Annotated in this window: 28 protein-coding genes and 1 pseudogene; 14 read left to right on the top strand and 15 right to left on the bottom strand. The window is 71.9% G+C overall.

The genetic code is table 11. The annotated features are described in order from the left end of the window. Positions 1 to 55 precede the first annotated feature (55 nt). Positions 56 to 322 carry a glutaredoxin domain-containing protein gene (locus JAO81_RS21890; protein ID WP_199549606.1) on the bottom strand — a complete coding sequence of 89 codons (267 nt, stop codon included), beginning with the start codon at positions 320 to 322 and terminating at the stop codon, positions 56 to 58. 72 nt (positions 323 to 394) lie between these two features. On the opposite strand from JAO81_RS21890, the gene JAO81_RS21885 reads away from it, so the two are divergent. Next, positions 395 to 1,315, top strand: a complete 921-nt coding sequence (locus JAO81_RS21885; protein ID WP_199549605.1) for an adenosine kinase — start codon at positions 395 to 397, stop codon at positions 1,313 to 1,315. A gap of 43 nt (positions 1,316 to 1,358) precedes the next feature. On the opposite strand, the gene JAO81_RS21880 is transcribed toward JAO81_RS21885, so the two are convergent. The 7 genes from JAO81_RS21880 to JAO81_RS21850 form a co-directional block, all read right to left on the bottom strand. After that, a complete protein-coding gene (locus tag JAO81_RS21880; RefSeq protein WP_199549604.1) occupies positions 1,359 to 1,802 on the bottom strand; it encodes an OsmC family protein in 444 nt (147 codons plus the stop codon). A gap of 62 nt (positions 1,803 to 1,864) precedes the next feature. Continuing rightward, positions 1,865 to 2,818 (bottom strand): NAD(+) diphosphatase, encoded by a 954-nt coding sequence (gene nudC / locus JAO81_RS21875; RefSeq protein ID WP_199549603.1) that lies wholly within the window; start codon positions 2,816 to 2,818, stop codon positions 1,865 to 1,867. A 102-nt stretch (positions 2,819 to 2,920) separates the two neighbouring features. Next, on the bottom strand, positions 2,921 to 4,318 hold the full coding sequence (locus JAO81_RS21870) for a dipeptidase (protein WP_199549602.1): 1,398 nt from the start codon (positions 4,316 to 4,318) through the stop codon (positions 2,921 to 2,923). Between the two features lie 156 nt (positions 4,319 to 4,474). After that, entirely contained in the window at positions 4,475 to 8,062 is a 3,588-nt protein-coding gene (locus JAO81_RS21865; protein WP_199549601.1) for an ATP-dependent DNA helicase, read from the bottom strand. A gap of 89 nt (positions 8,063 to 8,151) precedes the next feature. Beyond that, complete coding sequence (locus tag JAO81_RS21860; RefSeq protein ID WP_199549600.1) at positions 8,152 to 8,859, bottom strand: hypothetical protein; 708 nt, start codon at positions 8,857 to 8,859, stop codon at positions 8,152 to 8,154. Positions 8,860 to 8,937: 78 nt separating this feature from the next. Continuing rightward, positions 8,938 to 12,441, bottom strand: coding sequence for an ATP-dependent DNA helicase (locus JAO81_RS21855; RefSeq protein WP_199549599.1), 3,504 nt, complete (start codon positions 12,439 to 12,441; stop codon positions 8,938 to 8,940). A gap of 245 nt (positions 12,442 to 12,686) precedes the next feature. Beyond that, entirely contained in the window at positions 12,687 to 13,100 is a 414-nt protein-coding gene (locus tag JAO81_RS21850; RefSeq protein ID WP_199549626.1) for an MGMT family protein, read from the bottom strand. 215 nt (positions 13,101 to 13,315) lie between these two features. On the opposite strand from JAO81_RS21850, the gene JAO81_RS21845 reads away from it, so the two are divergent. Continuing rightward, positions 13,316 to 16,033 (top strand): lysylphosphatidylglycerol synthase transmembrane domain-containing protein, encoded by a 2,718-nt coding sequence (locus JAO81_RS21845; protein WP_199549598.1) that lies wholly within the window; start codon positions 13,316 to 13,318, stop codon positions 16,031 to 16,033. Here the strand turns inward: JAO81_RS21845 and JAO81_RS21840 are convergent. Beyond that, complete coding sequence (locus JAO81_RS21840) at positions 16,030 to 16,761, bottom strand: YwiC-like family protein (protein WP_307813546.1); 732 nt, start codon at positions 16,759 to 16,761, stop codon at positions 16,030 to 16,032. The two genes, JAO81_RS21845 and JAO81_RS21840, sit on opposite strands and share 4 nt — an antisense overlap. 169 nt (positions 16,762 to 16,930) lie before the next feature. Here JAO81_RS21840 and JAO81_RS21835 point away from each other — a divergent pair, with 169 nt between their 5' ends. From JAO81_RS21835 to JAO81_RS21790, 10 genes are all read left to right on the top strand, one after another. Beyond that, a complete protein-coding gene (locus JAO81_RS21835; RefSeq protein ID WP_199549597.1) occupies positions 16,931 to 20,590 on the top strand; it encodes a nitrate reductase subunit alpha in 3,660 nt (1,219 codons plus the stop codon). Between the two features lies 1 nt (position 20,591). Next, the gene (gene narH, locus JAO81_RS21830) at positions 20,592 to 22,124 is read left to right on the top strand and encodes a nitrate reductase subunit beta (RefSeq protein WP_199549596.1); all 1,533 of its coding nucleotides are present in this window, start codon (positions 20,592 to 20,594) and stop codon (positions 22,122 to 22,124) included. Continuing rightward, positions 22,121 to 22,807, top strand: coding sequence for a nitrate reductase molybdenum cofactor assembly chaperone (gene narJ / locus JAO81_RS21825; protein WP_199549595.1), 687 nt, complete (start codon positions 22,121 to 22,123; stop codon positions 22,805 to 22,807). Before narH ends, narJ begins: the two co-directional genes overlap by 4 nt. Then, positions 22,807 to 23,535: a respiratory nitrate reductase subunit gamma gene (gene narI / locus JAO81_RS21820; RefSeq protein ID WP_199549594.1), complete on the top strand. Its 729-nt coding sequence runs from the start codon at positions 22,807 to 22,809 to the stop codon at positions 23,533 to 23,535. The genes narJ and narI overlap by 1 nt, the downstream gene beginning before the upstream one ends. After that, a complete protein-coding gene (locus JAO81_RS21815) occupies positions 23,532 to 24,740 on the top strand; it encodes a TIGR04053 family radical SAM/SPASM domain-containing protein (protein ID WP_199549593.1) in 1,209 nt (402 codons plus the stop codon). Before narI ends, JAO81_RS21815 begins: the two co-directional genes overlap by 4 nt. Positions 24,741 to 24,832: 92 nt before the next feature. Beyond that, entirely contained in the window at positions 24,833 to 26,209 is a 1,377-nt protein-coding gene (gene hemG / locus JAO81_RS21810) for a protoporphyrinogen oxidase (RefSeq protein WP_233415723.1), read from the top strand. Positions 26,210 to 26,399: 190 nt separating this feature from the next. Then, the gene (locus JAO81_RS21805) at positions 26,400 to 27,950 is read left to right on the top strand and encodes an alpha/beta hydrolase (RefSeq protein ID WP_199549592.1); all 1,551 of its coding nucleotides are present in this window, start codon (positions 26,400 to 26,402) and stop codon (positions 27,948 to 27,950) included. 118 nt (positions 27,951 to 28,068) lie between these two features. Beyond that, complete coding sequence (locus tag JAO81_RS21800) at positions 28,069 to 29,679, top strand: alpha/beta hydrolase (RefSeq protein ID WP_199549591.1); 1,611 nt, start codon at positions 28,069 to 28,071, stop codon at positions 29,677 to 29,679. Beyond that, entirely contained in the window at positions 29,679 to 31,241 is a 1,563-nt protein-coding gene (locus JAO81_RS21795) for an alpha/beta hydrolase (RefSeq protein ID WP_199549590.1), read from the top strand. The genes JAO81_RS21800 and JAO81_RS21795 overlap by 1 nt, the downstream gene beginning before the upstream one ends. Positions 31,242 to 31,301: 60 nt before the next feature. Next, positions 31,302 to 33,509 (top strand): Lsr2 family protein, encoded by a 2,208-nt coding sequence (locus JAO81_RS21790; protein ID WP_199549589.1) that lies wholly within the window; start codon positions 31,302 to 31,304, stop codon positions 33,507 to 33,509. 124 nt (positions 33,510 to 33,633) lie between these two features. On the opposite strand, the gene JAO81_RS21785 is transcribed toward JAO81_RS21790, so the two are convergent. Beyond that, entirely contained in the window at positions 33,634 to 34,650 is a 1,017-nt protein-coding gene (locus JAO81_RS21785; RefSeq protein ID WP_199549588.1) for a questin oxidase family protein, read from the bottom strand. Between the two features lie 176 nt (positions 34,651 to 34,826). Here JAO81_RS21785 and JAO81_RS21780 point away from each other — a divergent pair. Further along, positions 34,827 to 35,589: pseudogene (locus JAO81_RS21780) on the top strand (formylglycine-generating enzyme family protein). Positions 35,590 to 35,711: 122 nt separating this feature from the next. Then, positions 35,712 to 36,923 (top strand): serine hydrolase, encoded by a 1,212-nt coding sequence (locus JAO81_RS21775; protein ID WP_233415722.1) that lies wholly within the window; start codon positions 35,712 to 35,714, stop codon positions 36,921 to 36,923. A gap of 77 nt (positions 36,924 to 37,000) precedes the next feature. Here the strand turns inward: JAO81_RS21775 and moeZ are convergent, their stop codons facing one another. From moeZ to JAO81_RS21750, 5 genes are all read right to left on the bottom strand, one after another. Next, positions 37,001 to 38,179: an adenylyltransferase/sulfurtransferase MoeZ gene (gene moeZ, locus JAO81_RS21770; protein ID WP_199549586.1), complete on the bottom strand. Its 1,179-nt coding sequence runs from the start codon at positions 38,177 to 38,179 to the stop codon at positions 37,001 to 37,003. Between the two features lie 61 nt (positions 38,180 to 38,240). Next, the gene (locus JAO81_RS21765) at positions 38,241 to 38,993 is read right to left on the bottom strand and encodes a spherulation-specific family 4 protein (protein WP_199549585.1); all 753 of its coding nucleotides are present in this window, start codon (positions 38,991 to 38,993) and stop codon (positions 38,241 to 38,243) included. Further along, positions 38,981 to 39,928, bottom strand: a complete 948-nt coding sequence (locus JAO81_RS21760; protein WP_199549584.1) for an NAD(P)-dependent oxidoreductase — start codon at positions 39,926 to 39,928, stop codon at positions 38,981 to 38,983. Before JAO81_RS21760 ends, JAO81_RS21765 begins: the two co-directional genes overlap by 13 nt. Before the next feature lie 664 nt (positions 39,929 to 40,592). Continuing rightward, entirely contained in the window at positions 40,593 to 41,909 is a 1,317-nt protein-coding gene (locus JAO81_RS21755) for a hypothetical protein (RefSeq protein WP_307813545.1), read from the bottom strand. Further along, on the bottom strand, positions 41,906 to 43,687 hold the full coding sequence (locus tag JAO81_RS21750) for a DUF3492 domain-containing protein (RefSeq protein ID WP_199549583.1): 1,782 nt from the start codon (positions 43,685 to 43,687) through the stop codon (positions 41,906 to 41,908). The genes JAO81_RS21755 and JAO81_RS21750 overlap by 4 nt, the downstream gene beginning before the upstream one ends. Positions 43,688 to 43,823: the final 136 nt, after the last annotated feature.

Genomic DNA, 43,823 nt, shown 5'->3' with positions numbered 1-43,823 from the left:
CCCCCCCCCGCCGCCCCCCCCGCGCCCCCCGGGGCCGGGCCCCGTTTCCGTGGGGTCAGGCGAGGAGATGGGGCGCCCGGGTGCGGACCTCCGACATCACCTTTGCCGGCGACGGGTTCACCATGGCGTGGCCGGCGACGACGACCGTGGGGACGGTCTCGTTGCCGTCGGCGACCGAGCGGACGAAGGCGGCCGCGTCGGGGTGCTCCCAGATGTTGATCTCGGTGCGCGGCAGTTTCTTCAGGCGCAGGGAGACGCGCAGGCGCATGCAGTAGGGGCAGCCCGGGCGCCAATAGACCGTCACGCCCTCGTCGTTGCTCATCGTGTTCCCCCCTCGCCGTCCGCCTGAGGGAGAGTCTAGAACGTCGAGCAGGCCCCCGACCGAGAGGAACGTATGCGCACCGAGACCGATGTCCTCGTCCTGGGCGGTTCCGGCGTGGACACCATCGTCCATGTGCCGGAGCTGCCGCTGCCGTTCGCCGACAGCTACATGATCCGGCCGGGCATCGTGACGCGCGCCGGGCAGAGCGGGGACTTCGTCGCCGTCTCGGTCGGCGCCCTGGGGCTGCGCACCCATCACCTCGACATGGTGGGCGAGGACCACGAGGGCGAGCTGGTGCGCGCGCTGCACCGCGAACGGGGCATCCCCTTCACCACCGTTCCCCTCCCCGGCGGCACCAAGCGCGCGGTCAATCTGGTCGGCCCCGACGGGCGGCGGCTCTCGCTGTACGACGACTCGCGTTCGCAGGAGTCCGACCGGCTGCCCGAGGCGACCGTACGGAACCTGGCCGCCGTGAGCCGGCACGCGCATGTCGTGATCACGTACCCGTGCGCCTTCGCGCTGCCGCTGCTGCGGGAGGCGGGCCTGACTGTCTCCACCGATCTGCACAACTGGGACGGCGAGAACCCGTACCACGAGCAGTTCGCGCTCGAAGCGGACCTCGTCTTCCTGTCCACGGCCGCGCTCGCCGATCCGGAGCGCACGATGCGGGACATCGTGGCGCGCGGCCGGGCCGAGGTGGTCGTCGCGACCGCCGGGGCCGAGGGTGCGTACCTGCTGGCGGACGACGAGCTCACCCATGTGCCCGCGGTCACCCCGCCCGCACCCGTCGTGGACTCCAACGGCGCGGGCGACGCCTTCGCCGCCGGCTTCCTGTTCGGCCGGCTCGGCGGCGAGGACGTACGGCGGTGCGCCTTGTACGGGGCGGTGGCCGGGTCCTACGCCTGTACGGTCCCGTCCACCCGGGCCGACGCGATCAGCCGGGCCGAACTGCTCGCCCGGGCGGCCGAGTCGACCGCACCCAGCTGTCAATAGCGTCCGTCAGTTCTGGAACGTCCGTCAGTTCGGAACTACTCGGCTAGCCCTCGAAGCCCACCGTGCCGTCCGGCAGGATCGCCTCGACCCGGGCGCCGTGTTCGACCGTGCGGCTGACCGTGCAGTGCTGTTCGTGCGTGAGGCGCACACCGCGGGCGAAGACCTCGGCCGCCTTGCCGTTGTTGGCTTCGGCGGGGATGTCGAGTTCGTACGTGACGCGGATCCTGCCGATCCGGCCGTCGTCCTCAGGGGTCGAGACCGACTCGATGGTGATCGCCAGATCGTCGTGCTCGACCGCGCGGGCCGTGCGGTCGAGGACCATGCCGCTGCACCCGCCCATCGCCGCGAGCAGCAGCTCGACGGGGGTGAAGGAGGGCTGGGCGGAGTCGTCGTCGGCCGCGGCCATCCGGACTTCGGCGCCGCGGTCGTTGCGGGCGGTCCAGTCGCGGTAGCCGTTGCGGGTGGTTTCGATGCGATAGTCGGCCATCGGTTACTCCATGCCTTTCGCCCCGATTTATCCCTGTAAGGCAGATTACGACGCCACGGCCTTTACGACTCCCTCACCGGAAGCGGCTTGGGGAGCGGCTTGCCGTACCAGAGCTCGATGAGACGGGCGGCGATCGAGATGCCGTACGGCGGGATGACCTCGCCGGACTCGAAGGCGGCGCGCAGTTCGTCGCGCGAGAACCAGCGGGCCTCCTCGATCTCGTCGCCGTCCACGTTGATCTCGGCCGAGGTGGCGCGGGCCATGAAGCCGAGCATCAGGCTGGACGGGAAGGGCCAGGGCTGCGACGCCACGTACTCGACCTCGCCGACCGTGACACCGGCCTCCTCGAAGACCTCGCGGCGCACCGACTGCTCGATGGACTCGCCCGGTTCGACGAAGCCCGCGAGCGTGGAGAAGCGGCCTTCCGGCCAGTGCACCTGGCGGCCGAGCAGGAGGCGGTCCTCCTCGTCGGTGACGGCCATGATCACCGCAGGGTCCGTACGCGGGTAGTGCTCGGCGCCGCAGGCCGGGCAGCGGCGGATGTGGCCGGCGGCGGCGATCTGGGTGCGTTCGGCGCAGCGGGAGCAGAAGCGGTGCATCCGCTGCCAGTTCTCCAGGGCGACCGCGTGCACCATCAGACCCGCGTCGCGCGGTGAGAGCAGCAGTCCGGCCTCGCGCAGTCCTGCCGGGCGCGCGGACTGGTCCATGCGGCCGGGCAGGGTGTCCTTCTGCAGCGCGAAGTAGCGGACGCCGTCCTCGTCGGTGCCCAGGAAGTAGCGGTGCACCTCGGTGTCCGGGGCCTCGAAGGTCGGGGTCATGACGATCTCGGTGCCGCCGTCGGCGGTGTCGTCGATCAGCACCTGGCCACCGGAGACGACGAACACCCGCGTCGTGGGGTGGCTCCAGGCCGCGGCGAGCCAGGCCTCGTCGAGACGGTGGTGGGCCTCGCGGTCGATCCCGCTCGGCGCGGTCAGCGGGATGGGCCGGTCAGCGGTGCGGTCGGTCCAGGTGGTCACAGGAACTTCCAACTCCCCCGATGGAAAGGGCACTTAGGGCTTCAGCTATACGGCGATACGTCGATACGGCAGCGGGCGCGGCAGGTGATCCCGTCCGGTGCGTCAGGTGCGCAGCGACTCGGCCAGGTCGGTCCAGAGATACGCGGCGGTCTCGACGCCCTTGGTGAGGAGATCGAGTTCGACCTTCTCATTCGGCGCGTGCCAGCCGCCCGACGGTACGGAGATGCCCAGGAAGAGCACCGGCGACTCCAGGACGTCCTGGAGGTCGGCGGCCGGTCCCGAGCCGCCCTCGCGCGTGAAGCGGATCGGCTGCTCGAAGGCGCGGCCCATCGCACGCGCGACGGCTTCCAGGGCCGGGTGGTCGAGCGGGGTGAGGCAGGGGCGGGTGGCGCCGCTGAAGGTCAGGGTGTGCCGGACGCCGACGGGCAGCTGGGCCTCGACCCACTGCGTGATGGCCGCCTCGACACGGGCCGGGTCCTGTCCCGCGACGATACGGAACGAGAGCTTCACGAAGGCCGAGGCGGGCACGACCGTCTTGCCGCCGGCGCCCTGGTAGCCGCCGCCGATGCCGTTGACCTCGGCGGTCGGGCGCGCCCAGATGCGCTCCAGGGTCGAGTAGCCCTGTTCGCCGTGTGCGGCGTAGGACTTGGCCGTACGCAGCCACTCCTGCTCGTCGAAGGGCAGCTCGGCGAACAGCTTCCGCTCGCGGTCCGTGAGCTCGACGATCCCGTCGTAGAACCCGGGGATCGCCACGCGCCCCTGAGCGTCGTGCAGGGCGGCGACGATCCGGCCGACGACGGTGGCCGGGTTGGGCACCGCGCCGCCGAACGACCCCGAGTGGATGTCCTGGTCGGGGCCGCACACCGACAGCTCGCACTCGACGAGTCCGCGCATCCCGGTGCACACGGTCGGGGTGGTCTCGGACCACATCCCGGTGTCGGAGACGATCACCGCGTCGGCGGCGAGGCGGCCGCGGTGCTGCTCGATCAGGGTGCGGAAGTTCGGGGAGCCCGACTCCTCCTCGCCCTCGATGAGGAGCTTGAGGTGGACGGCCGGGGCGGTGCGCCCTGTGGCCGCCAGGTGCGCCCGTACGCCGAGCGTGTGGAAGAAGACCTGGCCCTTGTCGTCGGCGGCGCCGCGTGCGTAGAGCTGCTTGCCCTTGATCACCGGCTCGAAGGGCTCGGTGTCCCAGCCGTCCGCGAGGGCGGCGGGCTGGACGTCGTGGTGGCCGTAGACCAGGACGGTGGGGGCGGCCGGGTCGTCGCTCGGCCACTCGGCGAAGACGGCGGGGGCGCCCGCGGTCTCCCAGACCTCGGTGACCGGGAAGCCGGTCTCCTTGAGTTTGGCGGTGAGCCAGTCGGCGCTGCGCCGTACATCGTCGGCGTGCTCGGGCTGGGCCGAGACGGAGGGGATGCGCAGCCATTCCTTGAGGTCGTCGAGGAAGGCGGCGCTGTGCTGCTCGATGTACTGGCGGACGGCGTTGTCCGGGGTCTGGCTCATGTGTCGAGCGTAACCGGAGGTGGGGGGCGTTCTCGGGTGCGGGTTCGTGGGGGTGCGGGTGGGCGCCTGCGGCGGGCTGGTTCCCCTACCCGCCCCTTCCCGAAACTGGGGGCTACGCCCCCAGACCCCGCATCCGAACTTCGTTCGGATATGTCCTCAATCGCCGGACGGGCTGATGTTGGACCGAGGGTTCAGCAACTCCTCCAGTTGCTCACGCGTGGGCAGCCGCTCCGGGATCGTGACCTTGCCCGTACGTACGAAAACGAAGGCCGCCGTGACCGTTTCCAGCGGGACCTCGTGCTGCTCGGACCAGGCGAGGCGGTAGATCGCCAGCTGGAGGGGGTCGGCGGTGCCGCCGTGGCCCGTCTTCCAGTCGACGATCTCGTACGTGATGCCGTCGGCGGTCTGAGTGCGGTAGACCGCGTCGATCCGGCCGCGGATCACCCGGCCCGCGATCGCCAGCTGGAAGGGCGCCTCGATCGCGTACGGAGTGCGGTGGGCGTACGGCGTGCGCTCGAAGGCGTCCTTGAGGGCCGCGAGGTCGTGCTCGTCGGCGATCTCGGCGTCGCCGCCGGGCAGTTCGTCCGGGTCCAGGAGAGGGAGTTCGAGCGCCTCGAAGCGCGCCCGGCCCCGGGGGGGGCCCGGGGGCCCGCGCGGGCCCCCCGGCGCCGGCGGCCGTGGCATCGGGCGGGCCAGCTCGCGGGCGAGACCGTCGGGGTCGGTGGACAGACGCAGCACCTGCGAGGCGCTGAGCGAGGCGGGCAGCGGTACGTCGTGCGAGGCGCGGCGCGAACGCCGCAGCTCGGTGGCGAGCGCCTCGAGGTCGCGGTCCCAGGAGGCGACGGTGCGCAGGTCCTCGGGGGTACGGGGGGTGCGGGCGCGCGGGACGGGGGTGGGGTGCGGGTCGCGCTCCTGGGGGCGGGGGGCAGCCGAGCCACTCGGCGCCGGGGCCAGTGCCGAGTCGCGCGGTGCCGGGGCCGGTGCCGAGTCGCGCGGTGCCGGGGCGTGCGAGCGCCGGGTATCCGGACCGTCCGAGCCCCGGCCATCCGAGCCCGGGTCCTCCGGTCGCTGGTGCGGCAGGTTCTCCCAGTCGTGCGGGAGCTCCTCCTCCTGTGGATACGGCCCTTCGGGCTCCTCGAAGTCCTCGGGTTCCGGCGGCCATTCCGGGTCGTACGCGTCCTCGTGGGCCTCGTCGCTCGGCACGTCGCCGTACGCGGACGGGTGGGTCTCGTCGTGGCCGTGCGCCCGCGCGGTACGCAGGGCGTCGAGGTGGGCGAGGACGGTCGCCGCCGCGGCACGCCGGCGCCCCAGCGAGGCGTCGTCGAGCGGCAGCGGCCAGGCGTGTTCGGCGGAGGCCTCCGCAAGCGCCGGGTTCTCGGCCTCGTCCTCCGGCTCCTCGGCCCACAGCTCGATCTCGCCGTGACCGGCGGCGCAGTGCTCGTACAGCGCGGTCAGGAAGTCCGACGGGCCGCGCTTCTTCTTCTGCGTGGGTCCCCACCAGTGCCCGGAGCCCAGCAACAACGAACGAGGCCGGGTGAACGTGACGTATCCCAGGCGCAGTTCCTCGGTGCGCTGGTGGTCCTTCATGTCCTCCTGGAAGGCTTTGAGTCCCCGGCTGTCCCAGCCCCCGACCTCGGGCAGCGTGGCCGCGTCGCCGCGCAGGGCGTGCGGCAGGACCTTGGCCTGCGCGGTCCACTTCTCACGGCCCTGGCCGCTGGGGAAGGTGCCCGTGACCAGACCGGGGACGACCACGACGTCCCACTCCAGGCCCTTGGACTTGTGGGCCGTGAGCACCTTGACCGTGTTCTCGCCGCCGGGCAGCGCATTGTCCAGGCCCTTCTCGTACTGCGCGGCGGTGCGCAGGAAGGCGAGGAAGGCGAGCAGCGAGGCGGAGGGGTCGTTGGACGCGAACGAGGCCGCTATGTCGAGGAAGTTGGAGAGCGTCTCGCGGCGGCGGGCGGCGAGCGCGTGCGGGGACGCGGAGAGTTCGACGTCGAGGCCGGTGACGGCGAGGACGCGGTGCAGGACGTCCATCAGGGGGTCGGCGAGCGAGCGGCGCAGTTCGCGCAGCTCGGTGGCGAGCCGGGCGAAGCGCACCCGGGCGTCCGGCGAGAACGGCAGGTCGGTCCCGGCCGGCTCCGCTTCGAGGAACGTGTCGAGCGCGTCCGCGAGCGAGATCACCTCGGCCGGGTCCGTGCCCTCCACCGCCTGGGCGAGGCGGGCGTCCGCGTCCCCCTCCGGGTCCTGCTCGCGGTACACGAGCATCCGCGCCCGCCGCCCGAGCAGCGCGAGGTCGCGCGGCCCGATCCGCCACCGCGGCCCGGTGAGCAGCCGTACGAGCGAGGCGTTGGCGCCCGGATCCTGCAGCACCTCGCACACCGCCACCAGATCGGCGACCTCGGGCAGGTGCAGGAGTCCGGACAGACCGACCACCTCGACCGGGATGTCCCGGGCGACCAGGGCACCCTGGATCTCGGCGAAGTCCCCCGCCGTACGGCACAGGACCGCGATGTCCGCGGGTTCCTTGCCCGTACGGACGAGATGGGCGATCGAGTCCGCGAGCCACTCCAGCTCTTCGGCGTGGGTCTCGGTGAGCGCGATCCGTACGACTCCGTCGCGCTCGGCGCGAGGGGCGGGGCGCAGAGCCTCGACACGGGCGTGCAGGGCGCGCAGGGGCTCGGCCAGGGTGTGGGCGAGGTCGAGGAGGCGGCCGCCGCTGCGGCGGTTCTCGCTCAGCGCGAAGCGGTTCGCGGGGCGGCCGTCGGCGTACGCGAAGTGCTCGGGGAAGTCGTCGAGGTTGGCGACCGAGGCGCCGCGCCAGCCGTAGATCGCCTGGCAGGGGTCGCCCACCGCGGTCACGGGGTGGCCGGTGCCGGCGCCGAACAGGCCGGAGAGCAGGATCCGTTGGGCCACGCTCGTGTCCTGGTACTCGTCGAGCAGCACGACCCGGAACTCGTCCCGCAGGATCGCCCCGACCTCGGGCCGGGTGTCGGCGAGGGTCGCGGAGAGCGCGATCTGGTCGCCGAAGTCGAGCACGTCCTTGGCGCGCTTGGCCTCGCGGTAGCGGCCGACCAGCTCGGCCAGTTCGAGGCGGGCGGCAGCGGCTTCGGGGACCTTGCGCAGCTCGGCGTTGCTGAGCTTGGCGCTCTCCAGTGAGCGCAGGAGCTCCTGGTCGTACGCGCGCAGGGTGTGCGGCTGCACGAGGTGCTCGGCGAGCTCCGAGTCGAGCGCGAGCAGATCGCTGACGAGGTCCGCGAAGGAGCGGGTCAGCGAGGGGTACGGGCCCGGCGCCTCGCGCAGGGTGCGGGCGGCGAGCTGGAAGCGGGTCGCGTCGGCGAGCAGCCGCACGGTCGGCTCTATGCCGATGCGCAGGCCGTGGTCGGTGAGGAGGCGTCCCGCGAAGGCGTGGTACGTGGAGATCACGGGCTCGCCCGGAGGGTTCTCCGGATCGAGGGTCTCCGGGTCGGTGATGCCCGCCTTGATCAGGGCGGTCCGTACGCGTTCGGCGAGCTCGCCGGCCGCCTTGTTCGTGAACGTGAGACCGAGCACCTGCTCCGGGGCCACCTGTCCCGTGCCCACCAGCCACACCACGCGGGCCGCCATCACCGTGGTCTTGCCGGACCCGGCTCCGGCCACGATCACCTGCGGCGCGGGCGGTGCGGTGATGCAGGCCGTCTGCTCCGGTGTGAACGGGATGCCGAGCAGCTCCTTGAGCTGATCGGGGTGAGTGAGTCTTGCGGGCACGCTCCGAGGCTACTGGGGCGCTCTGACAAGCGGGGTGCGGACCGGGACGCAGGCGGCTCCCGGGAGCAGGGGCCCCCGGGAGCGGGCACTCACTGCTGCCCGGACTGCCCTGCCTGTCCGGCCGGGCGCTTGCCCTCCACCACCTGGGACGCCGGCGGCGCGGCGACCTCGATGCGCTCGTCGAAGGACGAGAACGTGGCCGTGTTCTTCGCGGCGCCCTGCGCCTCGATCCGCAGGACGTACGGCTTGCCCTCCGCCGCCACGTGCACCGTGACCTGGTTGCCCTGCTCCGACTTCGTCAGCGTCGCCGTCCGGCGGCCGTCGACCGAGGAGTCCGCACCGCGCGACGACCCCTTGAGCGCCTCCGGTGTGAACAGCGACTCGATCCGGCAGGTCGTGTCCTTCGCCTTGTCGGGGGACTTCACCCAGCGGCCCTGGGCCGCCTTCGCCGCCGCCTCGCCGCCGAGCACCATCTTCATGAACTCGGGCCCGCCCTTCGAGTACGAGGCCCCGTCGACGGTGACCGACTCGACCTGCCCCACCATCGGGAGGTCCATCTTCGTACGGCACTTCCCGCTCCCGGCGACCTCCATCGTCACCTTGGTGCGCTGGCCCCGCTCCTCGCCGTCGGTGGCGAGGCGGAACGACTTCGCGGACTTCATGGCCGCGGTCGCCTCGTCCGCGATGGTGCCGGCGCTCTTGCCGTCGAAGCTCTGCTCACCGCCGCCGCTCGAACAGCCGGTCAGGGCGACCCCGACGATGCCGACCACGGCGAGCGACTTCCCGTACAAGCGCATTGCGTCATTCCTCCCGTTATGTGATCCAAGACACCCGGACCCTAACGGGCGCGGAGCGGACACAACGGGCGCACACGCTCACTCGACGATGTGCCGCCCCTCCGGACGTGCGCTGCACGACGCCTGGAACGAGCAGTGGGTGCAGTGCTGTCCGGACGACGGCCTGAAGCGTTCGTCGAGGACCTTGCCGGCCGCGTTCGCGAGCAGGTCGCCGACCCATTCGCCTTCGTTGAGGGGGCCCTGTGCCTGGACTCTCGGGAGCGCCTCGCCGCCGTCCTTCTTCGGCGCGGGCTGGCGCAGATGGACGAGCTCCGCACCGCCCGGCAGCGGCCGCTCCCCGTCGAAGACCTCGTCGAGGGCGCCCTCGCGGACCGCCAGCTGGTAGACGGCGAGCTGCGGGTGGCGTTCCACCTCGGCCGCGGTCGGCGCGTTCTTGCCGGTCTTGAAGTCGACGACGTACGCGCGGCCTTGCGCGTCGGTCTCCACGCGGTCCATGGAGCCGCGGATGCGGACCTCCACGTCGCCGGTCTCCAGGGTCACGTCGAAACCGTGCTCGCTCGCGACCGGTGCCCGGGTCGCGTTGGAGTCGACGTGCCAGCGCAGGAAGCGCTCCAGGGCGACGCGCGCGTTCTGCTTCTCCTGCGCGGACTTCCACGGTGCGTCGAAGGACAGCCCGTCCCATACGGAGTCGAGCCTGGCCATGAGCACGTCGAGGTCGGCGGGTGTACGGCCGGAGGCGACCTCGTCGGCGAGGACGTGCACCACGTTGCCGAAGCCCTGCGCGGCGGTCGCGGGGGCGTCCGCCTTCACCTCGCGGCCCAGGAACCACTGCAGCGAGCAGGTGTTGGCCAGCTGGTCGAGCGCGCTGCCGGAGAGCGCGACCGGGTGGTCGCGGTCGCGCAGCGGGACCTTGCTGTGGGTCGGCTCGTACATGCCCCACCAGCGGTACGGGTGCGCCGACGGTACGAGGGGACGGCCGTCCTCGTCGCTCAGCGCGGCGAGCTTGGCCAGGCGTACGGCGGCGGCCTCGCGCAGTTCCTCGGAGGCGCGCGGGTCCACGGTCGTGGCACGCAGCTCGGCGACCAGGGAGGCGACGGACAGGGGGCGGCGCGGGCGGGAGGTGATGTCCTTGGCCTCGACGCCGAGTTCGGTGAGGAAGCGGGAGGGCTGGTCGCCGTCCTCCGCGGGCGCCTTCACCGCGGTGACGACCAGGCGTTCGCGGGCGCGGGTCGCGGCCACGTAGAAGAGGCGGCGCTCCTCGGCGAGCAGGGCGCCCGGCGTGAGCGGTTCGGCGAGGCCGTCGCGGCCGATCCGGTCGGCTTCGAGCAGGGAGCCGCGCCGCCGCAGATCGGGCCAGAGCCCCTCCTGCACCCCGGCGACCACGACGAACCGCCACTGAAGGCCCTTGGAACGGTGGGCGGTCATCAGCCGTACGGCATCGGGCCGCACCGTCCGCTTGGTGAGGGTGTCCGCGGCGATGTCCTCGGCCTCGGCCTCCTCCAGGAAGTTGAGCGCACCGCGCCCGCCCGTGCGCTCCTCGGCGCGTGCCGCCGTCGCGAACAGGGCGCACACGGCGTCCAGATCACGGTCCGCGTTCCGCCCGGCGGCGCCGCCCCGGTACGAGGCGCGCTCGAGGCGGGCCGGCCACGGGGTCCCGTCCCACAGCTCCCACAGCGCGGCTTCGGCGGTGCCTCCGCCGGCCAGCAGCTCACGCGTCGTGAGCAGCAGCGCGCCGAGCCGCTGGGCGCCCTTCGCGTACGCGGGGTCGTGCGCGGCGAGCCGCTCGGGCTCGGCGAGCGCGCGGGCGAGCAGCTCGTCGGAGGGCCGCGGCGTGCGGTTGCCGCCGGCCCGCTCCTCGTCGCGCAGGGCGCGGCCGAGCCGGCGCAGGTCGGCGGGGTCCATGCCGGCGAGCGGGGAGGTGAGCAGGGTGAGGGCGGTCTCGGTGGAGAGCCAGGAGGGGGTCACGTCGCCGCCGGCGGGTGTCTCTTCGCCGGCGCACGGCTCCTCGCCGGCCATGTTCCCGTCCGGGGCGGCCTCGCCGTCCGGGGCCTCGCCGTCCGCGGCCTCGCCGTCCGCGGCCTCGTCTCCTCGTACGGCTGCGTCCTCTGCCCCTGCGGCTACGTCCTCCCGTACGTCCTCATCACGGCGGTCACCGACGTCACCACCCGCACCGCCCTCGCGCTCCGCAAGCACCCCCTCCGCCACCGCCCGCAGCGCGAGCAGCAGCGTCGCGACCGCCGGTTCGTGGCGCAGGGCCAGGTCGTCGCCGTCTATCTCCAGGGGGACACCGGCCGCGGTGAGCGTCCGGCGGACGCCCGGGACGGTGCGGGCGCCCGCACGCACCAGGACCGCCATCTCCGACCACGGGATGCCGTCCTCCAAGTGCGCGCGGCGCAACAGGTCGGCGATGTTGTCGAGTTCGGTGCCGGGGGTCGGATACGTGTACACCTCGACGCCCCCGCCCTCGCGCACGGCCGAGAGCTCGCGGTGGCGGCGGACCTTCTCGACGGGCAGCCGCGGCAGCGGCATCCGGCGGGTGATCAGACGGGTCGCGGCCAGGAGCGCGGCGCCCGAGCGGCGGGAGGTCGTCAGGACCTCGACGGGGGCCGGGCGTCCGTCCTTACGGGGAAAGGCGTCCGGGAAGTCGAGGATGCCGTTCACGTCCGAGCCGCGGAAGGCGTAGATCGACTGGTCCGGGTCGCCGAACGTGACCAGGGTGCGGCCGTCGCCCGCGAGCGCCTCGAGGAGCCGCACCTGGGAGGGGTCGGTGTCCTGGTACTCGTCGACGAACACCGCGTCGTAGCGCAGTGCGAGCTGGGCGGCGACGTCCGGGCGGCGCGCGAGCAGGACCGCGCGGTGGACGAGTTCCGCGTAGTCGAGGACGCCCTGCGCGTCGAGCACGTCGAGGTACTCGGCGAGGAAACCGGCCGCCGCGTCCCAGTCGGGGCGGCCGATACGGCGGGCGAAGTCGGCGAGCGCGTCCGGGCCGAGGCCCAGTTCGCGGCTGCGTGCGAGCACCGCGCGGACCTCGTCGGCGAAGCCGCGGGTGGTCAGACAGGCGCGCAGGTCCTCGGGCCAGGGGATCCGGGCGTGGCCCTCGGCGGCCAGCTCCAGCTCGCCTTCGAGCAGTTCGCGGACCATCACGTCCTGCTCGGGTCCGGACAGCAGGCGCAGCGGGTTGACGAACAGATCCACGTCCTGATGGGCGCGGACCAGCGCGTAACAGAAGGAGTGGAAGGTGGAGGCCTGCGGCGCCCGTACGCCGCCGATCCTGAGCGCCATCCGGTCGCGCAGTTCGACGGCGGCCTTACGGCTGAAGGTGAGGACCAGGATCCGCTCGGGGTCCGTGCCCCCCTCGACGCGTCGCGTGACGGCTTCGACCAGCGTGGTGGTCTTGCCGGTGCCGGGACCCGCGAGAACGAGAAGCGGTCCGCCCTCATGGTCAACCACCGCGCGCTGAGCTGCGTCCAGACGAGGGGGATCCACACGCGGCGGCCGGGTACGCACCAGGCGGTACGCACCGTGGGTCCCCGGACGCGTCAGAGCGTCCGGAGTGCGCCGTTCGGAAGTGGAGGAGCTCACGTGGATCGCCGGTCCTGGTGGGTGTACGAGGTGGAAAGCGGTGGCAGTGCCCAGGTGTGGACGCCGGGGCTGCCGGGTGCGGTGACGGCACGGTGACTGCCGCGCCCGACGCTACGCGAGTGCGGGGGCGGGTCTCGCCGCTTCCCGCGGTTGTCGCCCTTGGCCTGCGCGAACGCCGTATCCTGACCCCGCTTCCCCCGGACGGTCCCGCCATCGCCCCTGCGGCGCGCGGATGTCGGAAGCTGTCATGTGTGAGTGGGCCCCTCAGGCCGCGCGCCGTCCCAGCGCGCCCGCCGCATGTCGAGCCGTTGGCTGCCGTCCGCGGCCGTACGCAGCGGTGTGGCCTCCACCCGGTACCGCTCGAGCGCGCGCCGCTCGTGCCCGGGCAGCAGCACCCCGTCCGAGCGCACCACGCGCCACCACGGGACCGGGCCGCCGTAGAGCGCCATCGCGCGGCCGACCTGCCGGGGGCCGCCCTCGCCGAGCCACTCGGCGACATCGCCGTACGTCATAACCCGGCCGGGCGGGATCTGCTCGGCGACCTCGAGCACGCGCTCGGCGTACTCGGGGATCTCAGGGATCGCGGAGATCTCAGGGATCGCTTGGATCTCAGAGATCGCGTGGATCTCAGGGGGCCGCTGCTCGCTCATCCGCTCCATGGTGCCGTACGCCACCGACAGTGCGACGGGTCCGTGCGGACGGGTGCCGGGCGGCACGGGCCGGGCAAACTCTCACAACACCGGCACGCGGTGTCTCCTGATTGCACCCTGATGCCCCCTGACGTCGGTGGCTCATGCCACCATCATCCGGGCGGTGACTGGTGATACGAGATCAAAAAGCGACGGATTCCGAAGGTACGCAGGGAGCGGACCCCTTGAAGGGCGACGGCTCCGCTGCCGCTTCGTCGCGCCCTGACGACGTGTCGCCGCGCCCGCGCCCTTACGAGAGCAACGGCACCGCCATCGACGCGGACCACGGCGATCAGCACGAGCACGTGCCGGCCGAGGGGAACGTCGACCGGGTCGAGGGCGACGAGCCGCTGCTGCCCGCCCGTGTGCACCGGCCTTCGGACCTGATGCGGCTGCTCGTCGGGATCCTGGCGATCGCGCTGCTTCTCGCCATCGCCGCGTTCGCGCACGGCACCACGAGCGGCCTCGAGGACGACATCTACAAGCGGACCGGGACGGCCCCCGATCTGCTGATCAAGTTCGCGGGTCTGGCGTCCAGCATCGCGGTGCTGCTCGTCCCCGTGGCGTTCGCCATCGAGCGGCTGATCAAACGGGACGGGCTGCGGATCGCCGACGGTGTGCTCGCGGCCGTGCTCGCCCACGGCGTCACCCTGGCCACCGATCTCTGGGTCGCGCAAGCCGCGCCCGAATCCGTACGGGACGCGCTGACCCGCCTCAACGACGCGGGGCAGCTGACCGATCCCGTACACGGCTATCTCGCGCCCGTGATCGCGTACATGACGGCGGTCGGTCTGTCGCGGCGGCCGCGCTGGCGCGTACTGCTGTGGGCGGTGCTGCTGCTCGACGCGGTGTCGATGCTGGTCGCCGGGTACACCACGCCGTTCTCGATCATCCTGACCGTGCTCATCGGCTGGTCCGTCGCGTACGGAACGCTGTACGCGGTCGGTTCTCCCAACGTGCGGCCCACCGCGCAGAACCTCCTGAGCGGTCTGCGCCATGTCGGCTTCAAGCCGGTGAGCGCGGCGCGCGCCGAGGAGACCTCGGACGCGCCGGACAGCGGTGACCGGGGCCGGCACTACTTCGTGACGCTGGAGGACGGGCCGCCGCTCGACATCACGGTGGTCGACCGCGAGCAGCAGGCGCACGGCTTCTTCTACCGGGTGTGGCGGCGCCTGACGCTGCGCTCGCTGACCACGCGCCGCTCGCTCCTGTCGCTGCGGCAGGCCCTCGAGCAGGAGGCGCTGCTCGCGTACGCGGCGATCGCCGCGGGTGCCAACGCGCCCAAGCTGATCGCCACATCCGAGCTGGGCCCGGACGCCGTGATGCTCGTGTACGAGCACACCGGCGGGCGCAGACTCGACTCACTCGACGACGACGCCATCACCGACGGCCTGATGCGGGACACCTGGCGGCAGGTGCAGGCCCTGCAATCGCGGCGGATCGCGCACCGGCGGCTGGCCGGCGACGCGATCTTGGTGGATCGTTCCGGCAAGGTGATCATCACGGATCTCCGGGGCGGCGAGATCGCGGCCGGTGACCTGCTGCTTCGCATGGACATCGCGCAGCTCCTGACGACGTTCGGTCTGCGGGTCGGGGCCGAGCGGGCCGTCGCCGGGGCGGTCGAGGTGCTCGGCGGGGACACGGTCGCGGACTGTCTGCCGCTGCTGCAGCCGATCGCGCTGTCGCGCTCGACGCGGGCGGAACTGCGCAGGCTCGGCCGTGAGCGGGCGGAGCGGGAGCGGGAGGCGGTGCTCGATGCGTCGCGGCATGCGAAGGAGGCGCGGGCCGCCGACGCCGGTGCCTCCGGCGCGGAGGATCTGCTCCGCAAGACCAGCAAGGCCGAGCGGCAGGCGGAGAAGCGGGCGATCGACGAGGCCGTCGAGGAGACCCGTGAGGACGACCTGCTCACCCAGATCCGCCACCAGGTGCTCAGCATCCGTCCGCAGGCACCGGTCGAGCCGGCCCAGTTGGAGCGGATCAAGCCGCGCACGCTGATCAGCTGGATCGCGGGGGCGATCGCTGCCTACTTCCTGATGGGGCAGCTGACGGAGTTCGAGTTCGCGCGGCTCGAGAACGCCGAGTGGGGCTGGGTAGCGGCCGCGGTCGCGTTCTCCGCACTCAGCTATGTGGCCGCGGCCATGAGCCTGCTCGGTTTCGTACCGGAGCGGGTGCCCTTCCTGAGGACCATCGCGGCACAGGTGGCCGGGTCCTTCGTGAAGATCGTGGCGCCGGCCGCGGTCGGCGGAGTGGCGCTCAACACGCGCTTCCTGCAGCGGGCCGGGGTGCGCTCCGGTCTCGCGGTGGCGAGCGTCGGAGCCTCGCAGCTGTTCGGCCTCGGGGCGCACATTCTGCTGCTCCTGACGTTCGGCTATCTGACGGGCACGGAGAACAAGGCGGATTTCACACCGTCCCGTGCGGTGATCGCCGGACTGCTCACCGTCGCCGTGCTTGTTCTCGTGGTGACCGCGGTGCCGTTCATGCGGAAGTTCCTGTCCACGCGGGTGCGGTCGCTGTTCGCGGGGGTCGTGCCGCGCATGCTGGATGTGCTGCAGCGACCGCAGAAACTGCTCACGGGGATCGGCGGGATGCTGCTTCTGACGGCGTCCTTCGTGATGTGCCTGTACGCGTGTCTGGTGGCCTTCGGAGCGGACGCGACCTCGGTCAGTCTGGCGGGGGTCGCGGTGGCATTCCTCGTAGGCAACGCCGCCGGGTCGGCGGCGCCCACGCCCGGTGGTGTGGGGGCGGTGGAGCTCGCGATCTCCGGTCTGCTGGTGCCGCTCGCCGGCGTGCCCATCGAGATCGCCACTCCCGCGGTGCTGCTGTACCGACTCCTCACCCTGTGGCTGCCGGTCCTTCCGGGCTGGCTGGCGTTCAATCACCTGACCCGCAAGGGCGCGCTCTAGAACGCCGGCAGCAGTACGGTCAGCAGCGCCAGCGACCCCATGACCTCGATCGCGCCCACCACCGGCACCTTCACGCCCCTGCCCGGCAGCACGATCGCCCGTACGAGATAGGCGGCGAACGGAAGCGCGAGCCAGGGGCTCAGCAGCGCGGCCGCCGGGATCGCGAGTGCGTGGTAGGTCACCGAACCCCGGTAGTACGTCCGGGAGTTGCGCTCGCGGATCATCGTCTTCACGTACGGGACCGTGCCCGCGAAGTAGAGGAGACAGGCGAGCGCCGGGCCGGACGCGCCCCAACCGCCCTCCCCCAGCCGGTAGGTGACCAGGAGCATGCCGCAGGCCGGGACCACCGCGAGCAGGCCGTTCACCAGCGCGCGCTCCTTGTTGCGCCGCGCGTACCAGGAGTTGGCCGCGACGAAGGGGGCGGCGGCCAGGCAGGCGGCCAGGAGCCACGGGTACAGGTACGCCAGCGGGAGCCCGAGCGCGGCGAACGCGGCGCCGAAGACCAGCGCCGGACGGATATGGCGGCGCGGCGCCTTCGGGTTGCGGGAGAGGCGCGACAGGCGCAGCCACTGCTGGGCGTGGTAGGTCGCCATGTAGCCGAGCAGCCAGGCCGCCAGGAGCGGCAGGTGCGCCCACCGCGGTGAGCCGAGAAAGGTGCCGGCGAGAAACGGCACCGCGAGCATCGCCCACGCACCGTGCTGATCCGGCAGCCACCGACTGCGGCTCACAAAACCCTCCCGACTCCGGAATGTTGACCCTCCCCACCTTCGCAGGGCGGGTCCTGGGGAAGTCAGGGAAGAGGTCCCGCCCGTAGGGGACCTCTGTCACCGGAAGTGCCCGAAATGCAGGCATAGCCTCGGATCAAGCCAATTCCACAGGTGTCCGGAGGGACGAGGCGTGCAGCAGGACAGCAGTAGCGCTGCCGAAGCATTGATCAAGGCCGGTGGTTTCTTCCGCCGCTCCGACGTGTCCAAGGTCTCCGAGGACCTGCGCACCATCACGCATACCGGAGGCCGCGCCGCCGAGGTCTTCTACCGTGACCGCTGGAGCCACGACAAGGTCGTCTATTCGACGCACGGCGTGAACTGCACCGGATCGTGCCGCTGGAAGGTGTACGTCAAGGACGGCATCATCACCTGGGAGACCCAGGCCACGGATTATCCGTCGACCGGTCCCGACCGTCCCGAATACGAGCCGCGCGGATGTCCGCGCGGGGCTTCCTTCTCCTGGTACTCGTACTCGCCGACGCGCGTGCGCTATCCGCTGGTGCGCGGCACGCTCCTGGAGATGTACCGCGAGGCCAAGCAGCGCCTCGAGGACCCGGTCCTGGCCTGGGCCGACATCCAAAAGGACGAGGCGCGCCGCCGTAAGTACCAGAAGGCGCGCGGCAAGGGCGGCCTGGTGCGGGCCACTTGGGAAGAGGCGACGGAGATCGTCGCGGCGGCCCATGTGCACACCATCAAGAAGTACGGGCCCGACCGCGTGGCCGGCTTCTCGCCGATTCCCGCGATGTCGATGGCCTCGCATGCGGCCGGTGCGCGGTTCCATTCGCTGATCGGTGCGCCGATGCTCAGCTTCTACGACTGGTACGCGGATCTCCCGGTCGCTTCCCCGCAGGTTTTCGGCGACCAGACGGACGTTCCGGAATCCGGCGACTGGTGGGACGCCGCGTATCTGATGATGTGGGGCTCCAACGTCCCTGTGACCCGCACCCCGGACGCCCACTGGATGGTCGAGGCGCGCTATCGCGGGCAGAAGGTCGTCACCGTATCGCCGGATTTCGCGGACAACACCAAGTTCGCCGACGAGTGGATGCATCCGCACCCCGGCACGGACGGTGCGCTCGCGCTGGCCATGGGCCACGTCATCCTCAAGGAATTCTTCGTCGAGAAGAAGACGGAGTTCTTCGAGAATTACGTGCGGCAGTACACCGATCTGCCCTTCCTGATCACCCTCACGGAGAACGAACAGGGCCTCGTTCCCGGCAAGTTCCTCAATGCCGGGGATCTCGGCCAGGAGACCGAGAACGCCGCGTGGAAGACGGTTCTCGTCGACGACGTGACCGGTGAACTCACTGTCCCCAACGGCACCCTGGGGCACCGCTGGGGCAAGAACGAGACGCCCGAGTGGAACCTCGACCTCGGCGGCACCGTGCCCCGGCTCACCCTCGTCGACCACGCCGACGACACCGCGACCGTCACGCTGCCCCGCTTCGACGAGGACGGCGTGATGCGCCGCGGCGTCCCCGTCCGCCGGGTCGGCGACCACCTCGTCACCACCGTCTTCGACCTGCTCCTCGCCCAGTACGGCGTCGAGCGGCCGGGCCTGCCCGGCGAGTGGCCCACGTCGTACGAGGACACGCGGACCCCCGGCACCCCTGGCTGGCAGGAGACCCTGACCTCCGTACCCGCCGCCCAAGCCACCCGTGTGGCACGGGAGTTCGCGCAGACCGCCGTGGACTCCGAGGGCCGCTGCATGATCCTCATGGGCGCGGGCACCAACCACTGGTTCCACTCCGAGACGATCTACCGCGCCTTCCTCGCGCTGCTCACGATGACCGGCTGCCAGGGCCGCAACGGCGGCGGCTGGGGCCACTACGTCGGCCAGGAGAAGTGCCGTCCGGTCACCGGCTGGGCGACGCTCGCGAGCGCGAGCGACTGGGGCCGGCCGCCGCGCCACATGATCGGCGCGGGCTGGTTCTACCTCCACACCGACCAGTGGCGTTACGACAGCCTGCCCGCCGACGCGCTCGCCTCGCCGCTCGGCGACGGCCGCTTCGCGGGCATGACCGGCGCCGACTGTCTGGCCGCCTCCGCACGCATGGGCTGGATGCCCTCGTATCCGACCTTCGACCGCAACCCCCTGGACCTGGGCGAGGCGGCCGAGGACCCGGTCCAGCACGCGGTGCAGCTGCTCAAGGACGGCGAGCTCGGCTTCGCCGGCGAGGATCCGGACGCGCCCGGCAACTGGCCGCGCGTGCTCAACGTATGGCGCGCGAATCTCCTGGGGTCGTCGTCCAAGGGCAACGAGTACTTCCTCAAGCACCTGCTCGGCACCCACTCCAACCTGCCCGAGGACGGGCCGCGTTGTGAGCCGCGGGACGTCACCTGGCACGAGGAGGACGTCGAGGGCAAGCTCGATCTGCTGCTCACGATGGACTTCCGGATGACCTCGACGACGCTGCTCGCCGATGTCGTCCTGCCGGCGGCCACCTGGTACGAGAAGCACGATCTGTCGTCCACCGACATGCACCCCTTCCTGCACGCGTTCACGCCGGCCGTGGACCCGCCGTGGCAGGCGCGTTCGGACTACGACGCGTTCCACGCGATAGCCAGGCGCTTCGGCGAACTGGCCAAGGACCACCTGGGCGTCCGCAAGGACCTCGTCGCGACCGCGCTCCAGCACGACACCCCCGGCGGCGAGATGGCCCAGCCCGGCGGTGTGGCGCTCGACTGGTCGAAGGGCGAGTGCGAGCCGGTCCCGGGCCGGACGATGTACAACCTGACCGTCGTCGAACGGGATTACGGGGCCGTCGGCGAGAAGTTCGCCGCGCTCGGCCCGCTGGTCGACACCCTGGGCGTGACCACGAAGGCGGTCACGTACGAGGTCGGCGAGGAAGTCGCGTATCTGAAGGAGAAGAACGGGGTCGTACGCGGCGGAGTGGCCGCGGGACGCCCCCGGCTCGACACCGCCCAGCGGGCCTGCGAGGCGATCCTCCAGCTCTCCGGCACCTCCAACGGGCGCCTGGCAACCCAGGGGTTCCACACCCTGGAGAAGTCCACCGGGCAGGAGATGGCGCATCTCGCCGCCGAGGCCGAGGGCAAGCGGATCACCTTCGCCGACACCCAGGCCCGTCCGGTGCCGGTCATCACCAGCCCCGAATGGTCCGGCAGCGAGTCCGGGGGCCGGCGCTACACCGCGTTCACCGTGAACACCGAGCACCTCAAGCCCTGGCACACCCTCACCGGGCGCCAGCACTTCTTCCTCGACCACGACTGGATCCACGAGGTCGGCGAGTCGATGCCGGTCTACAAGCCGCCACTGGACATGAACAAGCTGTACGGGGAGCCGAAGCTCGGCCAGGTCGACTCCGCCGAGAAGTCCGTCGCCGTCCGGTACTTGACCCCGCACAACAAGTGGGCGATCCACAGCCAGTACCAGGACAACCTGTTCATGATGACGCTCGGCCGCGGCGGCCAGACGGTGTGGATGTCGCCGCAGGACGCCGAGTCCATCGGGGTCGCGGACAACGACTGGATCGAGGCCGTCAACCGCAACGGCGTGGTCACGGCCCGCGCGATCGTCTCGCACAAGATGCCGCCCGGCACCGTGTACATGAACCACGCGCAGGAGCGCACGGTCGGCGTCCCGAGGACGGAGAAGACCGGCAGGCGCGGCGGTATCCACAACTCGCTGACCCGGATCATGCTCAAGCCCACCCATCTCGTGGGCGGCTACGCCCAGTTGACCTGGGCCTTCAACTACCTCGGCCCGACCGGCAACCAGCGCGACGAGGTCACCGTCATCCGCCGCCGCAACCAGGATGTGGAGTACTGACATGCGCGTCATGGCTCAAGTCGCGATGGTCATGAACCTCGACAAGTGCATCGGCTGCCACACCTGCTCGGTCACCTGCAAGCAGGCGTGGACCAACCGCAAGGGCACCGAGTACGTCTGGTTCAACAACGTCGAGACGCTGCCCGGCCAGGGCTATCCCCGGCGCTGGGAGGACCAGGAGAAGTGGAAGGGCGGCTGGGAGCGCACCCGTTCGGGACGGCTGCGGCTCAAGGCCGGCGGCAAGGCGAAGCGCCTCGGGCAGATCTTCGCCAACCCCGAGATGCCGCAGATCGAGGACTACTACCAGCCCTGGACGTACGAGTACAAGAACCTCACCGAGGCCCCGGCCGGCGACGACATGCCGGTCGCCCGGCCCGTCAGCCAGGTCACCGGTGAGCCGATCGACAAGATCGAGTGGGGTCCCAACTGGGAGGACAACCTGGGCGGTGCGCCCGAGCACGCCGTCAAGGACCCGCTCGTCGAGAAGGTCAACGCGCTCCGCGACCAGGTCGGTGAGCGGATCCGCATGGAGTTCGAGCAGAGCTTCATGTTCTATCTGCCGCGCGTGTGCGAGCACTGCCTCAACCCGGCCTGCGTGTCGGCCTGTCCGTCCGGCGCCATGTACAAGCGCGTCGAGGACGGCATCGTCCTGGTCGACCAGGACCAGTGCCGCGGCTGGCGGATGTGCGTCTCCTCCTGCCCGTACAAGAAGGTCTACTTCAACCACTCCACCGGCAAGGCCGAGAAGTGCACCTTCTGCTTCCCGCGCGTCGAGGTCGGCCTGCCGACCGTGTGCTCGGAGACCTGTGTCGGGCGGATGCGCTATCTGGGCGTGATGCTGTACGACGCGGACAAGGTCACCGAGGCCGCGGCGGTCGAGGACGAACAGGACCTGTACCCCGCCCAGTTGGGCGCGTTCCTCGACCCGCACGACCCGGCCGTGATCGCCGCCGCCCGCGCGAACGGCATCACGGACGAGTGGCTGGACGCCGCCCGCCGCTCCCCGATCTACGACCTGATCTGCACCTACCAGGTCGCCCTCCCCCTCCACCCGGAGTACCGCACCATGCCCATGGTCTGGTACGTCCCGCCGCTCTCCCCGGTCGTCGACGCGGTCGCCGCGACCGGCAGCGACGGTGAGGACGCGGGCAATCTCTTCGGCGCCATCGACGCGCTGCGCATCCCGGTCGAGTACCTCGCCGAGCTGCTCGCGGCCGGGGACACGTACGTCGTCGACTCCGTCCTGCGACGGATGGCCGCGATGCGCGCGTATATGCGCCGGGTCAATCTGAAGCAGCCGCGCGACGAGTCGATCGCGGCCGCCGTCGGTCTGACCGGCGAGGAGATCGAGGACATGTTCCGGCTGCTCGCGATCGCCAAGTACGAGGACCGGTACGTGATTCCGACGGCGGCGCGCGCCGACGCGGAGGCGCTGGCCGACTCGCATCCGCTCGACTCGTGCCCCGTCTCCTCCGAAGCTCTGGGCGGCAGCCGCCCCCTGCTCAACCTCTCCCCGACACGGAGGAGTGCATGACCCCCGATGCGCTGGTACGCCTGGTCGCAGGACGGCTTCTCCAGTACCCGGACGCGCGGCTGCACGAGGAGCTGCCGCGGTTCGAGGCGGCCCTCACCGGGGCGGCCCCCGAACCGGCCGGACTCCTCACCGAATTCCTCGCGTACGCGCGCGTGACGCCGGAGCTGGAACTCGCCGCGCACTACAGCGACGTCTTCGACACCCGCAACCGCCGCTGCCTCTACCTCACGTGGTGGACGGACGGCGACACCCGCAACCGCGGTCTGTCCCTCGTCCGTATGAAGCGGATCTACCGCGACTTCGGTCTGGAGTTCGCGAGCGATGAACTGCCCGACTTCCTTCCCGTGGCCCTGGAGTTCGCGGCCCTGCACCCCGAGGCCGGCACCCTGCTGCTCGAAGAGCACCGGGCCGGGCTCGAACTGCTGCGCCTGGCCGTGACCGCCGCCGACACCCCGTACGCGCGCGTCCTCGAAGCGGTCTGCGCCACGCTGCCCGGGCCCTCGCCCGAGACCAGGGCCGAGGCGAAGGCGCTCGCCAAGCGCGGGCCGAAGCACGAGAGCGTCGGGCTCTCGGACCCGCTCGAACCCTTCGGCCCCGGCGTCGAACTGCCGTGGCCCACCACCCGACTGGAAACTCCGGACCATCCGGAACGTAAGGAAACTCCGGAAAGGACGCCGGCCTGATGGACCTCATCCTCTGGGGCGCGTTCCCCTATGTCGTCCTGGTGCTGCTGATCTCCGGTCTGATCTGGCGGGCGCGCTACGACAAGTTCGGCTGGACCACGCACTCCACGCAGGTGCACGAATCCCGTCTCCTGCGGATCGGCTCGCCGCTGTTCCACTTCGGGATGGCGTTCGTGGTCGTGGGGCATGTGGTCGGACTCCTGATCCCCAAGACCTGGACCGACGCGGTCGGGCTCAGCGACCACACGTACCACCTGCTCGCCGTCTCCACCGGCTCGGTCGCGGGCGTCGCGGCCGCCGTGGGCATCTCCATCCTGGTCTACCGCCGCTTCAAGGTCCCCGCCGTGCGGCAGGCGACGCTGCGGAGCGACCACCTGATGTACACGTTCCTGCTCGGCGCGATGGCGCTCGGGATCGTGGCCACGCTGCTCAACTCGACCGGAGCGACCGGCGATTACAACTACCGCGAGGGCGTCTCGCTGTGGTTCCGCTCGCTGTTCACATTCCAGCCGGACTACGCGCTGATGGGCCAGGCGCCCGTCGCCTTCCAGCTGCACGTGCTCTTCGGCCTCGGGCTCTTCCTCCTCATCCCCTTCTCGCGCCTGGTCCACATGTTCAGCGCCCCGCTGAAGTACCTCTTCCGCCCGTACGTGGTCTACCGCAGCCGCGACCCGCAGCAGCTCGCGCACCGTCCGTCGCGGCGCGGCTGGGAGAGGGCCGGCTCGTGAAGGGCGTCGTCCGCACCCCGCGCCACTCGGTCGGCGAACGGCCGTTCATCGTCATCTGGGAGGCGACCCGCGCCTGCCCCCTGGCATGCCTGCACTGTCGCGCCGAGGCCCAACTCACCCGGGATCCCGGCGAGTTGGACGGCGCGGACGCACGCGCCCTCATGGACCAGATCGCCTCCTTCGGCAAACCGAGCCCGCTGTTCGTGATCACGGGCGGAGATCCGTTCCAGCGCGCGGACCTGTGCGAGCTCATCTCGTACGGGACCTCGCTCGGTCTGCGTATCGCGGTCTCCCCCTCCGGCACACCCACCCTCACCTACGAGAATCTCGCGGCGGTACGGGAAGCGGGCGCCGTCGCCCTGTCGCTGTCCCTGGACGGCTCGACGGCCGCGCGGCACGACGCGTTCCGCGGCGTCGACGGCGTCTACGACTGGACACTCGACGGCTGGCGGATGGCCCGTGCACTCGGCCTCAAGGTGCAGATCAACACCACGGTCACCCGGGACAGCCTGCACGACCTGGCCGATATCGCGGCGGTCGTGAAGCGCGAGGGCGCGATGATCTGGAGCGGCTTCATCCTGGTGCCCACGGGGCGCGGCGAGCAGCTGGACTCCTTGACGCCCGCCGAGGTCGAGGACGTCCTGCACTTCCTCTACGACTGCGGCGCGGTCATGGCGACGAAGACGACGGAGGGCCACCACTTCCGCCGGATCGCACTGCAGCGCACGGCCCTGGCGGAGAGCGGGGAGCAGCCGGTGACGGGCCCGCTGTACGCCTCGCTCATCGCGCGAGCCCGCGAGCTCGGGGTCTTCGACGGTGCGCGGCGGGCGGTGCGCCGCCCTCCCATGGACGTGGGCTCGGGCCGCGGCTTCGTCTTCGTCTCGCACACGGGCGAGGTCCACCCCAGCGGCTTTCTGCCCCTGTCGGCGGGCAACGTCAAGAACCACCCGCTCCCGGACATCTACCGGGGTTCGGCCCTGTTCAACTCGCTGCGCGACCCGTCGCTCCTGGAGGGCAAGTGCGGCCGCTGCGAGTACAACACGGTGTGCGGGGGCTCGCGGTCGCGGGCTTATGCGGTGACGGGGCGGACGCTGGCGGAGGACCCTTGGTGCGCTTACAGCCCACCCGGACCACCCAGCCCCCGGTTTCGGGAACCCCGGCCCGCACCCGACACCGAATCCGCACCCCAGGAAATGGCCACCTGACGCCGCACTGGAGCCGAAAGCACGAGCCGCCCACACCCCACCCCGACGTAGCGTCGAAGGGCGGACAGAACCCCGAACGTGGGAGACCCCAAATGCGCTCAGTGATCGTCATCGGCGGCGGCATCAGCGGCCTGGCGGCAGCCTGGCAGCTGCGCGGAAAGGCCGATGTCACCGTCCTGGAAAGCGACCAGCGCATCGGCGGCAAACTGCACACCAGCACCATCGGCGGCATCCCCGTCGACACCGGCGCCGAATCCATCATGGCGCTGCGCCCCGAGGCGGTGGAGCTCGCCCAGGAGGTCGGCCTCGGCGCCGAGCTGTGCGACCCTGCCACCGCCCCCACCACCGTCTGGACCCACGGCCGGCTGCGGCCCATGCCCGCGGGACACGTCCTCGGCATCCCCACCGAACCCCGCGCCCTCGCCGGCACCGGCCTGCTCTCCGACGAGGGCCTCGAGCGGCTGTGCCGCGAAGAGGAACTCCCGGCGGGCCCGCTGCCCCGCGACACCGACATCTCCGTCGCCGGCTACCTCTCCGAGCGCATCGGGCAGGAGGCCGTCGACCGTCTCGTCGAGCCCATGCTCGGCGGCGTCTACGCCGGCCGCGCCGACCGCCTCTCGCTGCGCGCGGCCATGCCCCGCCTGGCCGCGGTCGCCGAGCACGGCGGCTCGATCATCGGCGCCCTGCGCCGTGTGCGCGCGGCCGGCGCCCCGAAGGCGGCGGCGGTCCAGGGCGTACGCGGCGGAACGGGCCGACTCCCGATCGCCGTCGCCCAGGCCTCCGGCGCCCGTATCCTCACCGCGACCCGCGCCCGCGAGCTGCAGCTCACCGGGTCCGGACGCTGGCGGGTCGGTGCCCAGACCGCGGACGGCCCGCTGGTCATGGAGGCCGACGCGGTGATCCTCGCGCTGCCCGCCTACGCGGCCGCCGAGCTGCTTCGCGGCCACTCCCCCGCGGCCCACGAGGACCTCTCCGCGATCCAGCACGCCAACTCCGCCGTGATCACCATGGCCTTCGACCGGTCCCGTACGGCCTCGCTGCCCGAGGGCAACGGCTTCCTGGTGCCGCCGGTCGACGGGCATGTCATCAAGGCCGCCTCGTTCCTGACCAACAAGTGGAGCTGGCTGCGGGAGTCCGCGCCGGGCTCCTTCGTCCTGCGGGTCTCCATCGGGCGCGCGGGCGAGGACAAGGAACTCGACGTACCCGACCGCCACTTGATCCGTACCGCCGTGTCCGAACTGCATCTCGCGGCCGGCCGCATGGGCGAGCCCACCTCGGCCCGCGTCACGCGCTGGGACCGGAGCCTGCCGCAGTACGGCGTCGGCCACGCCGACCGCGTCGAGCGGATCCGCGAGGCCGTGGCCAAGCTGCCGGGCATCGAACTGTCCGGTGCCGCGTACGAGGGCGTCGGGGTGGCCGCGTGCGTGGCCACCGGGCGCAAGGCGGCCCGCCAGGTGTTCGAGGGCTGAGTCGAAGGCTGAGACGAGGGCCGGGTCGAGGGCTGGCTCGGGGGCTGGCTCGAGGGCTGGCTCGAGGGCTGAGCCCCTCCCGTACGAAGCCCGTCGCGGACCGATCGCCGCCCGCGCCGCTCGCCGCGCATGATCACACGTACGGCCCGCGCCAAAGGCGACCCCACGGACCCGCCCGCAGGATGGGGGCATGCCGAAGCCCCGCGCTGTGCGTCTCGCCCTGCCCGTCGTCCTCGCCCTGACCACCGCCTTGGCCACCGGCTGCGGCGGTGACTCCGACGGAAACGAGAAGGGCGACCTCACGGCACAGCAGCTGAAGTGGAAGGACTGCCCCGCACCGAGCCCGGCCCAGGGCGGCGGCGAGGCACCGAGTCCGCTGCCGGCCGGAGCCGAGTGGCAGTGCGCCACGATGAAGGCGCCCCTCGACTGGGACGCGCCCGAGGGCGACACCATCGGGATCGAGCTGATCCGCGCCGAGGCGAGCGGCGACAAGGACAAGCGCATCGGTTCGCTCGTCTTCAACTTCGGCGGCCCCGGCGGCTCCGGCATCACCTCGCTGCCCGCCTTCGGCGAGGAGTACGCCAAGCTGCGCACCCGCTACGACCTGGTGAGCTTCGACCCCCGCGGAGTCGGCCGCAGCGAGCCGGTGACCTGCGAGGACGACGTCCAGCTCGACGCGTACTACCAGCAGGACGCGACCCCCGACGACGCCGAGGAGGAGCAGACGCTCCTCGACAACGTGAAGTCCTTCAACGGTGCCTGCGAGGACAAGGCCGGCAACGTTCTACCCCATGTCGCGACCACGGACGCCGCGCGGGACATGGATCTGATGCGCCAGGTGCTCGGCGACGACAAGCTGCACTATTTCGGGATCTCGTACGGGACCGAACTGGGCGGTGTGTACGCCCACTTGTTCCCGGAGAAGGTCGGGCGCGCGGTCTTCGACGCGGTGGTCGACCCGACCGAGAGCCCCGAGCAGGGTTCGCTCGGGCAGGCCGGCGGCTTCCAGCTCGCGCTGGAGAACTACGCCAAGAACTGCACGTCGAAGGTCGAGGACTGCCCGGTCGGCGACACCGCCGAGGACGTACAGGAGCGGATCGCGAAGCTCCTGAAGGACCTGGACGCGAAGCCGCTGCCCGGGCTCGGGCAGCGCGAGCTCACCCAGACCGCCGCGACCAACGGGATCGCGCAGTCGCTGTACTCGAAGGACTTCTGGGAGTACCTGACCGAGGGCTTGGAGAGCGCGTACGACGGCGACGGACGGATCCTGATGGCGCTCTCGGACGCGATGAACGGCCGCAATCCGGACGGCACGTACAGCAATATCCAGGCGGCGAACGTGGCCATCAACTGCGCCGACGACAAGCCGCGTTACTCGGTCGAGGACGTGAAGGCGAAGCTGCCCGAGTTCCGTGAGACCTCGCCGCTGTTCGGCGACTATCTGGCCTGGGGCATGCTCGGCTGCTCCGACTGGGCGGTGGACGGTGCGGCCGACCATCCCGATGTGAGCGCCGAGGGCTCCGCCCCGATCCTGGTCATCGGCAACACGGGCGACCCGGCGACCCCGTACGAAGGCGCGCGCAAGATGGTCGAGTCGCTGGGTGACGGGGTCGGGATCGAGCTGACGTACAAGGGCGAGGGGCACGGCGCGTACGACAGCAAGAACCCGTGCGTGCGCGAGGCCGTGGACGGCTATCTGCTCGACGGCGAGGAGCCGAAGGCGCGGACGGTGTGCTCGTAGCGCGAGGGCGTCCCGGCGGGGCGATGTGCTCGTAACGGTGAGGGCGGACCGCAACCGTTCACCCTCGCATCGGCGCCTTTAGGATGTCGGGATTGATGCTCTAGGGGGGACGTCGTACATGGCAAGCACGTCAGGGGACCGGGGAGCCGGCCGGATACGCACGACCCCGTCCCACGCACGGCCCACGGCCGTCGCGGTGGCCGCACTCCTCGCCGGCTCGCTGCTCGCCGGATGCAGCGGCGACGGCGGCTCGGCGGACAAGGGCGGCAAGGCCTCCACCTCGCGGAGCAAGCCCACCGAGCCGGCCGGCACGTCCGACGATTCCGGGCTCCCCGCCAAGCTCACGGAGCAGAAGCTGAGCTGGGGCGAGTGCGAGGGCGGCGGTTCGGGAGCGTCGGACAGCGCCTGGAAGTGCGCCACGCTCAAAGTGCCCCTCGACTACGGCGACCCGGACGGCAAGACCATCGGCATCGCCCTGATCCGCAGCGAGGCCCGCGACGACGGCAAGCGGATCGGCTCGCTGCTCTTCAACTTCGGCGGCCCGGGCGGCTCCGGGGTCAGCGCGCTGCCCTCCTTCGCCCCCGGCTACCAGGCCCTGCAGGAGCGCTACGACCTGGTCGGTTTCGATCCGCGCGGGGTCGAGCGCAGTGGCGGTGTGGAGTGCCGCAGCGACGAGGAGACCGAGCAGGCGTTCACCACGATCGACCTCACCCCGGACACGGCCGCCGAGGAGCAGGCGTACTTCAAGGACGCCGCGGACTTCGGCGCGGGCTGCAAGGAGCAGTCCGGCGACATCCTCCCCTATGTCTCCACGTCGAACGCCGCCCGCGACATGGACCTGATGCGCATCGTGCTCGGCGACGAGAAGCTGCACTATCTCGGCTACTCCTACGGCACCGAACTGGGCGGCACCTACGCCCACTTGTTCCCGTCGAAGGTCGGCCGGCTCGTCCTCGACGCGGTGGTCGACCCGAGCGCGGACATGGTCGGGCACGCGAAGAACCAGACCCGGGGCTTCCAGCGCGCCCTGGAGAACTATCTGAAGTCGACGGGCAAGGACCCGAAGGACGGCACCGCGGAGATCGCCGCGCTCCTGAAGTCCCTCGACAAGAAGCCGCTGCCGGCGGCGGGCGGCCGCGAGCTGAACGAGACGCTCGGCACGACCGGCATCACCCAGGCCCTGTACTCGGAGAGCAGCTGGCCGCAGCTGACGGCCGCGCTGGGGGCCGCCGCCGACGGTGACGGTGCGCCGCTGCTCGCGCTCGCGGACGAGTACAACAACCGTGACGCGTCCGGGCGTTACAGCACGGCGATGCACTCCCAGCGTTCGATCTCGTGCGCCGACACCTCGGTCAGGCCGACGCCCGCACAGGCGAAGAAGCTGCTGCCGCAGTTCCTGAAGATCTCCCCGGTGTTCGGCGGCTACCTCGGCTGGGACGCGGCCGGCTGGTGCCACCGGTGGCCGGTGGCCGGTGAGCACCAGACTCCCGAGGTGAGCGCGCCGGGCGCGGAGCCGATCCTCGTGATCGGCACGACCGGCGACTCGGCCACGCCCTTCGAGGGCGCGCGCAAGATGGCCGACGAACTCGGCAAGGGCGTCGGGGTGCACCTCACCTTCAAGGGCGAGGGCCATGGCGCGTACGGCGGCGGCAACGCGTGTGTCGACTCGACCGTCGAGGACTATCTGCTCGACCACAAGGTTCCGGAAGACGGAAAGGTCTGTTCGTAATGCCCCGCAAGTCCCGTTCCATATCCGGCCCTTCCGCGGCTCTCGCGCCCTCCCTCCTGGCGGCCGCCCTGCTCGTGGCCGGCTGCACCTCCTCCTCTTCCCCTTCCGATACGAAGGGTTCCGACTCCTCCTCGTCGAAGGGGAGCGGCAAGGGTGCCCCGGACACGAGCACCGTCGACTGGACGCGCTGCAAGGCGCCCACCGTGAACCAGGGAACGGGCAAGGCGCCGGGCGGCAAGTGGGAGTGCGGCACGCTCGAAGCGCCGCTCGACCACGACAAGCCCGGCGGCGAGAAGATCGAGATCGCGCTGATCCGCAAGCCCGCCACCGAACCGGACCGCCGTATCGGCGCCCTGCTCTACAACTTCGGCGGCCCGGGCGGCTCGGGTGTCTCCACGCTGCCGCAGGCGGCCGTGGACTACGAGAACCTGGGCGAGCGCTACGACCTGGTGAGTTTCGACCCGCGCGCGGTGGGCGAGACGGCCACGGTGCGCTGTGTGGACGACAAGGAGATGGACCGGCTGTCGCAGGAGGACGACGGTCCGCCCGAGACCCCGGCCGAACAGGCCGAGGACACCGCCGAGTCGCGCGAGCAGATCGAGGCCTGCGAGACGAAGGCCGGCAAGCTGCTCCCGCACGTCGGCACCTCGGACACGGCCCGCGACATGGACCTGATCCGCGAGGCGCTCGGCGAGAAGAAGCTCAACTACTTCGGTATCTCGTACGGCACGGAACTGGGCGGCGTGTACGCCCACTTGTTCCCGAAGAACGTCGGGCGGACCGTCTTCGACGCGGTCGTCGACCCGACGGAGGGCCAGATCGAGGGCGGCCTCGCCCAGGCCGAGGGCTTCCAACTGGCCCTGGAGAACTATCTGAAGGACGTCGGCAAGGACCCCGCCGAGGGCTCCACGGAGATCACGGAGCTGCTCGAGCGCGCCGAAGCCTCCCCGCTGCCGACCTCCGGCGCGCGCAAGCTCACCCGCGGTCTGGCGGAGACCGGGATCGCGGCCGCCCTCTACAGCGAGGAGACCTGGCCGTACCTCACCCAGGGCCTCCAGGAGGTCGAGAACGCCGGCTCGGGCTCGATCCTGCTCCTCATGGCCGACGCCTACAGCGGCCGCGACCCGCAGACCGGGCGCTACAACAACATGTCCCAGGCCAACGCCGCGATCCGCTGCGCCGACTCCACCGAACGCTTCGGCTACGCCGACGTCAAGCGCCAGCTCCCCGCGTACAAGAAGGCCTCCCCCGTCTTCGGCGAGTCCATGGTCTGGGGTCTGATGGCCTGCACGGACTGGCCGGTCGACGGCGAGCGCAAGACGCCCGAGGTCTCGGCCCCCGGCGCCTCCCCGATCCTCGTCATCGGCAACACGGGCGACCCGGCCACCCCGGTCGAGGGCGCCAAGAAGATGGCCGAGGCGCTGGGCGACGGCGTCGGCGTGAACATCACGGTCGACGGCGAGGGCCACGGCACGTACGGCGTGAACGACTGCGCGACCGAGACGGTGGACGCGTATCTCCTGGACGGGAAGGTGCCGGAGGACGGGAAGACCTGTTCGTAGGGCGGGAGTTCCGCTCGGCCTCCGGGCCCGGTTGTCAGTGCCCTCCGGCATAGTGCGGGCATGATCGACGACTTGGACGGCATCGACTGGGCATCCATGAGCCATGCCTACGGTCCGGCGGACGGCGTCCCCGGGTGGCTGCGGGCCATGGCCTCGCCCGATCCGCAGGTGCGGGAGCGGGCGTTCGGGGACTTCTACGGGGCTGCCCACCACCAAGGCGATGTCTATTCCTGTACGGCGCTGTGCGTGCCCCACCTGTTCGCCTTGGCGGCGGACAGCGCCACGCCGGACCGAGCGGCGGTCGCCGAACTGCTCCTGAGCATCGGCCGCGAGGCCGCCGGGCGCGGCGACGAGGTCTGCGTGGATCCGGACGGCACCGAGTCGACGGCCTGCGGGGACAGTTGCGCGCTGATGCGTGAGCGCGTCGACGCCCTGATCGCCTTCACCTCGGACCCCGATCCGCGGGTCCGCAGGGCGGGCATCGAGGGCGTCGGGCTCTTCCTGGACGACGTCGAGCGGGCGGTCGCGCTGCTGCGGGAGCGGCTCGCGGCCGAGGGCGGCATCACGGAACGGCTCCTGATCGTCCATACGACGGCCGACCTGGCGATACGGCTGCCGTACGGGGGTGACTCGGCCACAGGGCTCCTGTACGCCTGGTCCGAGGCCGCCGAGGACCCGGGCACCCGCCTCGCGGCGCTGGTGCACCGCGCCCGCTGTGCGCCCGAGGAGATCGGCGAGGGGACCGTCACCACGGCGATCGGCCTGCTGCGCGACCTCACCTCCGCAACGGCGACGGACCCGGAGGGCACGGACCCCTCCGGAGCGTGCGTCTGCGCGGACGAGGACGAGGCGACGGATGTCCCACCGCAGATCGCCGCCGCGTTCGCCGATCTCGACCGGTTCAACCGGGTGCACGCGCCCACCACTTCACTGCTGCGCACCTTTCACGCCGTGCTCGACGGGCGGCTGCCGGAGCGGCGGCTGCTCCTCGCCGAACAGCTGCGCAGTCCCGACGCCGGCACGCGGTACGACGCGATCCGCACGGCCCAGGACCTGATCACCACGTGGCGGGGCGACCACTCCCGGCTCGTCACCCTGCTCGCGGGCTGCCTGCTGCCCGATGACCCGTACACCGCCGCCGCGGCGGCCGAGAGCCTCGGGCGTCTGGCACCCGTCTGCGAGCCGGCCCGCGAAGCCCTCGCCTCGTACGTCGCCGGACAGCGCGCCGCGCACGGGCCCGGCGTATGGGCGGCGCCGCGCCCGGTGCTGCGGCGGGCCCACCAGGAAGCCGTCATGGCGCTGGCCCGGCTCGGCGATCCGCGTGCGCTGCCGGATCTCCTGACCGGGCTCGACTCCGGTCGCGACATCTGGCGTGCCATCGAGGTCTGCGGTCATCTGCCCTCAGCCGCGGGCGAGTTGACGCCGAGGCTGTGCCGGATCCTGAGCGAGACCGCTTTCTCCGCGCAGGGCCCGGACCTGAGCACCGGCGCCCTCATCTCCACCCTGGCCGCCCTGGGCGACCCTGGCGCCGTACCCGCGCTCGCCGAGGCCGCCGGCGCGGCGGTCCGTCACGAGCGGTGGCGTACGGCCGCCTGTGCCGTGGACGCCCTCGCGTCCTTCGGTCCCCGTGCCGCCCCCGCGCCCCCCGCGCCCCGCCCCCGGGCCGACCCGAGGGCCCTCGCCCGACGGGCAGCCGCCGCGGCGGCGCTGTGGGACATCGGCCAGGACGCCACGGAAGCCGTACCGCGCCTGTCGGCCCTGCTCGCCACCTGCCGGAATGCGGAGGCCGCCGACGCCCTCGGCCGGATCGGCGCATCGGCCGCGCCGGCCCTGACGCGGCTGCGCCCTCTCCTGGAGGCCGGCTACGACTGGACGCGGGTGCATGCCGCGGCGGCGCTGTGGGACATCGGGGGCGAGCCGGAAGCGGAAACGGTGCTGGACACCCTGCTGACCGCCTGGGACGGGAACGACGCGACCGCGCCGTTCGTCCTGTCCTGCCTCGACCGGATGGGCCCGGCCGCCGCCCCGGCGAGAGCCCGTATCGAGGCGGAGCTCGAACTGCCGCGCCGCAGCGTCACGTTCCAGGGGGTAGCCGCGGACGAGAAGTTGCAGGACGCCTGCCACACGATCCTGGTAGGTCTGGACGGCCCGGAATCGATCGCGGCCATCCGGCAGTGGGCACGCGTCAACGGCTTCGCGGTGCACAGGCGGGGGCGCATCCCCGCTCCCGTACGGGAGTCCTGGAGCGAAGTGCGGGGGCACGGCTGACGCACCGGGCCGAAAGGACGACGCCCCGGCGGCGCGCCGAGAGCCGGTGGGGCGTGGCACCCCACCGACCGAGAGACGGTGGGGCGTGGCACCCCGCCGCGGCTCGGCCTTCCGTGAACGTGCCTCACACCAGGGGAGCGCTCAACTCGACGGCGCGCAGAGCCGCCGCGAGGGCCCGTTCGTCGCCGATGTCGAGGGCGGTGTCCGTCAGTTTGATGACGTGTTCGTCGCCGTGGGCCAGGGCCCGTTCCATGACCTCCTCGGGGGTGAAGGTGCCGGGCGGGGTGTAGGTGATCCCGGCCGGCGGTGCGTACATCGCGGTGACCGCGGCGGAGGCTGTCCAGGCCGCGTGCAGGCTCGGCAGCCAGAGGTCGTGCGGGAGTGCGGGCAGGGTGCGCAGGACGGCGTTGGGTGCGGTGGCCGCGTGGACCAGCATCGTCTCCTCGCCGTGGCCGTGGGTGGCGTAGCGGTGGGTGGCGGCGCGGACCAACTCGGTGAGGCGGGCGTGGACTTCGGCCGGTTCCGTCGCCTCGTACGTCCACACCGGCAGGGCGCTCACGCGGCCGAGCAGCGTGGGGAAGCCGCCGTTCCGGTCGGCGATACGGGGTACGGCGTCCAGTGCGGCGGCCGCGGTCCGCGCGCCCGGCAGCGAGGGCCGCACCGATACGGGGTGGTGGCGGGCGGCCCAGTAGCCGAGGCCGTGCGCGAGTTCGGCCAGGCGGGGTGCGGTGGGCTCGCCCTCCGCGGACAGGAGCGTCCGTACCGCGTGGCCCACCCGGATCACCGGATGTGTCGAGCCGCCGTACATGCCGGGCAGCAGCCGGGGCCACCACTGGGCGAGCACCTCGCGCCACGGACGCTCGGCGATCCGGGCCGCGAAGTACCCGATCCAGTCGGCCACCCGCCGCGGATCGCCGAGCGCTTCGGGCCAGTTGGCGTCCGTGACCGGCTCGCCCCGGGAAGGGAACTCCTCCAGCTTGGGCGCGTACAGATCGAGCCAGCGGTGCACCGACCGCGCCTGCCCGCGTGCGGCGAGGGACTCGACGGCCATCGGCGCATGGTTGGTGAGCCTCCCGAGCCGCTCGGGCCCCGAGCCGTGCAGCCGCTCCAGCGCTTCGTCCAGCGTTCCTGACGTATCCATGGCAGGGACTGTAGGCAGGGCGGAACCGGGGGCGGATCGGGCGGGAGGTGGAGGCGCGGCGCGGGTGAGACCTAGGCCCAACAGGGCAGCGGAGATCGGCCTGTCGGCCGACGCTCACCCTTGGCCGCCCGGCTGATCATGGTCGTTCCGTGATCGACCGGACGAAGGAGCGGCGGATGCGGCGGGAAGCGGTGGACTGGGCCGAGGTCCACGGCGGGGGCCGGGGCCGAGGCCCGGGCGGGCGTGCGGCGGGGGGGCACGCCGCCCGATGAGCTCGCGGAGGTGGCCGAGCGCTATGCGGACACCGGGGTTCTGGCGGAGTGGTACCGGAAGGAGGCCCCGCGTACGGAGGTGCGCGTCCCGGCGTTCCGGATCGCCCGGACCCTGGTCACGGTCGGCCAGTGGACGCTCTTCGCGCGGTCGACCGGGCGCCCCGACCCGCAGGGGCCGGCCGACCACCCTGTCATCGGCGTCAGTTGGGACGAGGCGACGGCCTACTGCGGCTGGCTCGGACAGCAGCTCGGCGGCATCGCGGTGCGTCTGCCCAGCGAGGACGAATGGGAACGCGCCGCGCGCGGCGACGACGCACGCGAGTTCCCCTGGGGGTCCACGTACCGGACGGGGCTGGCCAACCTGGTCGATCTCGGGGTCGGCACCACCACACCGGTCGGCTCGTTCCCGGACGGCGCAGGCCCGTTCGGCGTCCTGGACATGGCCGGCAACGCGGACGAGTGGACCTCCACGCTCTACGCCCCCTACCCCGGCGCTCCCGCCGACGTCCCGCCCACCGAGAGCTGGGCCTTCGACCCCCATGTCACCCGCGGCGGCGCCTACCGCCACGACCGCGACCTGGCCCGCTGCGCCCGCCGCCACGGCGCGTACGAGCGGGACCTGACGGCGATCGGCGTCGGCTTCAGGGTGGCGGCGCCGCCCGCTTGAACGAAGGGCCGCCGAACCGCCGTCGCGAACCCCGGGCCGGGCTCTCTCCTCTGGCAATCCCCCTACTGGGCCAGGGGGTTCACCGGATGGTGGCCGGTGCGGTGGATTCCTAGCGTCGACACATGAACCTCTTCCGACGCATGAACCCCGGTCGTCGTCTGCTGTTGGCCGCCGGTGTGCTGACGCTGGCCGCGGCGGGGCTGCCGTCAGCCGCGGCGGGGCCGCGCGCGGGCGGCTCGCTGCAGCAGGACGCCGATGCGCTGCGGGACGCCGGAGTCACCGGTGTATCCGTCAGGTTGGACACGCCGCGGGGCACCGTCACGGCCCGCTCGGGCGTCGCGGACCGCGCCACCGGCCGGCCGGTCCCCGAGCACGGCTATCTGCGGCTCGGCAGCATCACCAAGACATACGTGGCCACCGTGGTGCTGCAACTCGTGGACGAGGAGCGGCTGTCACTCGACCAGTCCGTGGCGGAGCTGCTGCCCGGGGTCGTCGCCGGCAACGGCAACGACGGTCGCCGCATCACGCTGCGCGATCTGCTGCAGCACACCAGCGGTCTGTACGACTACACGGCCGAGGTGTTCCCCGACCCGAGCGCCCGGACGTACTTCGACCGGCGCTGGGACGCCTACCGCCCCGAGCAGCTGGTCGCCCTGGCCATGCGGCACGAGCCCGAGTTCGCACCGGGCACCGACTGGGCGTACTCCAACACGAATTACGTAGTCGCCGGGATGGTCATCGAGAAGGTGACCGGCCTGTCGTGGGAGCGGCAGGTCCACGACCGCATCCTGCGGCCGCTCGGGCTGCGCCGCACCGATACGCCCGGGATCGGGCCGTTCCTGCCGCGGCCGCACGCCCTCAACTACCAGCAGTTCGCGCCGCAGGGCCCGCTGATCGACACCACGATCCCCTACCGCCCGTTCGACACCGGTGCCGACGGTTCGATGACCGGCACGGCGCGGGAGCTCAACCGTTTCCTCGGGTCCCTGGTCCGCGGCCGGCTTCTGGAACCGGCCACCCTGAAGGCCATGCGCACCACCGTGCCCGTACCGGCCGGCGGGGATCATCCCGCGGGCACGGGCGACGGACTCGGGTTGTTCACCACTCCCCTGTCCTGCGGCGGTGAGTACCTCGGGCACGGCGGCAGCGGCTTCGGCTACGTCATCCGCGGTGCGACCACGGCGGACGGCCGGAGCACGATCACCGTGACCGCGCACAGCCGCCCGGGCGATCCCGGCACGGCGGCCCGCCAGGAGGACAGGATGCGCGAGCTCATCGACCGCGCGCTGTGCCGGGCGGAGACCTCTTACGCGGACATCGCCCCCGAGGCGTGAACGCACGAGGCGTGAACGCACGAGTGGCGCGCCCCCGACAGGGAGCGCGGCACTCGGCGTCGTACAGCCAAGAAGCCCTAGTAGACCGGCTTCTCGGGCTCGATCTGGTGGACCCAGCCGATCACGCCGCCGCCCACGTGGACCGCGTCCGCGAAGCCCGCGGACTTGAGGACCGCGAGGACCTCCGCACTGCGGACACCCGTCTTGCAGTGCAAGACGATGCGCTTGTCCTGGGGCAGATCCTGGAGGGCGGTGCCCATCAGGAACTCGTTCTTGGGGATCAGCTTCGCGCCCGGGATCGAGACGATCTCGTACTCGTTCTGCTCACGGACGTCGATGATCTCGATCTTCTCGTCGGCGTCGATCCACTCCTTGAGCTGCTTGGGAGTGATCGTCGAGCCGAGCGCCGCCTCCTGGGCCTCGTCGGACACGACGCCGCAGAAGGCCTCGTAGTCGATGAGCTCGGTGACGGTCGGGTTCTCGCCGCAGACCGCGCAGTTGGGGTCCTTGCGGACCTTGACCTGGCGGTACTGCATCTCCAGGGCGTCGTAGATCATCAGGCGGCCGACCAGCGGGTCGCCGACGCCGGTCAGGACCTTGATGGCCTCCGTGACCTGGATCGAACCGATCGAGGCGCAGAGCACGCCGAGGACGCCGCCCTCGGCGCAGGAGGGGACCATGCCCGGCGGCGGGGGCTCCGGGTAGAGGCAGCGGTAGCACGGGCCGTGCTCGCTCCAGAACACGCTCGCCTGGCCGTCGAAGCGGTAGATGGAGCCCCAGACGTACGGCTTGTTGAGCAGCACGCACGCGTCGTTGACCAGGTAGCGGGTGGCGAAGTTGTCCGTGCCGTCCACGATCAGGTCGTACTGGCTGAAGATGTCCATCACGTTCTCGGCTTCGAGCCGCTCTTCGTGCAGGACCACGTTCACGTACGGGTTGATGCCGAGGACCGAGTCCTTCGCGGACTCCGCCTTCGAGCGGCCGATGTCCGCCTGGCTGTGGATGATCTGGCGCTGCAGATTCGACTCGTCGACCTCGTCGAACTCCACGATGCCGAGCGTGCCGACGCCGGCGGCTGCCAGGTACATCAGCGCCGGGGACCCGAGTCCACCGGCGCCGACGGCCAGCACCTTGGCGTTCTTCAGCCGCTTCTGCCCGTCCATCCCGACATCCGGGATGATCAGGTGGCGGGAGTACCTGCGGACCTCGTCGACGGTGAGCTCTGCGGCAGGCTCGACCAGGGGTGGCAGCGACACGGGAACTCCGTAGATCGGTATACGAACAGTGGTTCTTCCCGTAACGCTGCCACAGCCTTCTTCATTCCGAGACACCCCGTCCGATACGCGAGACGATTTCGTCCCAGTAACCGGGCAGCGCCTCGAACGGGTCGACCGTGCGGTGCTTGTCCGTACGGTCCGTGAACCAGATCGTGGCCGCTCCCTGCCAGCGGGCGATGCGCAGGGCTTCCTCGAGGTGGCCGAGCGGTACGCCGTGGACGAGATGGCAGAACTTCTCGGGCGGATAGTCGGCGGTCCACTCGGCTACCTGCGACCAGCGGTAGTCGCTCCAGGGACCGCTGAAGGTCACCAACTGGTCGGCGGATTCGGCGTATCCGGGGTACGGGTGGGCGCCGTGCCCGAAGACCAGATGTCCGTCGGGGAGCAGCGCCTTGAGGGTGGCCGAGACCCTGCGGACCTCGGGCAGCGCGGCCCGTTCGGTGGGGGCGCGGTCCGCGTAGAAGCCGTCGACCTGGTACCAGTCCAGATAGCGGTGCGCGTCCGAGACCAGCTCGCCGAAGCTCCGGGCGCCGTACGCGAGATCGAGGTGACCGAGGACACGGGTGCCGGCGTTACGCAGCTTTCCGGACGCTTCGAGACAGTGCGGGTCGGGGCGGGCACCCGGACCATTCGCGACATTCAGGACGGTCCAGTGCAGCGGGGCACCGGGGCGGGTCAGCTCGGCCCATTCCATGGGTGCGACCAAGGGGTGGGCGTATCCGGGCACGCCGAGGCCCATGGTGGCTTCCGCTGCTTGCTGCTGTGCGCCGGTGGGGGTGATCAGATGCGGCATGCCGCCTCCATCCAGATGTCGGCGAGGGACTCTTCGAGGTTGATCCGGGGCCGCCAGCCGAGCCGGTCGCGCGCGGTGCGCACATCGGCCTGCTGCCAGCTGCCGCAGCCGTCCGGGTACGGGTAGGCGGCGGGTGCTGTGTCGGATTCGGTACGGGGGTGCCCGATGGATGGCCGTCCGCCGCCGTCCAACTCGTGCAGCGCGCCCCCGTATCCGGCGACCCGGGCGAGCACGGCGGCGGCGTCGCGGAGCTTGACGGCGCGGCCTGAGCCGATGTTGACGACGCCTTGCGCGGCGGACAGGGACGCGGCGTGTACAGCGCGCGCCACATCCCGTACGTCCACGAAGTCCCGCTGCACGCCGAGCCCGCCGAGCTTGAGCTCGCCGTCGCCCGCCTGCATCGCGCGGCGCATCGCCTCGGCGAGGCGGCCGAGCGGGGAGCCGGCCGGGGTGCCCGGGCCCGCGGGCGAGAACACCCGCAGCACGACGGCGTCGAGCCCCGATCCGAGCACGAGCTCGGTCGCGGCGAGCTTGCTCACTCCGTACGGGCCGCCGGGCCTGGGAACCGCGTCCTCCGATGTGGAGGAGCCGGGCTGGCTGGGTCCGTACTCCGCGCCGCAGCCGAGCTGCACGAGCCGGGCCCCGCAGCCGCTCCTTCGGAGGGCCTCGCAGACCGTGGCGACGGCGATCGTGTTGTGCCGGACCAGGTCGCGGGCGCCGCCCCGGGTCGCCCCCGCGCAGTTGATCACCACGCCGGGGTGCACCGCGTCCAGGAACCTGGTCAGGGCGCCGGGGCTGCCGTTCGCGAGGTCGAACCGCACATCCGCGTCATCACCGCGGCCGAGCGCCGTGAGCTGGACGGCCGGGTCGGCGAGCAGCCGGTCGGCGACGAAGCGGCCCAGATATCCATTGGCGCCGAGCAGCAACACCCTCATCGGGCGGCTCCGGCGGGTGCGGGCCTGTGCTTGGGGGTGCTCATCTTCCGTGCTCCTCAAGGCTGTTCGTAACGGGGTAAGCCCGCCGCCCGCGGTGTCGGCCACGCGGGAGAGGGGAAGCTGTCCGGGTGCGGGGGGTGCGGCCTGCGGCCGGGGGCCAGGTGGCTGGCGGGGTGCGGGGGGTGTGGCCTGCGGCCGGGGGCCAGGTGGCTGGCGGGGTGCGGGGGGTGTGGCCTACGGCCGGAGACCGGGCGGCTGGCGGGGTGCGGGAGGTGTGGCCTACGACCGGAAACCAGGCGGCTGGCGGGGCGCAGGAGGTGTGGCCTACGACCGGAAACCAGGCGGCTGGCGGGGCGCAGGAGGTATGGCCTACGGCCGGAAACCAGGTGGCTAGCGGGGCGCAGGAGGTGCAGCCCCCGCCCGGACCCACGGGACACAGCCCCACGAACAAACCACCCCAACCCCCTAGCGGGGCGCAGGGGGCCCAGCCCCCGCCCGGACCCACGGGGCGGGCCCCCACGAAAAGTCCCCCCCCGCCCTACGGGGGCCCGGGGGCTGTGCCCCCGGTTTCGGGAAGGGGCGGGTAGGGGAGAACCGCCCGCCGCAGGCGCCACGCACCCGCACCCGGCAACGCACCCGAACACCCCCGCACCCGAACACCCCCTCACCGAGCCACCTCCGCATGCGCGGAAGCCCGAGTAAGCCGCCGCATCGCGTGAGCGAGCAGCACCGCCGCCGCACCCCCGCAGATCAGAACGGGCACCGCCCCCGGCCCCCACGCGGAGGCCACGCCCTCGACGGGCGCGGACAGGAAGCCGAAGCCCGGGAGCCGACCGCCGAGCGCGGTGGCGAGCGCAAGCGTCTGAGCCGCGCACGCCGCCCCCAGCATCAACGCGCCCGCGTCCGGGAATCCGTGCACCTCCAGCAACCGCGCGAGCAGCAGCAGCGCCCCGAGGGCCACCGCGGGACCCACGCCCCGCGTCCCCTCCCCGAGCACCGCTCCGGACGCGAGCAGCAGCCCGGTCAGCACGGCGAGGAAGACCGCGAACACCCCGCAGAGCAACGGCCGTACGGCGGCGGCGAAGTCGTCGAGCCCCCGGCTGACCGCAAGCGTCCGCGCGCTCTGCACCGCGAAGACCCGCGCGCACCAGGCCGCGGGCGCCACGGCGAGCGCGAGCCCGAGCAGGGGCGCCGTGTGCAACGGCCAGGGCCCGTCGGGCCCGCCGGACAGGACGCCGTCGAGCAGTCCCTCGCCGATCAGCGCATACGCGAGCAGGAACCCGGTCCACGCCCGCGTGGCCGGCACCTGCCGCCCGAACACCCGCAGCGGCCCTTGCCGCAGCGCGACCCTGAGCGCGACCCCCACGGCGAGCGCGCCCAGCACACCGGCGAAGAGCTTCGCCGACCCGGACGTCAGATCGAGCGCGGCCACCCCCGCCAGGGCGCACCCCGCTCCCGGCAGCAGCGCGAACGCGGCCCAGCCGACCGGACCCCGGGGCCCGGCGGCTTGAGCCGCCGACTGCGACAAGGCGGACGCGGAAGACCCGCCGGACGCACCGGACGCCGACTCGTCGTCCCGCTCCGCCCGCGCGTACATCTCCTCGGCCAGCGAGAACACATCACGGTGCCGGAAGCGGGCCGCGGTCCGGTCGGTGACGCCATGCGCCTCCAGACCGGCGGCGATCTCCAGCGGGTCCACCGCCCGTTCGCACAGCTCACGGTGACGGTGCATCAGCGCCTTCACGGGATCGACCGCCCCCCTGCGGCCCCCGGGCCTACGCGCCTTGCCCTTGACGGCGGGCACATCGGCCGCACGTGACCCGGCACGCGCGTCCGAACCCGCGGCGCCCGCGGTGAGCGCCGCATCGGACAGCACTTCCTCGGACCGCGTGTCCCAACTCCCGGGACTGGCAGGGGTGGTGGGCGCGTCCGGCACGGCCTCCTCGGGGCCGGCACTCGACGCCGTACGGAATTCGCTCACCGCTCCCCCTCCCCCGCGGCACCGACGCCGACGGGCTCATCGCCCGCCGCATCCGCCCGGCCCGCACCCGCCCCGCCCTCGGACGGACCCTCCGCACCCACGGACGAAGCTTCCGTGCCCACGGACGGACCCTCCGCGCCCACGGCCCAACTCGGCCCGGACGCACCCGGTTCCTCCCGCAGCCCGGACCCCGTCCAGCGCCCCGGCACATACACCTCCGCCGGGTTGGCGAAGGGCTGCGGCTCCCCGGCCTCGTCGAGCGCCTCCCGCCGTACGGGATGGTGCGAGACGATCTCGAGGTAAATGCTGCGAAATGCCGCGATGTTCTGGTCCACCGTGAAGAGTTCGAGCGCCCGCGCACGCGCCGCCGCCCCCAGCCGGTCCCGCCGCTCGGTGTCCCGCAGCAGCGCGAGACAGGCATCGGCGAGCGCGCGCGGATTGCGCGGCGGCACCACGAGCCCCGTACCGCCGATGACCTCGACCACCGCGCCGACATCCGTGGACACGGTGGCCCGGCCGCAGAACATCGCCTCGACCAGGCTGATCGGAAAACCCTCGACCACACTGGAGAGCACCACGACACTGCCGGCCGCATAGGCGTCGGCCAGCTCGGGAACCTCGGGACCGCCGATCTCCTCGAACGAGACCGGGTTGTCCCCCACCGCGTGCACCCCCTCCGCCTCATCGGGGAAGAGCTGCGCCGCTAGGGCCGTGCAGTGCGCGAGATACGTGGCCGCCTCGGGCCCGTCCGCGGGCGCGCCCACGATCCTGAGCCGCGCCTTGGGCTCCTCCTTGCGGATCTCCGCGAAGGCGTGCAGCAGCGCGATCAGATCCTTGGACGGCTCGATCCGGCCGACCCACACCAGCGTGTCCGGATCGGCGAGTTCGGTGGACTCGCCGACCTCCGCGAAACGCGAGGCCTCCATGCCCGGGTACACGGTGCGCAGCTTGGCCTTGTCGGCCCCGCATCTCTCCTGCCAGCGCCGCGCATGGGTGTTGCCGGGCGTGATCAGTGCGGCCTGCCGGTAGACCTCGGTGGCGAGCCGCCCGTGGAAGCCCGCGAGCAGCGCACGCGCGGGCGCACTCAGCGCTCCCGCGGCCCCCAAGTAGTGCGCCCTCAGCTGCACTCCGTACTCGGTGACGAGCAGCGGCACCCCGTAGAAGTGCTTGGCGAGCAGGCCAGGCAGCGCGGCCGCGCCCCCCGACGCGGCATGGCACAGGTCGACCGCTCCGAGGCCGCCCTCGACCTCCTCGTACCAGTCGAGCGAGAGCGGTCGCAGGGTGCGCTCGATCAGTCCGGTGACGGTCAGCAGATCGGCGACCCGCGCCTCGCGTGCGGCCCGCGGCGCACCCGGCGCCCGGCAGGCCTTCTCCAGCGCGTCGACCGCCGCCTCGGAGCGCAGCGCACCGGCGAGTCCGCCCTCTTCGCGCTCCAGGTCGGCAAGCCCGTAGAGCGCGTTGGCGAAACGGTCCTCCGCCGCGCTCCCCTCGGCGCAGACGGCACCCGCCAACTCCCCCCAGTGCCCGGCGAAGCGGCGCCGCGCCCGCCTCCCGTACACCACCCCGTCGTCCTCGGCGGTCCACAGGGGAGCCGTCCGCACGCGATGCACCTGGGGCGGAAGTTGGATCCACCCCTGTTCCTCCTGGTGCGCGCTGCGGCTGAGCGCGAAAATGTCGAACTCATGCCGGTCGAGCCCCCGCACCAGGCGGTCGCACCAGAGCCTGGCCTCACCCGTCACATACGGATAGCCACCCTCCGTGAGCAGTCCGATGCGCACGAGTACACCCCCGATCCTTCTTCGACTGGGGCTCCGTGGTCACGGGCGCCCCCCGCGAAACGAACGTATGCGGATATGCCGGGGGGGGGGAGGGGGGGGGGGGGCGGCGGCCCCCCGAGCGGGGGGGGGGGGGGGG

This window comes from Streptomyces sp. N35 (genome assembly GCF_016464295.1).
In the GTDB taxonomy this organism is placed as follows: Bacteria; Actinomycetota; Actinomycetes; order Streptomycetales; family Streptomycetaceae; genus Streptomyces.
Note: the sequence above shows the minus strand (reverse complement) of the source record. Positions and strands in the feature narration are given on the sequence as shown.

What these genes read in the sequence shown, in the direction of transcription:
- JAO81_RS21890 (WP_199549606.1), bottom strand. Translation starts at nt 322, where the DNA reads ATGAGCAACGACGAGGGCGTGACGGTCTATTGGCGCCCGGGCTGCCCC.
- JAO81_RS21885 (WP_199549605.1), top strand. Translation starts at nt 395, where the DNA reads ATGCGCACCGAGACCGATGTCCTCGTCCTGGGCGGTTCCGGCGTGGAC.
- JAO81_RS21880 (WP_199549604.1), bottom strand. Translation starts at nt 1,802, where the DNA reads ATGGCCGACTATCGCATCGAAACCACCCGCAACGGCTACCGCGACTGG.
- JAO81_RS21870 (WP_199549602.1), bottom strand. Translation starts at nt 4,318, where the DNA reads ATGAGCCAGACCCCGGACAACGCCGTCCGCCAGTACATCGAGCAGCAC.
- JAO81_RS21860 (WP_199549600.1), bottom strand. Translation starts at nt 8,859, where the DNA reads ATGCGCTTGTACGGGAAGTCGCTCGCCGTGGTCGGCATCGTCGGGGTC.
- JAO81_RS21850 (WP_199549626.1), bottom strand. Translation starts at nt 13,100, where the DNA reads ATGGAGCGGATGAGCGAGCAGCGGCCCCCTGAGATCCACGCGATCTCT.
- narH (WP_199549596.1), top strand. Translation starts at nt 20,592, where the DNA reads ATGCGCGTCATGGCTCAAGTCGCGATGGTCATGAACCTCGACAAGTGC.
- narJ (WP_199549595.1), top strand. Translation starts at nt 22,121, where the DNA reads ATGACCCCCGATGCGCTGGTACGCCTGGTCGCAGGACGGCTTCTCCAG.
- narI (WP_199549594.1), top strand. Translation starts at nt 22,807, where the DNA reads ATGGACCTCATCCTCTGGGGCGCGTTCCCCTATGTCGTCCTGGTGCTG.
- hemG (WP_233415723.1), top strand. Translation starts at nt 24,833, where the DNA reads ATGCGCTCAGTGATCGTCATCGGCGGCGGCATCAGCGGCCTGGCGGCA.
- JAO81_RS21805 (WP_199549592.1), top strand. Translation starts at nt 26,400, where the DNA reads ATGCCGAAGCCCCGCGCTGTGCGTCTCGCCCTGCCCGTCGTCCTCGCC.
- JAO81_RS21800 (WP_199549591.1), top strand. Translation starts at nt 28,069, where the DNA reads ATGGCAAGCACGTCAGGGGACCGGGGAGCCGGCCGGATACGCACGACC.
- JAO81_RS21795 (WP_199549590.1), top strand. Translation starts at nt 29,679, where the DNA reads ATGCCCCGCAAGTCCCGTTCCATATCCGGCCCTTCCGCGGCTCTCGCG.
- JAO81_RS21790 (WP_199549589.1), top strand. Translation starts at nt 31,302, where the DNA reads ATGATCGACGACTTGGACGGCATCGACTGGGCATCCATGAGCCATGCC.
- JAO81_RS21785 (WP_199549588.1), bottom strand. Translation starts at nt 34,650, where the DNA reads ATGGATACGTCAGGAACGCTGGACGAAGCGCTGGAGCGGCTGCACGGC.
- JAO81_RS21775 (WP_233415722.1), top strand. Translation starts at nt 35,712, where the DNA reads ATGAACCTCTTCCGACGCATGAACCCCGGTCGTCGTCTGCTGTTGGCC.
- JAO81_RS21765 (WP_199549585.1), bottom strand. Translation starts at nt 38,993, where the DNA reads ATGCCGCATCTGATCACCCCCACCGGCGCACAGCAGCAAGCAGCGGAA.
- JAO81_RS21760 (WP_199549584.1), bottom strand. Translation starts at nt 39,928, where the DNA reads ATGAGGGTGTTGCTGCTCGGCGCCAATGGATATCTGGGCCGCTTCGTC.